At 69.1% G+C, this 56,737-nt stretch carries 56 protein-coding genes (1 of these 56 cut by a window edge); 37 read left to right on the plus strand and 19 right to left on the minus strand.

Annotation, left to right across the window (positions count from 1 at the left end):
* Nucleotides 1-433 precede the first annotated feature (433 nt).
* Nucleotides 434-805, minus strand: coding sequence for a hypothetical protein (locus tag ABT061_RS02850; protein WP_350911978.1), 372 nt, complete (start codon nt 803-805; stop codon nt 434-436).
* A 321-nt stretch (nt 806-1,126) separates the two neighbouring features.
* Nucleotides 1,127-1,498 (minus strand): helix-turn-helix domain-containing protein, encoded by a 372-nt coding sequence (locus tag ABT061_RS02855; protein WP_350911980.1) that lies wholly within the window; start codon nt 1,496-1,498, stop codon nt 1,127-1,129.
* 355 nt (nt 1,499-1,853) lie between these two features.
* Between ABT061_RS02855 and ABT061_RS02860 the strand changes: the two genes are divergently transcribed.
* On the plus strand, nt 1,854-2,165 hold the full coding sequence (locus tag ABT061_RS02860; protein ID WP_350911982.1) for a hypothetical protein: 312 nt from the start codon (nt 1,854-1,856) through the stop codon (nt 2,163-2,165).
* A gap of 55 nt (nt 2,166-2,220) precedes the next feature.
* Here the strand turns inward: ABT061_RS02860 and ABT061_RS02865 are convergent, their stop codons facing one another.
* From ABT061_RS02865 to ABT061_RS02875, 3 genes are all read right to left on the minus strand, one after another.
* On the minus strand, nt 2,221-3,075 hold the full coding sequence (locus tag ABT061_RS02865; RefSeq protein WP_350911984.1) for a hypothetical protein: 855 nt from the start codon (nt 3,073-3,075) through the stop codon (nt 2,221-2,223).
* A gap of 274 nt (nt 3,076-3,349) precedes the next feature.
* Nucleotides 3,350-3,652 carry a hypothetical protein gene (locus ABT061_RS02870; RefSeq protein ID WP_350911986.1) on the minus strand — a complete coding sequence of 101 codons (303 nt, stop codon included), beginning with the start codon at nt 3,650-3,652 and terminating at the stop codon, nt 3,350-3,352.
* A gap of 363 nt (nt 3,653-4,015) precedes the next feature.
* Nucleotides 4,016-4,621 (minus strand): DUF1707 SHOCT-like domain-containing protein, encoded by a 606-nt coding sequence (locus tag ABT061_RS02875; protein ID WP_350911988.1) that lies wholly within the window; start codon nt 4,619-4,621, stop codon nt 4,016-4,018.
* Between the two features lie 329 nt (nt 4,622-4,950).
* Here ABT061_RS02875 and ABT061_RS02880 point away from each other — a divergent pair, with 329 nt between their 5' ends.
* The 5 genes from ABT061_RS02880 (at nt 4,951) to ABT061_RS02900 (ending at nt 13,266) form a co-directional block, all read left to right on the plus strand.
* Entirely contained in the window at nt 4,951-5,919 is a 969-nt protein-coding gene (locus ABT061_RS02880; RefSeq protein ID WP_350911990.1) for an LLM class flavin-dependent oxidoreductase, read from the plus strand.
* A 193-nt stretch (nt 5,920-6,112) separates the two neighbouring features.
* Nucleotides 6,113-6,283, plus strand: a complete 171-nt coding sequence (locus ABT061_RS02885; RefSeq protein WP_350911992.1) for an FDLD family class I lanthipeptide — start codon at nt 6,113-6,115, stop codon at nt 6,281-6,283.
* 532 nt (nt 6,284-6,815) lie between these two features.
* Nucleotides 6,816-8,156, plus strand: coding sequence for a lanthionine synthetase C family protein (locus tag ABT061_RS02890; RefSeq protein WP_350911994.1), 1,341 nt, complete (start codon nt 6,816-6,818; stop codon nt 8,154-8,156).
* Nucleotides 8,157-8,201: 45 nt separating this feature from the next.
* Entirely contained in the window at nt 8,202-11,357 is a 3,156-nt protein-coding gene (locus ABT061_RS02895; RefSeq protein WP_350911996.1) for a lantibiotic dehydratase, read from the plus strand.
* 88 nt (nt 11,358-11,445) lie between these two features.
* A complete protein-coding gene (locus tag ABT061_RS02900) occupies nt 11,446-13,266 on the plus strand; it encodes an ABC transporter ATP-binding protein (protein WP_350911998.1) in 1,821 nt (606 codons plus the stop codon).
* Between the two features lie 49 nt (nt 13,267-13,315).
* Here the strand turns inward: ABT061_RS02900 and ABT061_RS02905 are convergent, their stop codons facing one another.
* Nucleotides 13,316-13,807 carry a hypothetical protein gene (locus ABT061_RS02905; RefSeq protein WP_350912000.1) on the minus strand — a complete coding sequence of 164 codons (492 nt, stop codon included), beginning with the start codon at nt 13,805-13,807 and terminating at the stop codon, nt 13,316-13,318.
* Between the two features lie 483 nt (nt 13,808-14,290).
* Between ABT061_RS02905 and ABT061_RS48325 the strand changes: the two genes are divergently transcribed.
* The 17 genes from ABT061_RS48325 (at nt 14,291) to ABT061_RS02990 (ending at nt 28,978) form a co-directional block, all read left to right on the plus strand.
* Nucleotides 14,291-14,446: a hypothetical protein gene (locus tag ABT061_RS48325; RefSeq protein WP_502991329.1), complete on the plus strand. Its 156-nt coding sequence runs from the start codon at nt 14,291-14,293 to the stop codon at nt 14,444-14,446.
* Between the two features lie 1,931 nt (nt 14,447-16,377).
* The gene (locus ABT061_RS02915) at nt 16,378-16,659 is read left to right on the plus strand and encodes a helix-turn-helix domain-containing protein (RefSeq protein ID WP_350912709.1); all 282 of its coding nucleotides are present in this window, start codon (nt 16,378-16,380) and stop codon (nt 16,657-16,659) included.
* A 72-nt stretch (nt 16,660-16,731) separates the two neighbouring features.
* Nucleotides 16,732-16,854 carry a keywimysin-related RiPP gene (locus ABT061_RS02920; protein WP_350912002.1) on the plus strand — a complete coding sequence of 41 codons (123 nt, stop codon included), beginning with the start codon at nt 16,732-16,734 and terminating at the stop codon, nt 16,852-16,854.
* Entirely contained in the window at nt 16,851-17,036 is a 186-nt protein-coding gene (locus tag ABT061_RS02925; protein ID WP_502991330.1) for a response regulator transcription factor, read from the plus strand. The genes ABT061_RS02920 and ABT061_RS02925 overlap by 4 nt, the downstream gene beginning before the upstream one ends.
* Nucleotides 17,026-17,382: an MmcQ/YjbR family DNA-binding protein gene (locus ABT061_RS02930; RefSeq protein WP_350912004.1), complete on the plus strand. Its 357-nt coding sequence runs from the start codon at nt 17,026-17,028 to the stop codon at nt 17,380-17,382. The genes ABT061_RS02925 and ABT061_RS02930 overlap by 11 nt, the downstream gene beginning before the upstream one ends.
* 311 nt (nt 17,383-17,693) lie before the next feature.
* On the plus strand, nt 17,694-18,233 hold the full coding sequence (locus ABT061_RS02935; protein WP_350912006.1) for a P-loop NTPase family protein: 540 nt from the start codon (nt 17,694-17,696) through the stop codon (nt 18,231-18,233).
* A gap of 25 nt (nt 18,234-18,258) precedes the next feature.
* Nucleotides 18,259-18,417: a hypothetical protein gene (locus tag ABT061_RS02940; protein ID WP_350912008.1), complete on the plus strand. Its 159-nt coding sequence runs from the start codon at nt 18,259-18,261 to the stop codon at nt 18,415-18,417.
* 319 nt (nt 18,418-18,736) lie between these two features.
* Nucleotides 18,737-19,921 (plus strand): YkvI family membrane protein, encoded by a 1,185-nt coding sequence (locus ABT061_RS02945; protein WP_350912010.1) that lies wholly within the window; start codon nt 18,737-18,739, stop codon nt 19,919-19,921.
* Nucleotides 19,921-20,313: an acyl-CoA thioesterase gene (locus ABT061_RS02950; RefSeq protein WP_350912011.1), complete on the plus strand. Its 393-nt coding sequence runs from the start codon at nt 19,921-19,923 to the stop codon at nt 20,311-20,313. The genes ABT061_RS02945 and ABT061_RS02950 overlap by 1 nt, the downstream gene beginning before the upstream one ends.
* Nucleotides 20,314-20,351: 38 nt before the next feature.
* A complete protein-coding gene (locus ABT061_RS02955; RefSeq protein ID WP_350912013.1) occupies nt 20,352-20,981 on the plus strand; it encodes a TetR/AcrR family transcriptional regulator in 630 nt (209 codons plus the stop codon).
* Between the two features lie 4 nt (nt 20,982-20,985).
* Complete coding sequence (locus tag ABT061_RS02960) at nt 20,986-22,557, plus strand: AMP-binding protein (RefSeq protein ID WP_350912015.1); 1,572 nt, start codon at nt 20,986-20,988, stop codon at nt 22,555-22,557.
* Between the two features lie 49 nt (nt 22,558-22,606).
* A complete protein-coding gene (locus ABT061_RS02965; protein ID WP_350912017.1) occupies nt 22,607-23,776 on the plus strand; it encodes a saccharopine dehydrogenase family protein in 1,170 nt (389 codons plus the stop codon).
* A gap of 1 nt (nt 23,777) precedes the next feature.
* The gene (locus tag ABT061_RS02970; protein ID WP_350912019.1) at nt 23,778-25,346 is read left to right on the plus strand and encodes an acyl-CoA carboxylase subunit beta; all 1,569 of its coding nucleotides are present in this window, start codon (nt 23,778-23,780) and stop codon (nt 25,344-25,346) included.
* A gap of 28 nt (nt 25,347-25,374) precedes the next feature.
* Nucleotides 25,375-25,593 (plus strand): biotin/lipoyl-binding carrier protein, encoded by a 219-nt coding sequence (locus tag ABT061_RS02975; RefSeq protein WP_350912021.1) that lies wholly within the window; start codon nt 25,375-25,377, stop codon nt 25,591-25,593.
* Nucleotides 25,594-25,611: 18 nt separating this feature from the next.
* Nucleotides 25,612-26,952 carry an acetyl-CoA carboxylase biotin carboxylase subunit gene (locus ABT061_RS02980; protein WP_350912023.1) on the plus strand — a complete coding sequence of 447 codons (1,341 nt, stop codon included), beginning with the start codon at nt 25,612-25,614 and terminating at the stop codon, nt 26,950-26,952.
* A gap of 371 nt (nt 26,953-27,323) precedes the next feature.
* On the plus strand, nt 27,324-28,379 hold the full coding sequence (locus ABT061_RS02985) for a saccharopine dehydrogenase family protein (protein WP_350912025.1): 1,056 nt from the start codon (nt 27,324-27,326) through the stop codon (nt 28,377-28,379).
* Nucleotides 28,376-28,978 carry a TetR/AcrR family transcriptional regulator gene (locus ABT061_RS02990; RefSeq protein WP_350912027.1) on the plus strand — a complete coding sequence of 201 codons (603 nt, stop codon included), beginning with the start codon at nt 28,376-28,378 and terminating at the stop codon, nt 28,976-28,978. Before ABT061_RS02985 ends, ABT061_RS02990 begins: the two co-directional genes overlap by 4 nt.
* 99 nt (nt 28,979-29,077) lie before the next feature.
* Here ABT061_RS02990 and ABT061_RS02995 read toward each other — a convergent pair whose 3' ends face one another.
* Nucleotides 29,078-29,200, minus strand: coding sequence for a hypothetical protein (locus tag ABT061_RS02995; RefSeq protein WP_350912029.1), 123 nt, complete (start codon nt 29,198-29,200; stop codon nt 29,078-29,080).
* A 281-nt stretch (nt 29,201-29,481) separates the two neighbouring features.
* The gene (locus ABT061_RS03000; protein ID WP_350912031.1) at nt 29,482-29,967 is read right to left on the minus strand and encodes a hypothetical protein; all 486 of its coding nucleotides are present in this window, start codon (nt 29,965-29,967) and stop codon (nt 29,482-29,484) included.
* Between the two features lie 58 nt (nt 29,968-30,025).
* Here ABT061_RS03000 and ABT061_RS03005 point away from each other — a divergent pair, with 58 nt between their 5' ends.
* On the plus strand, nt 30,026-31,207 hold the full coding sequence (locus tag ABT061_RS03005; RefSeq protein WP_350912033.1) for a saccharopine dehydrogenase family protein: 1,182 nt from the start codon (nt 30,026-30,028) through the stop codon (nt 31,205-31,207).
* Between the two features lie 149 nt (nt 31,208-31,356).
* Here ABT061_RS03005 and ABT061_RS03010 read toward each other — a convergent pair whose 3' ends face one another.
* From ABT061_RS03010 to ABT061_RS03025, 4 genes are all read right to left on the minus strand, one after another.
* The gene (locus tag ABT061_RS03010) at nt 31,357-32,250 is read right to left on the minus strand and encodes a PaaX family transcriptional regulator C-terminal domain-containing protein (protein WP_350912035.1); all 894 of its coding nucleotides are present in this window, start codon (nt 32,248-32,250) and stop codon (nt 31,357-31,359) included.
* A 151-nt stretch (nt 32,251-32,401) separates the two neighbouring features.
* Nucleotides 32,402-33,553, minus strand: a complete 1,152-nt coding sequence (locus tag ABT061_RS03015) for a serine hydrolase domain-containing protein (protein WP_350912037.1) — start codon at nt 33,551-33,553, stop codon at nt 32,402-32,404.
* 5 nt (nt 33,554-33,558) lie between these two features.
* Nucleotides 33,559-34,776 carry a saccharopine dehydrogenase family protein gene (locus ABT061_RS03020; protein WP_350912039.1) on the minus strand — a complete coding sequence of 406 codons (1,218 nt, stop codon included), beginning with the start codon at nt 34,774-34,776 and terminating at the stop codon, nt 33,559-33,561.
* 202 nt (nt 34,777-34,978) lie between these two features.
* Nucleotides 34,979-36,454: a flavin-containing monooxygenase gene (locus tag ABT061_RS03025; protein WP_350912041.1), complete on the minus strand. Its 1,476-nt coding sequence runs from the start codon at nt 36,452-36,454 to the stop codon at nt 34,979-34,981.
* Nucleotides 36,455-36,716: 262 nt separating this feature from the next.
* On the opposite strand from ABT061_RS03025, the gene ABT061_RS03030 reads away from it, so the two are divergent.
* A complete protein-coding gene (locus tag ABT061_RS03030; RefSeq protein ID WP_350912043.1) occupies nt 36,717-38,048 on the plus strand; it encodes a hypothetical protein in 1,332 nt (443 codons plus the stop codon).
* 111 nt (nt 38,049-38,159) lie between these two features.
* Here ABT061_RS03030 and ABT061_RS03035 read toward each other — a convergent pair whose 3' ends face one another.
* Complete coding sequence (locus ABT061_RS03035) at nt 38,160-38,666, minus strand: GNAT family N-acetyltransferase (protein WP_350912045.1); 507 nt, start codon at nt 38,664-38,666, stop codon at nt 38,160-38,162.
* Nucleotides 38,667-38,798: 132 nt separating this feature from the next.
* Between ABT061_RS03035 and ABT061_RS03040 the strand changes: the two genes are divergently transcribed.
* Together ABT061_RS03040 and ABT061_RS03045 are read left to right on the plus strand one after the other, a co-directional pair.
* Entirely contained in the window at nt 38,799-39,965 is a 1,167-nt protein-coding gene (locus ABT061_RS03040) for a sensor histidine kinase (RefSeq protein ID WP_350912046.1), read from the plus strand.
* On the plus strand, nt 39,962-40,603 hold the full coding sequence (locus tag ABT061_RS03045; RefSeq protein WP_350912048.1) for a response regulator: 642 nt from the start codon (nt 39,962-39,964) through the stop codon (nt 40,601-40,603). Before ABT061_RS03040 ends, ABT061_RS03045 begins: the two co-directional genes overlap by 4 nt.
* 135 nt (nt 40,604-40,738) lie before the next feature.
* On the opposite strand, the gene argH is transcribed toward ABT061_RS03045, so the two are convergent.
* The 5 genes from argH to ABT061_RS03070 all read right to left on the minus strand — a co-directional run bounded on the left by argH (nt 40,739) and on the right by ABT061_RS03070 (nt 46,576).
* Nucleotides 40,739-42,256, minus strand: coding sequence for an argininosuccinate lyase (gene argH / locus ABT061_RS03050; protein WP_350912050.1), 1,518 nt, complete (start codon nt 42,254-42,256; stop codon nt 40,739-40,741).
* On the minus strand, nt 42,253-43,155 hold the full coding sequence (locus ABT061_RS03055; RefSeq protein WP_350912052.1) for an arginase family protein: 903 nt from the start codon (nt 43,153-43,155) through the stop codon (nt 42,253-42,255). Before ABT061_RS03055 ends, argH begins: the two co-directional genes overlap by 4 nt.
* 41 nt (nt 43,156-43,196) lie before the next feature.
* Complete coding sequence (locus ABT061_RS03060; protein WP_350912054.1) at nt 43,197-43,967, minus strand: amino acid ABC transporter ATP-binding protein; 771 nt, start codon at nt 43,965-43,967, stop codon at nt 43,197-43,199.
* Complete coding sequence (locus tag ABT061_RS03065) at nt 43,964-44,875, minus strand: amino acid ABC transporter permease (RefSeq protein ID WP_350912056.1); 912 nt, start codon at nt 44,873-44,875, stop codon at nt 43,964-43,966. The genes ABT061_RS03060 and ABT061_RS03065 overlap by 4 nt, the downstream gene beginning before the upstream one ends.
* 117 nt (nt 44,876-44,992) lie before the next feature.
* Nucleotides 44,993-46,576, minus strand: a complete 1,584-nt coding sequence (locus tag ABT061_RS03070; protein WP_350912058.1) for a PucR family transcriptional regulator — start codon at nt 46,574-46,576, stop codon at nt 44,993-44,995.
* Between the two features lie 206 nt (nt 46,577-46,782).
* Between ABT061_RS03070 and ABT061_RS03075 the strand changes: the two genes are divergently transcribed.
* From ABT061_RS03075 to ABT061_RS03105, 7 genes are all read left to right on the plus strand, one after another.
* Nucleotides 46,783-47,682, plus strand: coding sequence for an ABC transporter substrate-binding protein (locus ABT061_RS03075; RefSeq protein ID WP_350912060.1), 900 nt, complete (start codon nt 46,783-46,785; stop codon nt 47,680-47,682).
* Nucleotides 47,683-47,684: 2 nt separating this feature from the next.
* On the plus strand, nt 47,685-48,908 hold the full coding sequence (locus tag ABT061_RS03080) for an amidohydrolase family protein (RefSeq protein WP_350912062.1): 1,224 nt from the start codon (nt 47,685-47,687) through the stop codon (nt 48,906-48,908).
* The gene (locus tag ABT061_RS03085) at nt 48,908-49,939 is read left to right on the plus strand and encodes a zinc-binding dehydrogenase (RefSeq protein WP_350912064.1); all 1,032 of its coding nucleotides are present in this window, start codon (nt 48,908-48,910) and stop codon (nt 49,937-49,939) included. The genes ABT061_RS03080 and ABT061_RS03085 overlap by 1 nt, the downstream gene beginning before the upstream one ends.
* Nucleotides 49,936-50,976, plus strand: coding sequence for an LLM class flavin-dependent oxidoreductase (locus ABT061_RS03090; RefSeq protein WP_350912066.1), 1,041 nt, complete (start codon nt 49,936-49,938; stop codon nt 50,974-50,976). The genes ABT061_RS03085 and ABT061_RS03090 overlap by 4 nt, the downstream gene beginning before the upstream one ends.
* Nucleotides 50,977-51,265: 289 nt before the next feature.
* Entirely contained in the window at nt 51,266-51,991 is a 726-nt protein-coding gene (locus ABT061_RS03095; protein ID WP_350912068.1) for a helix-turn-helix transcriptional regulator, read from the plus strand.
* Between the two features lie 69 nt (nt 51,992-52,060).
* Nucleotides 52,061-52,597, plus strand: coding sequence for a hypothetical protein (locus ABT061_RS03100; protein ID WP_350912069.1), 537 nt, complete (start codon nt 52,061-52,063; stop codon nt 52,595-52,597).
* A gap of 194 nt (nt 52,598-52,791) precedes the next feature.
* Nucleotides 52,792-53,535 (plus strand): hypothetical protein, encoded by a 744-nt coding sequence (locus ABT061_RS03105; protein ID WP_350912070.1) that lies wholly within the window; start codon nt 52,792-52,794, stop codon nt 53,533-53,535.
* A gap of 235 nt (nt 53,536-53,770) precedes the next feature.
* Here the strand turns inward: ABT061_RS03105 and aztA are convergent, their stop codons facing one another.
* Complete coding sequence (aztA, locus tag ABT061_RS03110) at nt 53,771-54,535, minus strand: zinc ABC transporter ATP-binding protein AztA (RefSeq protein WP_502991331.1); 765 nt, start codon at nt 54,533-54,535, stop codon at nt 53,771-53,773.
* A 53-nt stretch (nt 54,536-54,588) separates the two neighbouring features.
* Between aztA and aztB the strand changes: the two genes are divergently transcribed.
* The 3 genes in view from aztB to aztC are tightly spaced (each overlapping or abutting the next) and all read left to right on the plus strand, a layout consistent with a single transcriptional unit that may run on beyond the window.
* Nucleotides 54,589-55,467, plus strand: a complete 879-nt coding sequence (aztB, locus tag ABT061_RS03115) for a zinc ABC transporter permease AztB (RefSeq protein ID WP_350912071.1) — start codon at nt 54,589-54,591, stop codon at nt 55,465-55,467.
* Complete coding sequence (locus ABT061_RS03120; RefSeq protein ID WP_350912713.1) at nt 55,467-56,681, plus strand: hypothetical protein; 1,215 nt, start codon at nt 55,467-55,469, stop codon at nt 56,679-56,681. Before aztB ends, ABT061_RS03120 begins: the two co-directional genes overlap by 1 nt.
* Nucleotides 56,678-56,737 carry the 5' portion of a zinc ABC transporter substrate-binding protein AztC gene (gene aztC, locus ABT061_RS03125; protein ID WP_502991333.1) on the plus strand. It continues 891 nt past the right edge of the window, so the window shows 60 of its 951 coding nt (coding positions 1-60); its start codon is at nt 56,678-56,680; its stop codon lies off the right edge, out of view. The genes ABT061_RS03120 and aztC overlap by 4 nt, the downstream gene beginning before the upstream one ends.

The raw sequence follows: 56,737 nt of genomic DNA on the forward strand, positions 1-56,737 counted from the left end.
CGGCCTGAACGACCAAGGAGATACGACGTCAGCGAGCAACCACCCCGATTTTCAGGCCCGAACGGCCTCCTCCGCCAGGGGAGATTGGAGACTAAAGCGGGTGTCGCATGTTCGAATCATGCCGGGGGCACTCTTCTGACCAGCGGATACACCCCTGACCTGGAGTGATTCACGATCGTGCCTCAGCGCACCTAGGCAACCGAACGCAGCTGTAGGCAGCCCTGTGCCAGTGGCCGCGGAATATACACGGAATGATCTTGACGGTGTTTCCGCAGGTCGTCCCCCAACTCGGCGAACCGCTGGCACGCCAGAGCCTCCCGATCCCGCAGCCGTCCCGAAGCCCCTACAGAATGATCTCTGTACGGGTCATGCCCGTCATGTAGATGAACCGGCCAGGGGCTGGCCGGAAACGTCACGTGGATGAGCCCACGGACTACGGACGAGGGCTGGAAGTGCTCTCCAACTCGGTGATGTACGTGACATCGGTGTCCGAGGGCAGGCCGAAGACCTCGCGGGCCTCTTCTCTGACCACATCGTGCATGTCCGAACCGGTGGCGGTCAGTTTCAATGCCCGCGGTGCTCCTCCGGGAGAGAACATCTCGCGCACCGAAGGAACGTTCAGGTCCCCGTCCAGAGGTTCCTCCACCTGCCGTACAGTGAAGCCTCCGTTGACCGACTCGACGGTGAGAAGAAGCGAGGTCCGGTAACCGGTGCCGCCGACGAGCAAGGTCCCAGAGCGGGCGAGTTCCTCACACACGGCCACGATCCCGAGCAGTAGTTGAGAGCTTTTCCGGCGTACCTCCACGAATTCCTCATGGCAAAACACGCGCGGACTCAGATCCGGCCTGTCACTAGCCAAGACATAGCTTCCGACACGATCGGGATCTGTCTCCAAAAAACGGTCAGCGGCCTCAAGGAGCGCCTCGCGCGTCGAGGAGTCGACCGAGACAACCTCCTCTTTGGCTGTGCCAGGGTAATCAGACCAGGACGGTTGCAGGGCGGACCAAGCGGCGGCCGCAACCCCAAGCGCTAGAGCGGCGCTTCCCCCTGCAGCCAGCCACCGGCCCGAAGCCGCCATTCGTCCCCCGCGCGTTTTTGACATCGCTGCCCCATGATTCCAGCCGAGTTACTTCCTGCTCTTCTTGCCGCCACTACAACGAGAGATCAAAGCACAACGTAGATCATTTTGCTGTGAGTTCTCAGACCCGGCAAAGTGCCGACCTAGGATGATCCACCGTGCAACGACTTGCGCTCTTCGATCTGGACAACACCCTCGTGGATCTCGACAAGGCGTTCCAGGTGTGGGCCGCTTGGACCGGGTGCGCAGGCCCTCGACGCCCTCGGCCTGGTAGCGGCGGTACCAGATGTAGTACGCCTGCCGGCTGATCCCGTAGTAGCGGCACGTCAGCGCGACGTTGCCCGAGACCTCTTCGACGTGACGGATGATGGCCAGGCGCCGCTTGGCCTCACGATCCAGCGGGGGGTTTGGGGTGGACATAGATGGTCTCCGTAGTGGCCGGAGATCCGGGTGTCAACGATGTCTGTCAGTTTTAGATCACCCAGATCTACGAGGGCAGGGCACACTCAGGGCACACAGGCGCGAGAAGCAGCAGGAAACGATGAGAACCAGCGAACGCCAAAAGCCCAGCTCAGAACACCTTCTAAGAGATCATCGCAGGTCGGCCCCCATGACGCATCAGATCTCGATGTTCTGAGCTGTTGGGTCGCTGACCTGCGGTGATCTCGTCATGTGGGGCCTTCAGGGCACTTCACGCTTGATGACCTTCAGCTGGCACGCGATAGAAGGTAGGGGCGGGCGCGTGCCCGGAGAACCTCGCCCGAGGAGGATCGCGGTGCCCCTGATCTCTCGCAGCGACTGCGAGCTGAACGCCTACGACCGCACGTTCTTCGTGGTCGATGTGACGTTCGCCTACGATCCCGGCGACTTCCCGGGTGGCGGCTGGTTCGGAGCGATCACGAACTGCTGCCGCGTCTCCGCGGACGACGACCGCGTGGGTATCCGGCTTGAGGCGTGGGACGACGTACCCGAGGAGCCGCGCGAGCCTTGGGCGGACGTCGCCTCGGGGAGACCGGGGAGATCTGCGCGGCGGAGCTCTACACGGATGTGCAGGACGGGTTTCTCCTCCTGGACGAGTAGGTCCTAAGTCCGATCAGTTGATCGAGTGATGGGCTGGGCGGTGGCCCGGTTGCGCCCGGAGGTCACCCGGCGCGGCAGGGGGCCGACCAACGGAGGCAGATGGGAAGTCGGCTTTTCGCATCCAGCACCACCCGGTCGCCCAGCGGTTCCCCGAGCCGGACGACGCCCTCGCCGGATGCGCCGACGCCCGCACACAGGCCGTTACCGACGCGCTCGTGGACCTCGATTCCGAGGACCACGACGTCGGGCCGCTCGTCGGCCCGCGGGTGGACGGTCGGCATCTTTCGGCCGAGGCAGACGCCGTAGTCGTAGTTCACCCGCAGCGTGCGCTCGTCGAGCACCTCGAAGCCTCTGACGTCGGGGGACAGGTGGTCACCAACGGCGTCTTCGACGGTGCCGAGCGTGGCCCGGTCGACTGCGACGTGGTCGATCGGGCCGGGCAGGTTGGAGAAGTACAGCCGCCACGCCGGGACGGTGGCCATGCCGCGCAGGGTCCGCAGGCGCATGGTCGTGAAGGTGGCGGTGGTCATCTTGTACGCCCGATCGTCTTGGCTGGAGGCCTCCTCCTCGTAGGGGGACAGTGTGATCAGCGCCTGGCGTGCGCTGATCACGGAGACCTGCGTGGTGGAACCGTCGTCCCAGCGGATACGCGCCTCGTCCGGGGTCGGGGGGAGCGGGCCGGCCACGGCGAAGCCGTACTCCTCGTCACTGGAGATCCGCTGCTCCACGTCGTGTGGCATCTTGCTCAGGTCCTCCGTCGGGACGAAGCCGTTGCGCCAGATCTCCGCCGCGCCGCTGGTCCGCCAGGTCCAGACGGCGCGGGCGGCGTGGTCATCGAAGGTGAGCTGTCCGACGAGGAGGTGGCCGTCGCTGACGAGCAGAGTCAACATCAGGAGCGTCGCGAGTAATCGCAGCATCCGAAGATTATCGAGGGTCTCTGGGACCGACAGGGCACCCTGTAAGGCCGGCTCGACCTCGAACCGCACGGTGCCCGTACCTCGAGCTCGGTGCGTGGGACCACGTATCGCTCAGCGCCTCCTGGCACTGAGCGCTGCCATTTGGCCACAACCACGCCACCGCCCAGCCCATCACCCGATCACTGAGGTGATCTCAGCGATTTTCATTTCAGGTAGCTGTGGACGTTGATGGAATACCGAAGGGGTCGCATTCCGCTTGCCTCGTCGCGTGTGGTCATGGGGTGGTCTCCTCGTGGCCGGCGGATCCGGTCTGATGAGGGACGCACCACAAGCGGTACGTCGCCCTGGTCATGGCCAGCAGCATGCGGGGAGCTACCCCGGCTATGCCGGACGCGGATTTGGCCCGGACGCGGTACGTGCGGTCTGCCGGTATGGCTTCGAGAAAGAGAACCACGCGGCTCACCATCTCCACCACAAGGTCGGATTCGTTGACGAAGGCCGACTGCGCCAAATCTTCCGGCACGAAGGTAGGTGGTGCGACAAGTACACGACGGGCCTGCTCGAAGACGAGCTTCACTGACCCGGGTCAGCTCCTCGATGAGCATTGAATCGCCCCGGCTTGGAACGCTTTCCAGGGGATCACCGCAGGTCGGTCACCATGACGGAGCAGACTCGATGTGCTGAAGTGGAAAAGGGACCAGGATCGTTGATTCAGGCCCCTTCGCCGTGCCGGGGTCGTTTCCCTGCCAGGAGGCCGACGCGGGTCAGGCGTAGCGGAAGATAATCAAAAAAAGGTGCCTACGGCCATCAAGAAGATGGCCGTCGCACCGATGACCAGGCTTCGGAGCCGGTAGTGATGGTGAACACCTGTGCCGGACGATTGCGGTGCTCCAGGACGTGGTTACGCCCTGATGCCTTCGAAGCGCCCCAGGCGCGTCGCTCAGCGCTCGCGCCGGCGCCGGGCCTTACCGCTCACTCCGCCGAACAGCGCCAGGCCCCTCACCACGACCACTGGCGCCGACGGGTCGACGTCTGGGCTGCTGTGCACGTCGAAGCCGCCGAAGATGCCGATGCCATGGCAGCGCACCTCCGTCCCCTCGGGCACGATGATCTCGGCCCCACCGAAGATCGCGTTGACCGTGATCTCGACCTCTTTCGCCTCGAACTCGGCGTCGGTCAGGTCAAACCGCAGGCCGCCGAAGACGGCCAGCGCTTTGGTCCGCCGCCGCATCCGCCAGCGGCCCTTGCGCTCGGCACCGCCGAAGATGGCGACGATGTTCTCGGGCTTGGAGTTCGCATCCGGCAGGTAGGACACCGGGGTCGCGGCCGGACGGTGCCGGTCGACCTGTAGGTCGCGGGTGAGGACCTCGAGCTCCCCCACGGTCTTGGCCTGGTAGAGCCTGTCCAGGCGCTCGGAGTACTCCTCGTGGCTCAGCTGACCGGTGCTCAGGGCTTCACCGAGCAGGGTGCTGACCTGCTCCCTATTGCTGTCCGAGGCGCGCAGGTGTGACATCTGGGAGTCCCTACGCTGAGGGGGATTTTCCATGCTGGCCACGATAGTTCTCATTCATCCTGACGGGGAGCTTGCCAGGGGGTTCGGTCACGCCCAGCTCGCCCGCGGCCTCTGGATGCCGACGAAGGGCCGGCAGTGTGGCGGCAGGCCGGGGAGCGGGCTCGGTCCGGCAGAGAGGGCGGGTGCGGCGAGCGGGGCGGGGAGACGGGCCGGCCGTAAGGCCGGCACCGCGCCCCGACCCGGCTCAACCGGCAGGTTCCACCGGACCGAGCCGGAAATCGTCAGGACCGCCAATTGAGGGATCGGGACACCGCGCCCCACGATGGGCACCCCGTGCCATCCGCCCGATGTGAGAGGTTCACATGTCTTCGAACGCCCTCGCCGTCTCGGTCGTCTACCCGTTGCAGATCCGCCATCCGGACGTGGTCGTGCCGTTCGCCGAGTTCGTGCTCCGTTCGGGGGCTGAACGCCTGTGGCTGGGCCAGTCACTGAACGTGGACACCCACCTGGCGGCCGCCTACCTGGCCGGGCGCGGGCTGCGCGTGCCGATGGGCTCCAGCGTCACGCTGCTGCCGCTGCGCCATCCCTACCAGGCCGCAGTCGAGGCCAGGTCGCTGGCCGTGCTCACCGGCCGGCCGTACGTCGCGGGCTTCGGCGCCGGTGACCCGGAGTTCACGGCGAACCTGGCCGGCCGGCCGTACCGCAGCCCCCGGCGGGCGGTCGAGGAGTACCTGTCGGCGGTACGCGCCCTGCTCGACGGCCGGGCCGTCGAGCACGAGGGCGAGCACTTCACGGTGCACGGCATGCTGCTGCCCGCCGAGCATCCTGGGGTCGAGGTGGGCGCGGGCGTGCTGCGGCCCATGATGGCGCGTACGGCGGGGGCGGTCGCGGACGTCGCAATCACCTGGCTGGTGCCCGCCGGATATCTGGGCGGCGTCCTGCTCCCGGCGCTGCGGGCCGGGGCGCAGGGGCGTCCCCGGCCGCCCCGGGTGGTGTCCGTCGTGCACGTCGCGGTCGAGCGGCCGGGGCGGGACATCGGGCGGCTCGTCCGGGTGGCGACCGGCGCGCACCTGGAGGCCGGGCACTACGCCGACATGCTGCGCCGGGCGGGGGTTGAACTGGCGGGTCTCGGCCCGGCGGATGTCTCCAGGGCACTGCTGGACGCCGGGGCGTTCGTGGCGGGCAAGCCCGACGAGATCGCGGCCGAACTGCGCCGGTTCCACGAGGCCGGCGCGGACGAGGTCGTGCTCAACTCCTGCGGCGTGCTGGCCACCGAGGGTCCCGGCGCGGCGCTGGCCGACCTGGCCGATGTGCTGGCGGCCCTCGAGTAAATCGGCGTAATCGACAATAGAGCCATGTGGTCCTGAAATGTCAGGATGAATGTGTGTGACAGAGTCCGGCGCCGGAAGAGGAAAGCCGGGCGGGCCCCGACGGTTGAACGCCGGAAAGACCACCCCGGATTTCCGCTCGTCACATGTGCCAGCCCATTTGGCCTAACGGCCAGAAATGAAAAGGTGGAGACACATGTCTGCTGTCAGGGACCAGTTCGACCTGGACGTCCGCGTCGCCAAGCCCGGGGACATCGCCGAGCCCGACTCGATCAGCGTGGTGACCCGTCTGGTCTGCACCCGGGTGACCTGCCGCAGCTGCACCTGTGTGAGCTGCATCACGCAGTGCCCGCTCGGCTGCTGGTAGTCCGCTGAAAGGGTCCGCCGCGCTGGAATCTCGGCGGCCCCGCCCGAGCCGCCGTGTCCGTGCAGAAAACTCGCGGACACGGCGGCCGCACACCGCGGGAACGGCTCAGGTAAGACGGGTCGTGATTTCGGAAAGCCGTGCCATCCGAAAACGGCAATACGCCCGGTGAGCCGTCGGCGCGTCATGTGCGTCACGAATGACGGCCTCCGGAATCACGTCCCACAATATGCCGTCCGGCCCGCGGGCCAGGAATAATGAAGCGTTTTCCGATCGTCGTGTCGGAAAGCCGTGTTCGGGGGTGTGGATGGATCCGCCGCGCTGGAATCACGGCGGGCCCACCATTGAAGCCGCCGTGCCCCGCCAACGCCTCACGCCGCGGGTACGGCGGCCACCTCTCATTAAAGCTTTTTCCACCGGCCCTGTCGCCCGAGGTGGCGATCAGGAGTCCGCCGACCGGCGTCCCGGCTCCCGGTTCGTTACCGGGATGCGCCCCTCACCAGGCCCGCCGGTTGCGCGACCCATAGGGAGATCCGTGAGCACACTTGTCGAATCCGGGCACGTCACCAAGGCGCTGTCCGAAGCGGCCAGGAAGACCGCCGAGCTCATCGCGCGCAGGCTCGCCGACCCCGAGGTGGTGCGGTTGGCCGTGGCCAGGTCCGAGCAGACCGCTCGGTACCCCTTCGGCTGGGGCGGTGCCTCCCTGTACTCGGGACACGGGAGCAGCGCGCTGCTGTTCCGCCAGGCCGCCAGGGCGCTGCCTGACGACGCCGAGCACTGGCGGGACCTCGCCCACGAACAGGTGGTCACCGCCGTGCGCAGCACTCACGAGGAGCCGCTGGCCGACGCCGGTATGGCCGCGGGCACGGCCGGTCTGGCGCTCGTCCTGGCCGACGCGGCGAGTGACGACCCGCGGTACGAGGCCGCCGCCCGCGGTCTGGACCGCAAGCTGGCCGACCAGGTGCTCACCGCCGCGTCCTGGCGGCGTGCCGGGGGAGCCGGTGGAGTGGCCGACCACGACTACGACGTGATCGTGGGCGCCACGGGCAGCCTCACCAGGATGGCCGACGCGGACTCGGCCGAGCCCGTCGCCGCGGAGGCCGTCCGCCGACTGATCGACGACCTGCTGTGGCTGTGCGACGGGACGGGGGAACGCCGGCCGTGGTTCATACCGCCGGAGTTCTTCCCCGCGGAGGACTACCACGAGGCCTATCCGCACGGGTACGTCAACCTCGGCCTGGCCCACGGGATCCCCGGCCCGCTGGCCGCGCTGGCCCTTGCCCGGCGCGCCGGGCACGGCGGCGAGCCGGTGCGCACCACGATCCGACAGGTGGCCGACTACCTCGTGGACGCCGCCATCGCCGACGAGCACGGCCCCAGCTGGGCCATGGGGATCCCGCTCGACGCCTCCGGCGCGGAGCACCGGCACGGTCTTGCCCCGGCCCGGGTCGCCTGGTGCTACGGCACCCCCGGAGTGGCCTGCGCCCTGCTGCACGCCGCCGACGCGCTGGACGACCACGCCCTGCGCCGGTTCGCGAGCTCCGCGCTGGAAGGCGTGCTGCACAGGTTCGCCGGCGAGGGCCACTTCAGTTCGGCCACCCTGTGCCACGGAGCGGCCGGCCTGCTGGCGATCTGCGCGCGCTTCGCCAGGGACACCGACAGCGCCGTGGCGCGCCGGACGCTCCCCGTCCTCACCGAGGCCGTGCTGGAGCACTGCGACCCCGACCTGCCGCTCGGCGTCCAGGACCTCGAACAGCCGGGCGTCCTGCTGGACAGTCCCGGCCTGCTCACCGGTGCCGCGGGGGTGGCGCTCGCCCTGTGGTCGGTGTCCGTGTCGGCGTCCACCCGATGGGAACGGGCGCTGCTCATCAGCTGACCGAACCCGGCGACAGAGCGACGAGAGCGACGGAGAGGGCAACCGATGACGAACACCCCTGTATCCCGGCTGTACACCCCGGCCGGATTCTTCCTGCTGCGCGCCCCCATCATGCCCGTCCAGACGTTCACCGGACTGCTCTCCGGTGACGGTGGCGCGGACGGCGCCAGGGAACGACTCAGGTCGCTCAGCGAGCACCCCCGCTTTGTGCAGGCGCTGCACGTGGCCAGCCCGAGCATGACCGCGGGTCTCGCGCACCTGTCCGGCGCCGACGAGAAGCGCGTGGCCCGGGCCTACTCGACGCTGCTGCGGTACGGGACCAGGATGGCGACCAGGCCGACGCCCTACGGCCTGTTCTCCGGCGTGGGCGGGGGCCGGTTCGCCGGGACCACCTCCCTCCACCTGGCACGCGACCCGCTGGCCCGCACCCGTACCCGGGCGGACGCCGGCTGGCTGCTGTCCCTCATCAAGGAACTGGAAGAGGACGACACGCTGCGCGACGGTCTGCACGTGGGCGTCAACCCGATGCTGTACCGGGTCGGGGACCGTGCGGTGCTGTCGTTCGCCGACGTGTACGGCACGGCCGACAACCGGCACGTGGGGTTCCGGGTCACGGCGCCGGTCGAGCTGGCGCTCGGCATGGCCGCCGTGCCGGGCACCACGTACGCCGAGATTGCCGAGCGGATCGCCACCGACGTGCCGGGCGCCACCCCGGACAAGGCCCGTGCCCTGCTGGCCCAGCTGTGGGACCTGCACGTGCTGATCAGCGATCTGCGGCCGGCGATGACCGCGCCGCTGTCCGAGCTGGATCTGCTCAAGCGGCTGGACGGCGTCGCGGGCACGGAGGCGGTGCGGGCCGGCCTCACCGAGGTCAGAGAACTCGCCGACGCGATCGACGACGCGCACGGTACGGCGGGGACCGCGGCGCTGGACCGGCTGTCCGCCCGGCAGCGCGCCATGACGCCCGGCAACACCCGGGAGACCTACCAGGTCGACGCCGCCCTCGCGGCACGCGGCGAGCTGTCCCGGCAGGTCGCCACCGTGGCGGCGGAGGCCACCGACGTGCTGCTGCGCCTCGGCGTCACCCGGCGCCGTCCGCACCACATCGTCGAGTACCACAGCGCCTTCCTGGAGCGGTACGGCGTGGACGCCGAGGTGCCGCTGCTGGAGGTGCTCAGCCCGGAGACCGGCCTCGACGCCCCGCCGACGTACACCATGCCGCCCCGTGCGGTCCCGCTCGCCGCGGTCCCCGAGGAGGACAGCCGGCGCAGGGACCTGGTGTTCGCCTCCCTGGCGGCCGACGCGCTGCACCGCGGGCTCGCCGAGATCGAGATCACCGATGACCTGCTCGCCCGGCTGACCGCCTGGCGGCCCCCAGGGGAGCGGACCGCGCTGCGGCCGTCGCTGGACATCTACGGGCAGATCGCGGCCGAGTCGCCGGCCGCGATCGACGCAGGGGAGTGGCGGTTCGTCGTCTCGCCGGGCGCGATGACCGACGGCGGTCGTACCTTCGGGCGGTTCTTCGACCTGTTGGACGAGGAGTCGGTGGCCCGGCTGCAGGAGTTCGCGCGCGCGGAGGAGGAACTGTACCCCGATGCGATCTTCGCCGAGTTGAGCTATGTGCCGCCGCATGGCAGGGGCGGGAACGTCACCTTCCATCCGCCGCTGCGCCGCTACGAGATCTGCATCAACACCTCGCCCTCGGTGGTCCCCGAGCACCGGATCGCGCTGGGCGACATCCTGGTGGGCGCCACCGCCGACCGCTTCTACCTGCGCTCGGCCCGGCTCGGCCAGGAGGTCTATGTCACCCAGGGCCACATGCTCTCCGCGCAGAACGCGCCGAACGTCTGCCGCCTGCTGATCGAGCTGTCCCAGGACGGCTTCATGCCGCACGTGGGCTTCGACTGGGGCCCCGCCGCGGCCGCGCCGTACCTGCCCAGGGTGGTCCGCGGCCGGGCGGTGCTGCATCCGGCGCAGTGGACACTCACCTCCCGAATGCTGGGCGAGGGCGACTTCGGCGCCGGGCTGGCGCGGTGGCGGGAGACCTGGCGGGTGCCCAGGTACGTCTACCTGTCCTGGATGGACAACCGGCTGCTCCTGGACCTGGAACACCCACTGTGCGCGGCCGAGCTTGAGGAGGAGCTGCGCAGGGCCGAGCGTGGCGGCGCGGGGAGCCCTCTGGTGCTCCAGGAGATGCTTCCCGGCATGCCGGAGGCGTGGCTCGGCGACGATGCCGGCGGGCGGTACCTGAGCGAGATCGTGGTGCCCATGCTCGCCAGGGATCCGGCGCGGGTACGCCGCCCCCCGATCTCGCAGGTGCCTCCCGCCGGCACCCTGCCCGCCGTGCCCCGCCGACGCCTGGTGGGCGACGAGTGGGTCTACCTCAAGCTGTACTCCGCGCTCAACCAGCACGACGACGTCATCGTCGGGCCGCTGCGGGAACTGGTCGCGGGGCTGCGCGCGGACGGCCTGATCGACCGCTGGTTCTACATCCGCTACTGCGACCCCGGCCCGCACCTGCGGGTGCGGGTGCGGGTGCGGGGCACGGACCCGGCGGACATCGCGCAGGTGACCACCCGGTGCATCGCCTGGGCGCGGGAGTGCGTCAGGGCTGGCCTCGCCGCGGACCTCGCCCTGGTGGGCTACGACAGGGAGATCGAGCGGTACGGTGGCCCGCTGGCGATCGGCACCCTGGAGGAGGTCTTCACCGCCAACAGCGACGTGTCGGCCGAACTGGCGGCCCTGCTACGGGTCGGCCTCCAGGGGCTGGAGCCCGACGTCCTCGCCGTCATGGCCGTGCACCACCTGTACCGCGACTGGGGCCTGGACCCGCTGCGGATCGCCGGCGACCAGGAGATGGACATCGCCGATCCGATCCGCAAGCGCTTCCGGCAGATCCAGCGCACCCTGTGCGACCTGGTCGAACCCTGGGACCGGCACCCCGATCCGGTCGCCCGGGCACACCTGGGCACGCTCCGCCAGGTCTTCGCGCTCCAGCGGGACACGTTGGCCGCCGCAGGCACACGGGTACGGAACCTGGCGGACGAGGGCCGCCTGGTCGGCGACGAGCGGCGCATCCTGGCGAGCCTGGCCCACATGCAGATCAACCGGCTACTCGGAATGGACCAGGACCGCGAGCGGGCCGTCCATGCGCTGTGGCTGCTCGCCATCCGGGCCGTGCGGGGACGGCCCCGGCGGTGAACCTTTGTCAGACGTTTCTGGGTAACGGATCGGGAGACGCGGTCGCCGTCTCCACGGTGGCGGGTGGAAGAGGTTCGGTGAGGAGAAGATGATGGTGTCGGACACGCAATCCGGCCGGCAGGGAAAATACTGGGCGCGCGCCCTGCGGCTGCTGTGGGAGGTCAACCCGCGGCACGTGGTGGGGGTCCTCACGCTGACGGCGGTGACCTCGGTCATCCCGGCCCTCAACGTGTATCTCACGGCGATGGCCGTGCAGGCCGTGGCGGACGCGGTGACCGATGGCGACGGGTTGCGCACGGCGCTGTGGGCCGGTGGCGCGCTGGCCGGCCTCATGGCGCTCGCGCACTTCTTCGCGGTCGGCCGCAACTACCTTGAGACGCTCCTGCAGTACCGGATGGCCAACCAGGTCAACGAGCGCATCATGGCCAAGGCCATCCGCCTCCAGTTGCGCCACTTCGAGGACCCCACGACCTACGACGGTCTCCAGCGGGCGACCCGTGAGGCCGGGTTCCGGCCGTACCAGATCTTCGCCGACCTGATCGCGGTCACCTCCAACGCCGTCTCCCTGGTGTCGGTGACCGTGGTGCTGCTGTCCTGGGACGTGCGGGTCGCGCTGGTGGTGCTGCTCGCCCCGGTGCCGACCATGGTGGCCAACCTGTTCTTCGGCAGGCTCGGCTGGAAGATCGAGCACGACCGTTCCGCGGACCGGCGCCGTACGACGTACCTGCAGTACCTCGTGACGACCGACCGAACATTCAAGGAGACCCGCCTGTTCGACCTCGGCCCGCTCTTCCTGGAGCGGTTCCGGGCGATGGTGGGCCGGTTCTACGCGGTGGACCGCCAACTGGAGGGCCGGCAGGCCGTGGCGTCGGCGCTGCTCGGCCTGCTGAGCGTGGCCGCGGCCGGCGGGGCGGTGCTGTTCGCGGTGTCCACCACGGTCGGCACCGGCCAGGTGGGTCAGTTCGCGGGGTACATCGCGGCGATCACGTTGGTGCAGGGCGCGCTGGGATCGCTGTTCGGCGGCATCGCCCAGCTGTACGAGCACAACCTGTTCCTGGGCAACCTGTTCTCCTTCCTGGACATCCCGGAGGACGCGCTCCCCAGCGGCAGCAGGCCGTTCCCCGCCACCCTGACCAAGGGCGTGCAGTTCAGGAACGTCACCTTCGCCTACCCCGGTACCGACACCCCCGTGCTGTCGAACCTGAACCTGTTCCTGCCCGCCGGCCAGTGCGTGGCCCTGGTCGGCCAGAACGGCGCCGGCAAGACCACCCTGGTCAAGCTCCTGGCCAGGTTCTACGCGCCGACCGGCGGCGAGATACTGATCGACGGCCACCCGATCGAGGAGTACGACCTGGAGGAGCTGCGCCGCAACATCGGCGTGATCTTCCAGGACTTCGTGCAGTACGAGGCGTCGGCCAGGGAGAACATCGGCTTCGGCAGGGTGACGGCGCTGGACGACAACGAGGCCGTCCGGCGGGCCGCCGGCCAGGCGGGCGCCCTGCCGTTCATCGACGAGCTGCCCAAGGGGCTCGACACCCAGCTGGGACGGTGGTTCGAGGGCGGCAGGCAGCTGTCGGGAGGGGAGTGGCAGAAGGTCGCGCTGGCCCGCGCCTTCCTGCGGAACGCGCCGATCGTGGTCCTCGACGAGCCGACCGCCGCGATCGACGCCGAGGCGGAGGCGGAGATCTTCGGCCAGATGACCCGCCTGACCGACCGGTCGACCACGCTCATGATCGCCCATCGGTTCTCCACGGTGCGGGTGGCCGACCACATCGTGGTCATCGACCATGGCAAGGTGCTCGAAGAGGGCACCCACGCGGAGTTGATGGACCGGGAGGGCGTCTACGCCAAGCTGTTCAGGCTCCAGGCGGCCGGCTACCTCGACCAGCCCGTCGAGGCCAGGGCCTGAGTACGCGTACCGCTCGGCCGGGGACGCCTGGCCGAGCGCTACGCGGGGGTCACCGGCGTGGCCAGGTGACCGCGGCGAACACCACGGAGCAGACCAGGAAGCCCGCCGACACCACGGCCAGCCCGCCCCAGAAGGAGCTCGTCGTCGCGCCGAGGTCGAGGCCCAGACCGACCGTGGTGAGCAGGCCGGCGATCACGCCCAGGACCAGGCCGGGAACGTAGTGCCTGGGCCGGTACGCGAGGGCGCCGACCATCGGCAGGATCAGGGGGACCAGGGCGATCCCCCAGCCGGCCCGAGGCTCGCCGAACAAGGCGATCCGCACTGCGGACACGGCCGCCGCGATGCCGATCGCGAACACGGTCCAGATCACGAGCTTGACGGGACCGTATTGGCGGTCGGACTCCCCGGCGGTGTAGGCGCCCAGGCCGAACATCCAATAGGAGAACAGGTCGGCGACCATCTCACCGACACCGGTCTTCCAATCTTGGGGGTTCTCGCCATCCTTCTCGCCATCTTTCTCGCCGTCGGTGCCGAGGGGCATTCTGCTTCCTTCGTCATGGGCCGTCGCATCAATTCGAGGGCTATAATAGTGCTTCTCCCCGGTGGCACGCGGGCGTTGTGTCCACCGGCCTCCCGTTGAGTGTGGAAACGTCCGTTAAATGCCCGCTAGAATCCTCAGAAACCCATCCTCGTCCGTCCCGGCCGCCAAAAGCGCCACTCGAAGTGCGCAGTTCCGGGCCAGGGGATGTGCCGCTGCCATTGCGCTGTCCCGCCAGCGGGACGTGATCATGGATGGAGCAATCTTGAAGGCTATTAGCCGGCTTCGCGCCGGTTGATCACGGCACTGCACGCGCATCGGTCAAGACCGAAGCGGCCGGGCCGGCCGCGCGTTTCATCCGCGCCCCGATGCTCCGCCTGGCCCGGGAGAACCCGGGTGGGGGTACCGGCGCGTGCACGGCGAACTACTCGTGCTCGGGGTGAAGGTGGCCGCCTCAACCCCGGCATAACAGGCCACCCCCGATAATTGTTCTTGTCCCGGCACCGGGATAAGAACAAGAAGGTCGTCGGCCGTAGGCGGGGTATCGTCACCGACGCGCTCGGCATCATCCTCGCCGTGATGGTCACTGCCGCAAGCCTGTCCGACAACGTCATCGGAATACGACTGCTCGACCGGGCCTAAAACAGCTACCCGACGATATCCAAAGCCTGGGCCGGCACCGGCTTCGAAAACACCGGGACCGAACACGGCGCCAAGCTTGGCATCGGCGTCGAAGTCGTCTCCGGAAACATCCGGACTCGAGGTGTTCACGTCGGCAAACGCCGCTGGGTCGTCGAGCGAAGTCCGGGCCGGCTCATGTCATACCGCCACCTGGCCCGCGACTGTGAAACCCTCCCCGCCGGTTCCCAAGCCATGATCCACACTGTCCCGATCAACAGCCGCGCCAACCGCATAGCGGACGGGGCCGCCCCAACCTGGCAAGGCGCCTATCTGACATCTTCTCGCCGACTTTCACGTGATCTTGCCAGGAAGACGCCGAAGGCCTTGCCGTGCCGGGCGAGATCGGGCCTGTCCCGGAACCGTGCGATCGCGAACAGAGCCTGAACCCGGCAGGTCGGCGCCCTGGAGCCCGTCCTGGTGCCGCGACTCCGGCGTTCGGTGCGCAGTGGGCCGACGACGAACTGATCAGTTCACGGGAGACGTCGAGCATGGCTCGACAGGCGATCACGTGGGGCCTTCTGGTAGTGGAGAGATCTTATGGTGAGACCTCTTCCACCGGAGGCTGCACGCCTGTTTCGGGGCGTAGCGATCTGTCTGCGTGTCCACTCGAACGGCATGCCTGAGCTACGGAAAACCCTTCTATCCGAATCGGATTCTACTGAGAAAACGTCGCTAGAACATAAGGTGCAATCTGCTCAAATCAAACGCCCTGCAAGCTGAATCGCGAGCATCCGTGCCAGGAGTTCCGGACACAGGCGGATCGCGCTCCACGGCCCGTGGCGGCTGGAACTTCGTCATGTTACCTGATCACGAAAAATATCGGCAATCACTACAAATCTTATAAAATGATGTTAGTCTCCCGAATGTCTGTATCACACCTATGTAGGGGGTTAGGGAGTTATGGCGCATTCATTATGGTATATGGCGGTTCTCGCCAGGAGTCCTGGGAGCTTTCACGCGCCCCTCCAGGCCTGGCCGGGCCTTTCGGAAAAGCGTGAGCGAACCGGCCGCCCATGACCGGGGAGGGAGGACCGCGGACTCGTCCTGGGCCAAGGGGCGGTCGCCGAGGAGTTCTCCGAACCGAGGGGGGAGCCGGTCGACGTTGCGGTGGAGCGGCTGATTGAGACGACACCGGCGGTAGAGCATGGCTTCTTCCTTCCTTCCCGTGGGTCCTTGGCGGTAGCCGGATGCGCATCGACCACTCGGTGCGATCCGTACAGAGCCCATGGGTCTTCATGGCCGACTTCGCTGGACAGGTCGGCACCTTCGCGAGACGGGGACCTTCGTCTTCTCCGTGGTTCGCCGGAACATCTCTGTCGCCCCCAATCGAGTGTGGACGGCCAGCGTGATATGGGAATCGCCAGCGGATTTGCTCCAGAGAGCGAGAATCCGAGGGCGCGATCGATTACGAGCGCCTAATCGGCACCATTGCGACCATCCTCTCAGGGTGGGCTCGCGCACCGACGCGCGGCTCGGTCAGGTGGTCATCGCCCTTGGCCCGGCGTGGGTCCTGATCCTTGGCTGCCTGGTCCACAGGCAGCTTCCGGATACGGTGTGGTATCCCTGGCGTGGCGGGATCATCTTGAGCGGGTCCGGCTCGCCGCAGTCGCCCGTGGCAGACAACCGCGACTCTCGGCAGCGCGGCAGTGGTGGGTCCTCGTCCGCTTTCAGACGTCGCCCACGACCGCGGCCGGCGGCGGCCAGGTCGGCGCAGTCCTCACCGTGTTCCTGTTGCCGGTCGCGGTCACCCATGAGCAGGGATCCTCCCGCATGCCACGCGCTCCTCATGGGACACGGCAACTTCGCTCGCCGTGATCAGCAATCCGATCCTCTGATCTAAATCCTGTGCAAGATACGGCCGATACTTCGGAACGGGGAGACGCGTGGAGATCATGATTAGCGCGCCGGAACCAGGGTGGGTAAACGCGTTGGGGTTCCTGGACCGGCTGACGCCGCGGGAACTGGAGGTGTTCCTCCTGCTGGCCGACGGCGGGTCGAACCAGGAGATCGCGGACAGGCTCATCGTGAGCGAACGGACGGTACGCGCCCACCTGGCGCAGATCATGTCAAAGCTCCAGTTCGCCAACCGCCTGCAGGCGTGCATGGCGTCCTACACACACCGCCTAAGCCGCCCGGGTGGCGAGCCGACGAAGCACGAATATCGTCACCAATGAGAATTGCCGGTCCGCCGGCCTGGCGAAATGACTGCCATGTCGTTGAATTCCGGTAGCCGAGAGGGGGAATTCATGAAGGTTTACCAGGCTCCCGCACTCGTCGCGCGCGGCTCCTTCGCGGCCGATACCGCCGGCTCCGGCTGCCGGGTAGGTGACCGGCTCGTGGGCCGTCTCATCGCGGAGGCGGCGGCGTGATCAGTGTTCTGGTCGCCGACGACCAGAAGAGCGTCAGGCACGGTTTCGCCGCGGCGCTGAACGCCCAGCCGGACATCAACGTCGTGGGCACCGCCGCGGACGGGGCCGAGGCGGTGCGGCCGGCCAGGGAGTCCCGGCCCGACGTGGCGTTGGGCGAAGTATCGTCTGGCCATGGCCGATGATCCGCTGGAGTCGCTGCGCCGGCTCTGCCTCGCGCTCCCCGAGACCACCGAACGACTCAGCCACGGAGAGCCGACCTGGTTCGTCCGCGGCAGGAAGACGTTCGTGATGTACGCCGACCACCATCACGACGACCGGCTCGCCTTCTGGTGCGCCGCCTCGCCCGGCGTCCAGGAGGCCCTGGTCGCCGAGGCTCCCGAGCGCTTCTTCCGTCCGCCGTACGTAGGCCACCGCGGCTGGCTCGGTGTCCGTCTCGACGTTCCCCAGGACTGGACCGAGATCGCCGAGATCGTCGGGGACGCCTACCGGACCGTCGCGCCCAAGAGCCTGGTCGCCCGCCTGGAGTGAGTGGGGCCTACCCGAAGGCGGCGGTACGGAACGACGCGGGTGTGACCGCTGCTTCGCAGGGGGGCGAGGGCGCGCCTAGACCTGTCGGAACCTGTGAACGCCGAGACCCGCGACGCGTCGGCCAGGGCCACCGTCGCCGACGGTTGACGTCACCGGTCCGCGGCGTCCACGGCCTGCCGGCGCAGCAGGTCTCCCGGCCGGCAGCGGCATCGTCGCCACATCGTACGCACGTGGCGGGCGAGGATCGCCCGGCGGCGAACGGACCGGTGTCGGGCAGTGTGCGCGTTACGGGCAACCGAAGGTGGGTCGGATTGAGTGCCATGGACAGGGTGTTGATCTCGGGCATCTCCGGATCGGGAAAGACGACGCTGGCCGTGGCGTTGTCGACCGCGCTGAAGTTACCCCGGTTCGAGCTCGACGCTCTTCATCATGGGCCGGGCTGGGGGAAGCGGCCGGAGTTCGTGTCCGACGTGGAGGCGTTCTCGGCCGGGCCGCGCTGGGTGACCGAGGACCAGTATCACGGCGCCCTGGGGGATCTGCTGTGGCGGCGCGCGGACACGGTGATCTGGCTGGATCTCCCCCGTTCGGCCATCATGCTGCGGGTCGTGCGGCGCTCGATCGTCCGAGCGGTCACGCGACGCGAGCTGTGGAACGGCAACCGGGAGAGCTTTCGCGACTGGCTGGACGCCGGGCATCCCATCCGCTGGGCCTGGTCGCAGTACGAACGCAGGAGAGACGAGACCGCCGACCGCATCAACCGGCATCCTGATCTCACGGTCGTCCATCTGCGCACGAGTGGCGAGGTCCGCCGCTGGCGAGCCGGGATAACGGGGTCGAGACCGGCCCCATGACAGCCCGTACTTCGGGTGTGCCACCGTGGTGCGGGCCCGCAAGGTCGACGTCACCGACGAGGCCGAACTTGACGCGGCGCTCAACGAGGCCGACATGGTCAGCGCCGGCCTGTCACTCTTCCCGTACATGACCATCGAGATCACCCAGCCGGCGACTCATCCGTCGGACATCCGGGTCGACTGAGTTCGGTCGGCTACCGAGGAGCCCATCCAGGGTGGCGGAGTAAGTCAGCCGGCGCCGCCTGCACGTCGCTCTCGCACTCCACTGGAGCCTGCAGTCCCATCATGGCGACTGATCATTCCCCCGTCCCGGGTGTGTTCCTTCGCCGTCTCCTCGCTCAGCCCGATGGTGCGTCTTCTGTGGAGAGCTCGAATGGCGTGGCCGCCGGCGATCACCGTGACCCTTGCGCATCGATGTTCCCGCCTTTACAGTTCCCGAATACTCATTATTCGGGAGTGCCGAGAGTGTCGCGGCGGTGCCCGAACCAGGTGGGAGGTGCGGCATGGCCACTTCATCGTCACGTCGAAACGGGGCCGACCAGGCGGGTCCCGGCCTGCGCGGAGTGCTGGTCCCGGCGCTCATGTTTCAGGCGGTCGCCATCGGTGGCGCCTACGCGACGGGCCGGGAGATCATCGAGTTCGGTGCGGGTCACGGATCGCTGGGCTGGGCCGCCGGCCTGGCGATGGCGATCGCCGGGTCCCTGCTCTCATACCTCGTCTACGAGATGGCTCGCCGCCACCGGCTGTTCGACTACCGGAGTCTGCTGCGCCACCTCATCGGCAAGCTCTACTGGCTCTTCGACGCGGTCTACATTCCGCTGGCGATCGCGATCATCGCGGTGCTGGCCTCGGCCACCGGCAACATCCTCAAGGACACCCTGGGGCTCAACTACTGGGCCGGTGTCGCAGTCATCATCGTGCTTACCGGGTTCGTGACCTTCCGGGGGACCGAGGTCGTCGAGCGGTTCAACGGCATCGGCACGATCCTGCTGATGGCCGGCTACATCGTCTTCGCCTTACTCGTCATCCCATCCCACTGGGAGCGCATCGGGCAGGTCATGTCGGCGGGCGACCACTCGCTCCGGCCCGGCGCGACGATCTGGGACGCGGCGCTCCTGGGCATGACCTACGTGGGCATGGGGTTCGTCGTCTTCCCGTCCACCCTCATGACGGTCCGCCACCTGCGTTCGCGCCGCGACGCCGCCAAGGCCGCGGCGCTCACCGGCGGCCTGTACGTCGTGCCGTGGTTCCTGACCTACGCCACCCTCATGGGCTTCTACCCGGACCCGAAGGTCTTCGACGCCCCGGTCCCGTGGCTCAAGATGCTCGAAGGCAAGGGGACCTGGGTGGTCATCGTGTACGGCCTTCTCGTCGGCTGGACTCTCGTCGCCACGGCGGTCGGCCTGATCCAGGCGATCCTGCTGCGCGTCGACCAGAACCTGGTGGACGTCGGCCGCCCCGTGATGACGTCCCGGGTCCGCGTCGGCATCAGCCTGGCGGTGCTCCTGCTCGGAGCCGCCCTCGCCCAGTTCGGGATCATCGACCTCATCGCAGTCGGCTACCTCATCGGGGCCGTCGCGCTCATCCTGGTGTTCGGGGTGCCGCTCATCGCCCGCGGCGCCAAGCTCTTCCTGCCCCGCAGCAACGTCCCGGTGACCCAGAGCCAGGCGCCGACGGTGGAGTCGTGATGAGCGCTCATACGGCCTGGCGGACGACGTTCCACCTCCGCTTCCGGGACTTCGACTACTTGGGCCACATGACTGCGACGTCCTACCTCGCGTTCTTCGAAGAGGCCCGGGTCGCGTGGCTCGTCGAGGGCGCCTGCGTTGCGCAGCCCGCGTACGTCGTGGCCAGGCAGGAAATCGAGTTCGAGCGCGAGGTGCTCCCAGGCGACGGGCCGGTGACGCTCACGATCGAGCCGATCGGCCGCAGCGCGCACCGGGTCGACGTACGCGAGGAGCTGCGCGGAGCGGACGGGACGCTGAGGGCGCGCTCCACGGCGACGCTCGTCATGTGGGACCGCGAGGCCCGCCGGTCCCGGGCGATTTCCGATGCGGAGAGGCGGTTGTTCGGTGGATAGGTTCGCGCGAGGAATCAACCCGTGATCGAGAGGATGACATGGCACCGGAGAGCACGTCCGACGTCGACATGAAGGCGGAGATCCTCGCGGCCGCCGCCGAACTGTTCCAGCGTGACGGTTACAGCAAGACCAAGGTCGCCACCATCGCCCGCGCGGTGGGGATCACCCCGCCCACGCTCTACTGGCATTTCGAGTCCAAGGAGGACATCCTCTTCGAGTTCCTGCACACCAGCCTCAAGGAATTCCTGGACCGCATCGAGGCCGCCACCGCGGGGCTCACCGATCCGGTCGAGACGCTGCGGGCTTTCGCCGTCGCACACACCCGTGCCCAGCTGTCCCAGCTTGAGCAGGCGCAGACGTTCCTGTCGATGACCTACTCGCGGACACAACTGGCGTCCTCGCTGCCGAAGGAGCGCTACGAGCTCATCCGGGACCTGCACCGACGCCACCTGGACAACGCGCGCGACATCCTGCGGAAGGGCGCCGAGCAGGGGGTGTTCGACGTACCCGACCTCAACGCCACCGCCTTCGCGATCCTCAACATCTGCGAGTACAGCGCCCTGTGGTTTCAGCCCGGGGGGCCTCTCACCGTCGAGCAGGTCGCCGAGATGAACGGCGAGTTCGCGCTCCGCATCACCGTGTCACCGCACGAATCCAGGAAGGAATGACGGCATGATCACAGGTCGACTCCTCGACGGAGTGGCGCTCGGTCGTACCGGGCCGCTCGCCGACCTCGAAGCCGCCCAGAGACGGTGGCCGGACCAGCCGCTGCTGCGGTGGGCCGAGGGTGAGTGGACCGTTTCCCGGTTCGCATCCGCTGTCCGCTCCGCCGCGGCCGAACTCCACGACCTGGGGGTGCGGCCCGGTGAACGGGTCGCGATCATGGCTGGCAACAGCGCTCGGATGCTCGCGGTGCAGTTCGCCGTGTGGGCTTTGGGCGCGGTGGAGGTCGCCGTCAACAGCGAGTTGCGGGGGTGGTTCCTGCAGCACGTCCTCACTGACAGCGAGCCCGGCGTCGTCGTGGCGGACGCATGCTTCCATGAGCCGCTGATCGGCTGCGTCACCCCGGAGCGGATCGTCGACCTGGCGAGCGTGCGCATCGACCGGGACCACGAGGCCGACGCGGAGGGCAGACCGGTCCCGGCGGCGGGTGATCTGGCCTCACTGCTCTACACATCCGGGACCACCGGTCCGTCCAAGGGGGTGATGCTTCCGCACGGCTACTTCTCCAACTTCGGTGCCGTCCTGTCGAGGGTGCTCGACGTGGGGCCTGGTGACACCGGCTTCTTTACGATGCCGTTCTTCCACGTTGACGCGCACATCGCTCTTCCGTTGTGCCTGCAAACCGGCTCCACGCTCGCCTTCGCCCCCCGGTTCAGCGTCAGCGGCTTCTGGGAGGACGCCGAACGGTTCGGCGTCACCTGGTTCGGTGCCGTCGGCTCCATGCTGTCCGCGCTCATCACGCGGGGGCGGCCGCCGGCGCCGGTCCTGCGGCGACTCCGGACGATCCTCGCCGCACCCATCCCCGACGAGGCCTACGAGTTCTTCGAGGACGGGCTCGGGATCCCGCTCCTGCAGATGTACGGCCAGACCGAGGCCGACGGCCCGCTTTACTCCACCGCCGAGCACCGGCGGCGTGGGGCCGTGGGCTGGAGTTGCGCCGGTTTCGACATCCGGGTCGCGACCCCGGACGGGACCGAGGCCGGGGTCGGAGAACTCGGGGAGCTGCAGACACGGCCCCGGCATCCGCACATGCTCACTCTCGGGTACTGGCGGCGCCCCGAAGCCACCGCCGAGGCATTCCGCGACCTGTGGTTCCACACCGGGGATCTTGTAACGCAGGACGCCGACGGCTTCATCTGGTACGGCGGCCGCCTGACCGACAACCTGCGCAAACGCGGCGAGAACATCTCCGCGTTCGAGCTTGAGCACGTGGTCCGCCGCGCCCCCGGCGTCCGCGAGTGCGCGGCGCTCGCCGTCCGCGACGAACTCGGCGGCGAGGACGACATCAAGCTGGTACTGGTGCTCGACGATGACGCGCCGTTCGACCCCGTGTCCTTCCGCGACTACTGCACACGGTCGCTACCGCGCTTCGCCCTGCCGAGGTACGTCGAGATCGTCGCGGAGTCGGCTCTCGTCCGGGGACCGGGCACCGGTGCGATCCAGAAGCACCTCCTCCCGGCGGCGATCACCGCCGGCACGATCGACCTCCTGGAAGCGGCCGCACCGGCGGCCGCGGACTGATCTCAGCGTCCGAATCGCAAACATGGATCCAAATCCGAAGGGAAAGAACATGAACGTCCTGGTCATCGGGGGAGCCGGACGGGTGGGAAGGCGTGTCGTGGCCGAACTCGCCGAACATTCCGACCACGACATCACCATCGCCGACCGCGTGGCGCCCGGCGGCACGACGGTCGCCTTCGTCGCGCTGGACCTCGCCGACGACGTCGCCTTGGCCCGTGCCCTGGCCCACGCCGACGCGGTGGTCAACACGGCGGGGCCGTTCGACCTGTGGGGCGCCAAGGTGCTCGACGCCGCCATCGAGCACGGTGTCGACTACATCGACGTCTGCGACGACCCGGCCGCGACCCAGGAGCTCATGAAGCGTGACCCCGCCGCTCGCGAAGCCGGTGTCCGTGCCGTCGTGGGGCTCGGTGTGAGCCCGGGTCTCACCAACTATCTCGGCATGATCGCCGCGCGCGACCTCGATGAGGTCGACACCGTCGCCACCTTCTGGGGCGACTCCCGCGAAGGCATGGACCTGGACGAGGCCACCCGGCACGCCAACGCCCTCGCCGCGTCGTTCGCCGCCGGCCGGGCCGCCTACACCCACCTCATCCTGCAGACCGCGGCCGAGGTACCGGTCTGGCGCCACGGTGAACCGGTCAACGAACGGGCCTGGCGAACGGCCTACAGGGTGCGTACCTCCAACGGTGAGACCGGCGTCTACCGCGTGATCGGCCATCCCGAGCCCGTCACCATGCCCCAGGCGATCACACTCCGGAACTGCGTCAACATCGGCACGGTCAACGTTGGGACCGACCGGCTCATGCTGCCGGTCCTCGATCGGGTCGCCGCCGGTGAGCTGACGCCCGATGAGGCCATCGCCGCCATCGCCGCCCGGCTCGCCGAGCATCCCGAGGACCTGGTGTCCGAATCCCGGGGCCCGCGCCTGCCCAGGTTGATCGGAGCGGTGGCCACCGGCACCGCCGGCGGAAGGGAACAGGGGATCATCGTCTTCCCCGGTGGGCCGGTCGACGGCTCGATGAGCCTGGAGACGGCACGCCCGGCGGTCGTGGGCGTCCTGCGTATCGGGCAGGCCCCCGTCGGCGTCCACGCGCCGGAGGGCGCCTTCGACGCCGACGCCTTTCTTGAGCACTACGCCGCGATCTACTGGGACGGTGGTGAGACCTTCCTCAAGGATGTCGCCGGCCCCGCGGCCCTCACCGTCGAGGAGAGCTGAGATGGCCTTCACCTGGGAGTCGGCCCTGGAGGAACTGCGGCGGCGCCACGAGGAGGCGCGCCGGCTCGGCGGCGCCGAACGCGTCGAACGTCAGCACACTCAGGGCCGCCAGACCATCCGGGAACGCATCGGCCAGATCGCCGATAACTTCACCGAGGTCGGCGAGTTCGCCACGTTCCCGATCCGCGACGCGGCCGGAACGCAGATCGGCACGCTGCCGTCGAGCTACGTCTGCGGTCTCGGGACGGTCGACGGGCGCCAGGTCGCCATCGGCGGCGAGGACTTCACCGTCCGCGCCGGGGCGCCGCAGACCTACCTCGACCGGTGGAAGGGCGGCATGGGCGGTTTCGTGGAGGACCTCGCCCACGAGTACCGCATCCCCCTCATCCTGTTCATGGAGGGCATCGGCGGTGATGTCTCCGCCCAGGACGAGAAGGGCCACTCCTACCTCGTCAGCTCGATGAGCTGGCGGCGCAGCTTCGAGCTGATGTCGCAGGTGCCGGTCCTGGTCGCCGTGCTCGGCTCGGCCGCGGGAGGCACCGCGGGGCGCGCGGTGGTCAGCCACTTCAGCGTGATCAGCAAGGGCAGCGTGCTCTTCGCCGGCGGACCGCCCGTCGTCCGGCGAGCCCTCGGCCAGACCGTCGACAAGCACGAACTCGGCGGTGCCGAGATGCACACGAGCGTCTCCGGGGCCATGGACAACCTGGCCGAGGACGAGGTCGACGCCATCGACCAGCTGCGCCGCGTGCTGTCCTATCTTCCGCAGAACGTGTGGGAACTCCCCGCCCGCGGTGACCGGAGCGACCCGGTGGACCGCTCCTGCGACGAGCTCTTGAAGATCATCCCGGAGAACCGGCGGCGCCCCTACAAGATGCGTGAGGTGATGCGCACCATCGTCGACAGGGACTCGCTCTTCGAGATGGGGCCCGGCTGGGGCAGGGCCGTCATCACCGCCTTCGCCCGTATCGACGGCATCCCGGTCGGGGTCATCGGCAACAATCCCATGCATCTCGCGGGAGCGCTGGACGGTGCGGCCGCCGAGAAGCAGATCCGCTTCGTCGATCTGTGCAGCACCTTCCACCTCCCGATCGTCTACCTCGTCGACGTGCCCGGATTCATGGTCGGCCCCGAGGCCGAGCGCCGTGGGGTCGTACGCATGGGCATGCGGGCGATCCAGTCGATCACCGAGGCCGAGGTGCCCGTCGTCACCGTCCACGTCCGCAAGGCCTACGGCATGGCGGTTTCGGCGACCTCCAACCCGGACGCGCTGGGGTTGCGCATCGCCTGGCCCAGCTCCGAGTGGGGTGACATGCCGATCGAAGGAGGCGTGGAAGCCGGCTTCCGCCGCGAGATCGAGCAGGCCGAGGACCCGGAGGCGTTCCGCCGACAGGCCGAGGAACGCCTGCTCGCCCTCGCCGACCCGTGGAAGACGGTCGAGGCGTTCGGCATGGAGATGATGATCGATCCCCGCCGGACCCGGAAGGTCGTCGCCGATTTCCTCAACGCCGGCCTGCACGCGATGCGGTCCCGCGTCGGTCCCAGTGACCGCCGCTGGCGCATGCGCCCCTGAACGCCTCGACTGAAAGGAAGCAGAAATCATGCAGGAAGTACGCACCGAGCTGACCGCCAGCGTCTGGAAGATCGTCGTCCCGGTCGGGGCCTCCGTCCGTCAGGGGGACGAGATCGCGATCCTCGAGTCGATGAAGATGGAGATCCCGGTCGAGGCGCCGGTGAGTGGCGTCGTCACCGAGTTCCTCGTTGAGGAGGGTGCGGCCGTCCAGGAAGGCGACCTCCTCGCCCGTATCAGCGCCGACTGACCATTCGCAGGAGTTCCCATGTTGTTCAGCTCCCTCCTGGTCGCGAACCGGGGCGAGATCGCCGTACGCGTCATCAGGACCGCGAAGCGGCTCGGCATCCGGACGGTAGCGGTCTTCTCCGACGCCGACGCAAGCGCCCGGCACGTCGAAGAGGCCGATGAGGCCGTCCGGATCGGCCCGGCGCCCGTCGCCCGGTCCTACCTCGACGTGGACGCGATCCTCGCCGCCGCGTCATCAAGCGGCGCCGATGCCATCCACCCCGGCTATGGATTCCTCTCCGAGAACCCCGATTTCGCCCGCCGGGTCCAAGCGGCGGGCATGACCTGGATCGGACCGAGTCCCGACCACATCGCGGAGATGGGCGACAAGATCAGGGCCCGTAACCTCATGGCGTCCTACGGCGTGCCGGTCTCGCGCGGCACGTCACAGGCTCTGGCCGACGCCGTCGCAGCACGAGCCGAAGCGACGCGCATCGGCTACCCCCTGATGGTGAAGGCCGCTGGCGGTGGAGGCGGGATCGGCATGACGGTCGTCTGGCACGAGGCGGATCTCGACTCCGCCTTCCAGACCGCCCGGACCCGGTCCGAGCGGATGTTCGGCTCCGCGGACATTTTGCTGGAGCAGTACATCGAGCCCGCCCGGCACGTCGAGGTGCAGATCCTCGGCCTGAACGACGGCCGGGTCCTCGCACTCGGCGAACGCGACTGCTCGATGCAGCGCCGGTTCCAGAAGGTCATCGAGGAGACCCCCTGTCCGGGCATCTCCGACGACCTTAGGGAACAGATGCTGGCCGCCAGCCGTCGGGCCGGAGAGTGCCTCGGCTACCGCGGGGTCGGCACCTTCGAATACCTCGTCGACCCGCGGACCGAGGAGTTCGTCTTCCTTGAGATGAACACCCGGCTGCAGGTCGAGCACCCGGTCACCGAACTCGTCACCGGCATGGACCTCGTCGAGGCCCAATTGCTTGTGGCCGCCCACGAAGACGGCGAACTCGCGGAACCCGCTCGCGAGAACCATGCGATCGAGCTCAGGATCTACGCCGAGGATCCTGTCAGAATGCTGCCCTCACCTGGGCGTATCGAACAATGGAAGGAACCTGTCGGCGAGCACGTCCGAATCGACTCCGGCTATCGCGCCGGTGACGAAGTGAGTCCCTACTACGACCCCCTCCTGGCCAAGCTGTGCACCGTCGCAACGAGTCGGTCAGCAGCGATCAAGCGTGCCCGACAAGCTGTGGGCGACTTCACGATCACTGGAGTGAAGACGAACCTGCCGCTACTGCATCGTGTACTCGAGGATGAGGACTTCATGAGCGGAGACTTCGATACGCGGACCCTGCCGCGCATCGCAGAGGGGTAAACCCGCAGGAGCAGAGCACCGTTGGCGTGAGCCGCCCTCGAGTGCTCAGCGACAACGGCTCGGCCTACAGGGCCCCGAGGGCCTGTACGGGCTTCGGCTCTGTCTCTCTTTCGGCTCTGGCTCACTTTCGGTGGTAACGGAACGTGTGCATCAAGCTGACGTCGCGGAGCTGGGCGGTTTCCTCATCAGACGCCTGTGGGACCGCACGGTCGCCCGTGACCCTGCTCGCCGGACCGCGCCACGACACCCTTCTGGCCGGCTAATTCGTCTCAAGCGCGTCTTCATTACCTGTGACCACGCTCGGTCACCACCGAAAGTGAGCCAGAGCCTTAAAATTGATGAAATTGGTCATTTGACCTAAACTGGCTGTCATGAACGATGAACTCGTACATGACTCCTCCGGCCCCGTGCTCGTGGCCGGCGGTTACGGCATCGTGGGCGCCGCTCTGACCGGGCTCGCCGCGTCCGAGTGGCCGCTGTTGTTGACCGGGCGTAATCCCGGCAAGGGAGCGCCCCTGGCGAAGAAGTACGGAGCGTCGGTGCGGCGGTGGGATCTCGCGGATCCCGAGCCGTTCGCCGCAGGTGTCCGCGCCGTCGTCAGCGCGGTCAACGATCCCGACGACCGTGTGCTCCGCGCCGCCGTCGGCGCCGGGATCCCCTACGTCGACATCACGCGGTGGACCAGCCGGCTCGCACGCGCGGTCACGGTGGCGACGCTCGCCCGTCCGACCGCGCCCGTGCTTCTTTCGTCGGGCTGGATGGGAGGCATCACGAACCTGGTGACGGCGGCGCTCATCGCGGAACGAGGGGGTGACGCCACATCGGTGGACATTGCGATCCGATACGACATGGACGATTCCGCCGGCATCGACTCCGTGGACTTCATGGACCGGCTCGGCTACGACTACGACGTACGCCAGGGCGGGAAAACGGTAACGGTGGCGCCGCTCACCGACAGCCGCTGGGTGGACATCGCGGGCTCACGGACGAAGGTCGCCCGACTCGACACCCCCGAACAGTTCACCTTGCCCCTGACGCTCGGTGTCGGCAGCGCGGCAACGCGGATCGGATTCAGTCAGAACTCGGCCACGACCGCCCTGCTGGCGGCGAAGAAGGCAGGCCTGTTCCGCTGGGGGCGTGGCACACGCTGGACATCTCTGCGCCGGTCCCTGCTCTACTCGCCCGGCGAAGGCGGCAGCGCGCGGATCCGCATCGACATCGACATCGACATCGACGGCGCCACGACCGCGATGATCGTCGATCCGCGGGGCCAGGCGCATCTCACCGCGCTCGGCGGGTTCTTGGGCCTGCGTCGCGTGCTCGGTGCGGGCGCGGAGGCGGGGGTGACCTTCCCTGAACTACACCCCCAGCCGGTGGCCGTGCTGCGGGAACTCGGCGAACACGGCGTGGAGGTATGGCGCGCATGACCTCGGCCAAGGGTGCCCAACGACAGGCGGAGTTGCTCGACGCCGCTGAGCGGGTGCTGACCACGAGAGGCAACGCCAACGCCGCGCTCCGCGACTTCGCCGCGGAGGCGAGCGTACGCATCGGCCATCTCCAGCACTACTTTCCCACCCGCGCCGATCTCATCCGGGCGGTGCTCGACCGCGCCCTGCGACGTTCTCTCGAACGCCTGTCCGCCGCAATGGGACCTGATGCGGACGGTGCTGGGAATCGGACGCCGACGCGTGCGGACACCGAGCGGCTTCTCGGGGTGCTGCTCGCCGAGCAGGACGATCCCACCTGCGTGCGGTTGTACATGGAGATCTGGGCGATCGCCGTGAGCGATGAGCAGATCGCCGCGGTCGTGCAAGAGTTCTACGGCAAATACGTCGGCCACGTAGCCGAACTTGTGGCGTGCGCCCAACCGCGGCTGCCTGAATCGCGGCGTACGGCGCTGGCCGAGGCTGTCGTCAGCCTCATCGAGGGCGCCTCCGTCGTGCGCTCGACCATCGGAGTCGGACGATCGGCGGAAGGCCATCACGAGATCGTGCGGACGGCCCTGGCGCTGATCCACGGCGAGTGAGACGCGGGCACCAGCGAAGGCCGGTGCCCGGCACCACGTCCCGCACCGTCGCCGTGCGGCGCCGACACGGTGTTGTTCCTCGACACCGCTTTCAGCCGCTCACGACCTGCCGGTCGTAGCCCGCACATCGGCCTCGCCGCACTCTCGCCCGGCCGTCGCGGCGCGCCGTCGTCTGCGGGCCACCCAGGCGAACGAGACGGTCAGCACGGCTGTCGTCGACACCGCGACATAGGACATCGCATCTGCCGGCGCCGGCGGCAGCGCGGCTGATGCTCAACCAGTGGAGCAGTTCCTCCTTGGATTTGTAGTGCACGTAGTGACGCAGCAGAGTGTCGGGGAGCTCCCTGGGGATCCGGTCACCGGCTGCGGCTGTCGGGTCGAGGAAGTGGTCGGTGTGGGCGAGGATTCCATCATTGGCGACGGAACCGATCGAGGCCGCCCGCGACACCTTCTACCGGCCGGTCCGCGATCCGCTGTACGGCCACAGGCGGTAACCGTCTTGATCACTGCACCTTGGTCGCTCTCGGTGTCGGGGGATCCGCGCGATCGGCGGCTGTTTCTCGAATCGATCGGCCACTGAGCATGACCGCCATCCGGACCAGCGAGACCGCGCCGCCGACCGCGGTGGCCAGTGTGAGCCCGAACCAGAACGGGGTCCAGGTGGACGGGATCGGTAGGAGCAGCGCCACAAGGGGCGGGTAGCTCAGCACCAGCAGCCGGAGTCGTCGGTCGTCGCGGATCTGCTGCCGGGTCGTCGGGGTCGGGCGCAGCCCGCCGATCATGACCAGGCGCCAGGTGTACAGCGCGGTGCCGTACAGGACGAAGAGCATCATCAGGCCGAGGAGCTGCACCCACTCGGGCACGGTGTGGTGATCCGGTGTCGACGTGGGCAGGGTCAGCGTGGCGATCGGCAGGGCGCACAGAGCCTCGACGGCGAGAAGCCGGCTCGCCGGCCGCTCGCGGAAGAGCATCGCCAGTGATACTTTCATAATAAGTCCGATCGTAATTTAAACGATCGATTTAGTCACGATCTGCAAGGAGTGGCTGATGAAAATCCTCGCCCTCGGCGGACCCGGCGCGATGGGCCGGGTCGCGGTGCGCGTGGCCACTGGGCTGCCCGGCGTCCAGGAGATCGTCGTCGCCGACCGCGACGTGGACGCGGCGCGGCGACTCGTCCGCGAACTGGCCGGTTCGCGGGTACGGATGAGCGCCCGCAAGGTCGACGTCGCCGACGAGGCCGAGTTGGACGCGACGCTCGAGGAGGCCGACGTCGTCCTCAACACCGTCGGGCCGTTCTACCGGTTCGGCCTGGGCGTGTTGCGGGCGGCGATACGTACCCGCACCCACTACCTCGACATCTGCGACGACTGGGAGCCCGCCCTGCAGATGCTCGACCTCGACGCCGAAGCTCGCATAGCAGGGGTATGCGCCGTGGTCGGCATGGGCGCGAGCCCGGGCATCAGCAACCTACTCGCGGCCAGGGCGGTGGCCAGACTCGACACCGTGACCGACCTCTACACTGCCTGGCCCGTCGATGTGCCGGGCTCCGGCGCCGGAGAGACCGACCTGCGCGGTCCGGACGGCCGTCCGATAGCGGCCGCCGTGCACTGGATGCAGCAGATCAGCGGTACGGTCGCCGCGGTGAACAACGGGGAGGTCGTGCAGCGGCCGCCCCTGCAGCCGGTCACGCTCACCCTGCCCGGGGGGCGCAAGGGCACCGCATACACCGTCGGCCATCCAGAGCCGGTGACCTTGCAGCGCAGCTATCGGTTGGCCGGAGATTCGGCCAACCTCATGGTCATCACGCCCGGGACCGTGGCCTATCTGGACGTGCTGCGCAGTGACATCGACAGCGGCAGACTCACCAACGAGACGGCCGCCGCCGACCTGGCCAAGCCCACGATGCGACGCGCCATGCGCGCCGCTGTGCGCGCCGTCAAGTTCAAGACGCCCGGCTCGCTGCCGCCGTTCTTCGCCACCGCCAGAGGGATCAAGGATGGTCGGCCGACCACTGTCCTGGCCCACCTGACAGGTACGGCCACGCTGATGAAGGGCATGGCCGAGGCCACCGGAATCCCGGCCGCCCTGGGGCTCGCCCAGCTGCTCGACGGCACCGTCAGCCAACCTGGAGTCCACCCGCCGGAAACCGCCATCGACCCCGATCGATTCTTCGCCGACCTGGCGGAGCACGCCAAGCCCATCGAGGTCGTGATCGAGGAGGCATCGTGACCAGCGGCTTGTATGTCGCTGGAGCCAGGAGCCAGGTGTACAGCCTTGGCACCGCCTGCGGGTGTGAAGGACCACCCTATGCCTGGCGCATGCTCACGGATCAGCCCACCGGCAGCCACGGAGCCGGCCCCTTTCGGGTACGACGCCTGTCACGTTCGAGCAGCCGCTGGGCGGGTCATGTCGCCGTAGAGGCGGAAAAGGCGGATGTTCTCGCCGTCCGGGCCGGCGCTCTCGTCCAGGAGCGACCAGCACTGTGCGACCAGCGCGCGGGCCTGGGTACCAGGCCAGGGCTGCGGGAGCAGTTGGGGCGGCAGGAGGGGGTCGGCTTCCATGACGCGAGTGAATTCGGCCGCCAGTTCTACCGCGATCGTCAGCCGCTGTGGCTCGGAGAGGCCGGCGTGATCGTGGAGGCGCTCGCGCCGGAGTCGGGCGACGGCGGTGAGCCGGTGATACCGCTCGGCGATCTCGGCCAACGGCCACAGGGCACGGGCGAGTGCGGCGGGATCGTCTTGGTCGCCCTGGCGCAGGTCCCGGGTGGTCGCGAAGGTGAGGTGGTCTAGGACGTTCAGGTGGCGGGCGTGGTCCTCGACGTAGGGTTCCCACGGGTTGGCGCTGAGATACAGGCCCCCTTGGATCGATGCTCCGCCCAGGCGGGTGAGCGCGACGCGCAGGGCGTCGCGTGCGGTGCGCGCGGTCTCGGGGACGGCGAAGGCGACCAGGTGCCAGGTGCCGTCCCAGGGGGCGATGCCGGCGTCTTGGCGGAAGGCGTGGGTGACGAATTCGACATCGAGGCCCATGGTCTGTTCGGTGGTGCCGGTGGCCCGCAGTTGTGCTTTGCGTCCTCTGCCCTCGTGGGTGAAGCGTCCCTCGGCGACCAGCCGTTTGATGCACAGGCGCACCTGCTGGTCGGTCATGCCCAGCAGGTTGGCGGTGGCGTAGAGCTCGCCGGTGTCGACGGTGAGGTCGGCGCGGACGAGCGCTTCGACGAGCATCCGGGTGGGGACCTGGACGTCCGGTCCCGGCATGCGGGGTGCGGCGGTCATGCTGCAGCCTTCCAGGAGTGGCCGGGCGACGCCGAGGCGCTGGCGGATGCGGGCGGACGATGAGGTGCCCAGCGTGCACGAGTTTACCGACGTCACAGACCTCGTTGCCTAACGTGGGTGAACTATCGAATCTGATGACGCCACGAGTAGTTCATGGACCGATGACGGTGGTCACCGCGTCCAGCAGGGTGCGGTGGCGAACGTCGCTCAGGGCGTCGGCGGGCATGGTGCGTGGCAGGAAGGCCAGGGCGAGCCGGCGGCGAGAGTCGCCGAGGCCTAGGGCGCCGCCGATGCCGGGGTGACCGAAGGCCGTGGGGGAGCCGAGCCGCCAGGCGCGGCTGGGCAGGGCGAATCCGCACCCGAACGCCGACGGGAGGCCGAGTACCCGGTCCCGCCCGACGGCGCGAGGCCGTACGGCGGCGCTCTGGGTGCGGTCGCTGATGAGTGGGGCCTCGGCCCCGGGCAGGAGCATGGCATAGAGCCGGGCCAGGGACCGGGCGGTGGTGACGGCATTGGCGGCGGGGAGCTGTCCGGCGAGGGTCTCCGGGCGTCGTACCCAGAGGTCGGGAGGGTCGGTGATGGCCCCCTGCACGGTCAGCGCCTGCCACAGCGGCGTTCCGGGGCGCGCGAAGACGGCGGTGGTCAGCCTGACCAGGAGCGGGACCCGGGTGGCGGCGTGTACCGGGGAAGGCGGGGGGCCGAGGTGGGTGCCGATGCTGATCGCCAGATCCCGGGGGCGGCACACCAGTTCGGTGAGCACCTCGCCGAGACGGTCGCCGGTGATGCGGCGGACGAGTTCGTCGGCGAGCGTGCCCCAGGTGACCGCGTGGTATCCGGGCCGGCCCGGGGGCCAGCGCGCCCGCTCATCGGCCAGGGCGTCCGCGAGCGGGCGCCCCTCCAGCACGTCGGTGAGGGTGGCCCGGCGCGAGGGGGCGATGAGCCCGGCCTGATGGCTGAGTAGTTGCGCCACGGTGATCTCGGACTTGCCGTGGCGGCCGAACTCGGGCCAGTACCTGGCCACGGGCGCGTCGAAGTCGAGATCGCCGCGGTCGGCGAGCACCGCCAGGCACGCGGCGGCGATGCCCTTCGAGGCGGAGAAGACCACTTGGCGGGTGTCCGGACTGTAGGGTCCTTCGCCGTCGGTCCCGCTGTAGAGGTCCACGACGGTCCTGTCGCGGTGAATGACATGTAACCCGGCGCCACGCTCGTCCGGCCTGCTCATGATCGCGGCGAACACGTCACGAACCGGTTCCCAGCCGGGCGCGACGTCGCCGCGGAGTACGCGATCGTCGGGCGTGCTCATGCCGGTCATGGGGTCGTGGCGGCAGCGACGGGTGCGTGATCCACCTTGACCACCTCGCCGCGATGGGGCCGGGGCGGATCGCACTGGGCGGCCAGCGCGTCGAAGTATCGCTCGGGGTCGAGTACGGCGTCGGGGGGATGGACGCCATGGGTGCGCACCGACCCGTCGAGGATCTGGCCTGCTGCCAGGGCCAGGGGGATGCCGGTCGCCCTGGCCATCCCACGGGGGGAGGCGATCATCCGAGCACCGACCGTGTGCGGCCGGCCGTCCCGGCTCCCGGTGGCGAGTGCGAAGAAGGCGGGCAGCGCGCCTGGGCCACGCAGCCAGGGCCGGCGGAGGGCGGACCGGGCGAAATGGCCTGCGGACGGGGTGTCGATCGCGGCGGCGGCCTGCTCCAGAGAAAGCTTCCCGCAGTCGATGTCGTCGCGCAGGGTCATCAGGTACGCCGCGGTCGTCGGTCGGACGACCATGACGCAGGCCGAGCTGCGAGTGATCGAGCGGGTCCCCGGCAAGGTCACCGGCTCGGGATGACCGACCGTGTACACGGTGCCCGTGCCCAGCCCCGGGTAGTCCAGCGTGACCGGTTCGAGCGGGGGCCGCTCGGCGGGTTTGCCGCCGTCCCAGGTCTGGATCGTTCCGGACAACTGTTGCATCCAGTGCACGGTGGCGGCCGAGGCGCCGGCGATCGCGTCCTCGTCAGGGGCGTCGCCGACGAACGGCACGTCCACCGGCCAGGCCGTGAAGACGTCGTCAACGATGTCCAGCTCGCGTGTCGCGAGCGCGGCCAGCATGTTGCTCGTGCCCGGACTCGCCCCGGCCCCGATCACGGCGATCACGCCCGAGCTTCGTGCCTGGGCGTCCAGCGCGAGCATGTCCAGTGTCGGTTCCCAGTCATCGCAGATGTCGACGTACTGGGTGCGTGTATCGATCGCCGCCTTCAGTACGGGCACGCCGAGCCGGAAGAAGGGCCCCGTTGTGTTGACGACGATGTCGGCGTCTCGGAAGAGTTCGCGCAGCCGTACCGGATCCGTCGCATCCGCCGCCTGCGGGACCAGGGTGGCGGACGCGGTGCCCGCCAGCTGGGCGGCGAGTCGTTCGGCGGCGGCCAGATCGCGGTCCGCGATCACCAGTTCCGCGATGTCCTCGCGACCGGCGAGCGTCTCGACCGCGGGCCTGCCCATCGCTCCCGCCCCACCCAACGCGACCACTCGATGTTCATTCATATAACGAACGTATCCAAAACGAACGTTTCTAGCAACACGGTTTTGAGTGTGGCTCGGCATGCCACTCGGGATGCGGGCGCCACCGATCACCCGGCCTGGGCGAGCAGGACGTGCATGGCCCGGGTCGGAGGGATGTCGCTGGAGGCGGAAGTCTGCCGGCCCCTTCGGCATCAGGCTGATCGGTCACGATGCGAGCTCCTGGCTAGCCGTCGAAGATCATCCCCTTGCGGAGGTCGGTGAACACGAACGTCAGTCTGTCGAGCAGGTAGTTCTGTGAGGCCGTCCACGGATCGCGCTCGCCCTGCTGTGGAAACAGGTGAGCGGAGCGTTTCACGTAGCTGGAGGTCAGGCCGAGCAGCGGACGCCGTGCCCGCCCGGGCGGGCACGCGGGCATCGCGGTCGTATGACCGTGCCGCCTCATGTGATCGAGCAGTCGGACGACGTAGCGCGAGGACATGTCGGCCCGTAGCGTCCACGACGCGTTGGTGTAGCCGACGCAGAAGGCCAGGTTGGGCACGCCGCTGAGCATCAGCCCGCGGTAGGCGGTGGTATCCGCCACGTTGATCATTTGCTCGTCCACCGACAGGCCGATCCCGCCGAGCGGTATCAGCGACAACCCCGTCGCGGAGACGATCACATCGGCCTCCAGAACTTCCCCGGAGTCCAGCACGATCCCGCTCTCCACGAAGCGAGTGATCCGATCGGTGGCCACTGACGCCTTCCCGGTGGCCACGGCCCGGAAGAAGTCACCGTCGGGCACGACGCACAGCCGCTGGTCCCACGGCTGATATCGGGGAGTGAAGTGCCTGTCCAGGTATGCCGGATCCGGCAGGTACCGGAGCGCGGACTTGCGTAGCCACTGCTTGGTCTGTTCGGGAAAGCGCCTGCTCAGCCAGTAGGTCAGCTGGCTGCTCAGCACGTTCTTCTCGCGGATGAGCGCGTGCGCGATTCGTGCGGGAAGGTAGCGGCGCAGCGCGTCGGCCGTCCGGTCGACGTCGGGCAGCGCGGCCAGATAGGTCGGCGACCGCTGCAGCATCGTGACGTGCGCCGCCGTCGTGGCCAGCGCGGGGACGAGGGTGGCTGCGGTGGCTCCGCTGCCGATCACCACCACCCGCTTGCCCGTGGTGTCGAGATCCTCGGGCCAGAACTGCGGGTGCACGAACCGGCCGCCGAACTGCTCCACTCCCGCGAACTCGGGCTGATGGCCGCGCTCGTAGTCGTAGTAGCCGGCACAGATGTAGAGGAACGAACACGTCCACACCCGAGAGTCTTGACCCTCCCGGGTCTCCACCACCCATCGGGATTGCTTCCGGGACCATGAGGCCGCGACGGCCTTGGTTCCGTAGTGGATGTGCCGGTCGATGCCATGCTCGCGTGCGGTGTCTTCGATGTAGCGGCGGATGCTGTCGCCGTCGGCCAACGACTTCTTCCCCCGCCACGGCTGGAACGCGTAGCTGAGGGTGAACATGTCCGAGTCCGAACGGACACCTGGATAGCGAAACAGATCCCAGGTGCCACCGAGGTGATCCCGGCCCTCCAGAACCGCGTAGGTCCAGTCACGCCGCCGCTGCAGGCGCCACGCGGCGCCGATGCCGGACAGACCCGCCCCGATGATCAGCACATCGACGTGTCGGGGCGAACCTCCCCCAGAATCGATCTTTTTAGAAACGGTCGTCATAAAAACGACCGTATCATAATCGAAAGATGTGGCGGAGGATTGCGACCGGGGTGGCCTCAATGCATGCCTCAACCAGGGCCTGTGCTGAGTTCGGATCTTTAGGCGGGTCGGAGGCTTCGGATCCACAAGACGGTGCCTCGCAGCTGGAGTCCGGCCAGATTGGATCCCGCTTGCGCCGGATCGCCCCCCGAAGTCCCCCGCCCGGCGGATGCCTCGCGTCTGCCCGTGTCCCTAGCCTGATCACGAAGCCAGGAGGGGACACATGAGACATGGTTGGCAGGACGCGGCGGCGAAGTCGGCGGAGGAGCGGCGCTGGGCGGACCTGTGGGATCTGGTCCAGCAGCAGGTCCCCCTCGTCGAGGCGGATCGCGTCCTGCCGCTGTTCGACGAGCGGTGGCGGCCGGACGGCCCGGCACGTCCTCTGTTCGACCTGCTCGCCGCGACCCCGGCCGGAACCGTGGAGGAGGCGTGCGCCACCCTGACCGCCGACCCCTTACTCGAAATCTCCGTCGACGGCTGGATCACCACCGGCTCGCTGTCCCCGGACGGCCGATGGCTGGCGGTCTGCACAAGCGGCCGGCCCTCCATTCGCCGCCACGAACTCCAGGTGTTCGACCTCGACGACGGACGCCAGGTCGCCTGCCGGGCGGGCGACGCCGACTCCGGGGTGATGCTGAACAAGGGCGCGTCCATCTTCAGCATGGACTGGATCCCACCGAACCCCTTCCTCGGTCTCGTGCGCAACGCCGCGGAGAGGACGATGCTGCAGCCCGAGGAGTTCTCCCTGATCGCGGCGCTGACCTGGCTGGACCACGACCGTTTCGCGGTGCTGGCCCGGCACTACCCCCACCTCGGCCGCGATCTGGAGCCCGCCGACTGCCACCTGACCTACTACACCGGCGACGGCGGGCGCATCGAAAAGGTCACCATGGAGGAGGACCTGGTCTGGGGCGAGCAGAGGCTGGACATCCTGCCGTCGCACATGGCCGCCGACCTGTCCTCCGGCCGGCTCGCCGTGGACGGCCGTACGCTGCGCATCATCGAGCCGCCCTGCCGCGTCCTGGCCCGCTCACCGGAACAGGAGCACTATCGCGAACTGTGTTTCCTCTCCCCGGACCGCCTGGCCGCGGCGGGCAACGAGTGCCTGGAGATCTGGCAGGCGACCGGCGCGACCCTGGAACGGGTACGAAGCATCGGCCTGCGCCCGCGCCGTAGAGGACACTGCCCGATCCTGATCCCGCAGCGCCACGAGATCATGATCCTGGACGGAACCCCTGACTCCAACAGGGGCGGCGAGGTCCGCTACCTCGACACCGAGACCCTGGCCGACGTCACAGGATCGCGTGAGCTGTCCGACTCGATCGGCATCGAACTGTGGCGCACCCCCGACGGCTCCCGCCACGCGCTGGCCACGGAAAGCGCGGTCTACGTGGTACGCGACCCGGCGGCCGGAGCCGTCGCCACCCTGGCCGAGCGCCCCCCGGCCACCCTCCGCCCGGCCGACCTCCCCGTGCTCGACTCCGTACGGCCCGCCACGGGCCCCGTGCGCCACCTGCTGACCCTGCTGCGGACGGCGATGCGCCTTGCCTCGTAGGGGGCCGGTTCCCCGGCCGTTGGCCTCGGTCTTTCGTGCGCCCGGCAGGACGGGAGATGACGTCGTGACCTGGGTTCGTGAGCGCCGGTTGCCACCTGAGCGGGTGATCGTCTAGGGGCATGCCGGCGGTGGGAGGTGGTCCCCGGGACCGGCGTGCCGTAGCCAGGTGTAGTCGACCGGCTGGGCGGCGTTCCACTCCGCGGCCAGGTGGGCGTCGACCGGCAGGTAACCGGCTCCCCGATAGCACCGCAGGGCTCGGTCGTTGTCCGGGTGCACGCGCATGAAGACGTTCGCGTGGCCTGTTTCCCAGGCCAGCGCGGTCAGCCCGCGCACCAGTTCCCGCCCGATTCCCCTGCCGCGGGCACTCGGGGCCACGATGATCCGGGCCAGCTCGACCTCGTCCTCCTCGGCGTCGAGCCACAGTTCCCCGTAGCCGAGTGGGTCCCGGCCCTCAACGAGCAGGTGGGCCCGTACGTCCTCGCCCCGCTGCCAGTCGGCGACGACCTGCGCCGGCAGCGGGAACTCCTGCCGTCCGCACCACATCGCGACCTCCCGCGACGAGGTGGGCCAGCAGGCGACCGTGGCCGCGTACGCCGTCACGAAGGGCTGTAGATCCATACCTGCTTCATCCATTCCGCGCGCCCGGGTCGCCGGAGGAGCGGGGACGCTGATCGGTGGCCCCGATGCCCGGCTGAACGTCATTCCTTCGAGTGACGCGGACACTCCTCGCCTGCCCGCACAATTCTGCGCATGACTTCGATGAGCGTTCTACCGGAAAGAAGGATCGGCCCGGTCCACGTCCTCGACGCGGCGATCGGGATCGGGCTGGCGGTCTGGGCCGTCGGGCTGGTCTGGAGCCGTGGCGGGATGATGACGCCTTTCCTGCTGCTGGCGACCCTGCCCCTGGCCTTCCGCCGGGTGAATCCGCCCATGGCGCTGGCCGCGACATTCGTCGGCGGGGTCGGACTGCTCTTCACCGGGATCTATCCCATGTCCAATCTCGCGGTCGCCACATCCGCCGCCGTCGCCCTCTACACGCTGCTCAGGTTGCTGACGCGGCAGCAGGCCTGGGGGGTGACCGTGCTGGCCCTGACCGGGCTGTTCGTACTGGGCGTGTTGATGAGCTGGGAAAGCAGGGTTGGGCTCGCCACCGCAGTGGTCTACGGGGCCATGATCGCGTTCTGTGTCGGCGGTATCGCGCTGCTGGCCGACCTCGCCCGCGCCCGGGGCGAGGTCAAGGAGGTCCGGCAGGAGAGCATGGAGCAGATGATCGCCGCACAGTGCGAGCAGGCCGCCATGGCCGAGCGGGCCAGGATCGCGCGGGAGATGCACGACATCGTGGCGCACTCCATCTCCAGGATCGCGGTGGAGGCCGAGACCGCCCCGTACACGGTCAAGGATCTCAGCGATCCGGCACGCGAGGGCTTCGAACAGATCGCGACCACCGCCCGCGAGACGCTGGTGGAGATGCGGCGACTGCTCGGCGTGCTGCGCACCGACGGCGGGGCGGGCGGCACCTCGCCGCAACCGGGCCTGGCACGCGTACCCGAACTGCTGGAAGAGCACCGCAGGGCAGGGGGGACGGTCGATCTCGACATCATCGGCGATGCCGTCCCGCTGCCCGCGGCCGTCGACCTGTCGGCGTACCGCATCCTGCAGGAGGCGCTGACCAACGCCCGCTCCCACGCGCCGGACGCGAACGTGCGCATCGAGCTCGCCTACCTGCAGGACACGCTGGCCATCAGGGTGAGCGACGACGGCCCCGGCCCTTCCTCGAACGCGGGCGGCCATGGCCTGATCGGGATGCGGGAGCGGGTGGTCATGCTGGGTGGCTGGCTCAACACCGGTACGGCGCCCGAGGGCGGTTTCCTCATCGAGGCGGGCCTTCCGCTGACGCGGGCGGAGGCGGCGGCGTGATCAGTGTTCTGGTCGCCGACGACCAGAAGAGCGTCAGGCACGGTTTCGCCGCGGCGCTGAACGCCCAGCCGGACATCAACGTCGTGGGCACCGCCGCGGACGGGGCCGAGGCGGTGCGGCTGGCCAGGGAGTCCCGGCCCGACGTGGCGCTGATGGACATCAGGATGCCGGAGCTGAACGGCATCGAGGCGGTCCGTCAGATCGTCGCCGAGCTGCCCACCCGGGCACTCATGATCACCACTTTCGATCTGGACGACTACGTGTACGACGCGCTCTCCGCGGGGGCGAGCGGGTTCCTGCTCAAGGACGTCAGGGTGAAGGACCTGGTGGAGTCGGTCCGGGTGATCGCGCGTGGGGACGCGTTACTCGCTCCCCAGGTGACCAGGCGGCTGATCGCCGAGTTCGCCAGGCAGCGGCCCCGCTCGTGCCCTCCCGCCGACCTCACCCCTCGCGAGCTCGAGGTGCTGCGGCTGATCGCGAAGGGCCGGTCCAACGCCGAGATCGCCGGAGAGCTGGTCGTCACCGAGCACACCGTCAAGACGCACGTCGCCCGGCTGCTGGCCAAACTAGGCCTGCGCGACCGCGCCCAGGCCATCGTCTACGCCTACGAGTCGGGACTCGTCGTTCCCTACGCCTGAAGCGGGCCCATACGCGCACCGACGACGAGGCGGATCCGGGAGAGGGGTCGCTCTTTCGGTACGGCCGGATCCATCCAGGGATTGATCGAATAGGTCACGGCGAAAGATACTCACGCCGAGTGGCCGTACAGATCATCAGAGGGCGTCCTCCGAAACAAGGGCGTCGATGGCCGCCTCCAGCGCCGCCTCGGCACCGGCCACCTGCTGCCGCAGCTCCTCGACCCGGCGCCGATCGGCGGTCAGCCGTTCGGCGAACAGGGCGGACTCCCGCCGGACCGCATCGGGCGACGGGCCGCCGTAGATGGTTCGCCGAGCGACGAAGGCGCGCGGGTCCATGGCCTCCGCGAACTGCTCTTCGGTCAGGCCGCTTCTCCGCCCGATGACCTGCCCTGCCGCCTCGTCGAGCAGATCCAGGGCCACCACCGAGGTGCCCAGGCCGCGCTCGACGGCGAGCCGGACGAAGACGCCGACGATCTGGTGCGCATGACGCCAGTCGAGCCCGGTGTGCCTGACCAGCGCGGTGGCGACGTCGGTCACCTGCGCCCAGTGCGCGCCCGCCTGTCTGGCCATCCGGTCCCGGTCGACGCGAAGATCGGCGAGGATCCCGACGGTGTCCCCCAGTTTGCCGGTGATCGCCGCCGCCATCGACCACAGCGCTTGCTGTGAATAGCGTCGTTCCAGGATCGGGAAGCCGGTCGGCCCGCGCTCGGCGGTGATCACTCCCACCAGCGCGGCGAGCGCCTGAGCGGCAACCGACTTGATGTCCTCCAGCGCGTCCGGGTTCTTCTTCTGCGGCATGATGCTGCTCGTGCCGCAGTACCGGTCGGGCAGTTCGATGTACGCGAACTCGGACGTCGACCAGAGGTAGAGGTCGTCGGCCATCCGGGCCAGCGTGGCACCGGTGGTGGCGAGCAGTGCCGCCGCCTCCATCTCCAGGTCATGGCTGAGGATCGCGTCCATGGTGTGCGGCAGCGGGGCGTCGAACCCGAGGAGGCCGGCGACCCGGTGCCGGTCGATCGGCAGGTCGCTGCCGGTCAGGATGGCCGCGCCGGCGGGCGAGACGTTGAGCCGGCCGTGGAAGCCGAGGAACCGCTCGGCGTCGCGCGCGAAGGCCTGTTCGAACATGGTGGCCCAGTGCGCCAGGGTGGTCGGCTGGGCGTGCTGGCCGTGGGTGTAACCGGGCATGATCGTGTCACGGTGTGCCTCGGCCAGGCTGAGGAGTACGGCCCGCACGTCCGTGAGGGCCGGCAGCAGGGCGTGGAGGTGCCGGCGGATGGTCATCCTCCGGGCCACCTCGATCAGGTCTCCGGAGCTGCGTCCGAGGTGGATCCGCCCGCCGGTCTCGGCGCCGAGCACGGTGATCAGATACTGCTCGCCGGAGTGCATCCCGCCTCCGGCCTCGATCCGGGCCTCCGCGACACCACGGGCCTCCATGCCGCGCAGTGCTTTGAGGATCGCCTGGCCGTCGGCGGGGTCGAGCAGGCCCTGCTCGGTGAGCATCACCGTGTGTGCCTTGTCGAAGGCGTGGATCGCGGGCAGGGAATCGCCGAGCAGTTCCGTACGGTGGCTCTGCAGGTGTGGCAGCTGCTCCTCGGTCAGCCGGATGCCGGTCCCTCGGAAGCCTTGGTAGCCGTGGCTCTGGTCGGCGCTCATCGACGCACCGCGCCCGAGCCCGAGACGGCGAAGTGGAACAGCAGATACGCGGTGAGTGTCGCGGTCGTCGCCGTGGCATGGTCGGTCATCGGGTTGACCTCGGTGACGGCGAACGCGTCGCAGTAGGGCGCCAGCAGGCGGACCGCCTCCAGGGCTTCGCCTGAGGTGAGACCGCCGGGTTCGTGCGCGCCGGCCCCAGGGGCGAACGCCGGGTCGATCGCGTCGATGTCGAAGGACAGGAAGAGGTGGTCGGCGCCGGAGACCCGGTCGAGGATCTGCTCGACCGCGGAAACCGGGCCGAGTGCCTGGAACTCCCGGGCGGTGATGTGGGTCAGCCCGGACTTGCGCTTGAACTCGGCCGAGGACGGGAAGTTGAAGTGGCGCACGGCGACCTGGATACAGTCGCCGGCATTGACTCGCTCCAGTTCCAGGCTGCGCCGCATGCCACTGGACTGGCTGACCCGGCCCTGGTGGCGGTTGTGGTCGAGCAGGTCGAGGTGCGCGTCGAAGTGCACGATGCCCACCCGGCCGGGCAACGCCTCGTGCACCCCTCGGGCGCAGGGGAAGAGGACGGAGTCGTCGCCGCCGATGACGATCGGTGTGCGGCCGGCTCCCAGCGAGTCGGCGACCGCGGTGGAGCAGGCGTCGAGGGTGGCCAGGATGTCGTGCCCGACCACCTCGACGTCACCCCGGTCACGGAGCAGGTCGTCGCCGACCTCGTGCACCGAGTCGCTCTCCAAGGAGTAGATGGCGCCGTTCTCAATGCGCTGGGTGATCCAACGCAGCGCGTCGCGGACCCGAGCGGGTGCGTATCGCGAACCCGGCCAGCCCAACGTCGAGCCCCCGTCGAACGGGACTCCCCACACGTCGAACTTCCGCGTCTCCTGACGACGTGGCATTCCTGACCTTTCGCTAGGCCTCAAGATGTCTGGTGTGTGGTTCAGCCGAGGACGCGGGAGAGGAACTCCCGGGTTCTCGGGTGTTGCGGTGTGTTGAGCACCTCGGCCGGGGGCCCGCTCTCGACGACGACGCCGTCGTCCATGAAGACGAGCGTGTCGCCGACCTCGCGGGCGAAGCCGACCTCGTGGGTGACGACGACCATGGGCATGCCCTCGGCGGCCAGCCCCTTCATCACGTCGAGCACCTCGCCGACCAGTTCCGGGTCGAGCGCGGATGTGGGCTCGTCGAAGAGCATCAGATGGGGCTGCATCGCCAGGGCTCGGGCGATCGCGACCCGCTGCTGCTGCCCGCCGCTGAGCTGGGCCGGGTAGGCGTCGTACTTGTCGCTCAGACCGACCCGGTCGAGCAGCTTGCGGGCGGCGGTGAGCGCGTCGGCGCGGTTGTGTCTCAGGGCGCGCAGCGGCCCCTCGATCACGTTGCCGAGCGCGGTCATGTGCGGAAACAGGTTGAACCGTTGGAAGACCATGCCGATGCCGCGGCGCTGGCGCGCGATCTCCCGCTCGGTCAGCTCGTACAGTCTGCCCCGGTGCAGCCGGTAGCCGACCAGCTCGTCGCGGACCCACAACTCGCCGTCGTCGACGCGTTCGAGCTGGTTGATGCACCGCAGGAACGTGCTCTTGCCGGAGCCGGACGGCCCCATCAGGCACAGCACCTCCCCGGCGTGCACCTCGAGGGACACGCCGCGCAGTACGTGGACCGGCCCATATGACTTGTGCACCTCGATGGCCCGGACGATGGACGTCCCACTCATGCCGCGTCTCCCTTCCCGGCGCGCCCGGCCGAGCGACCGGTACGTCTCGCCGAGGGCTGGAAGCCGCGCCCGACGCGCTGCTCCACGAAGTGCTGGGCCACGCTGAGCACCGAGACGACGACGAGGTACCAGATCGCTGCGACGACGAGCAGTTCGATGACCCGGTTGTTGGCGTAGTAGATGAACTCGGCGCTCTCAAGGATCTCGCCGTACGAGATCACCGCCGCCAGCGAGGACGTCTTCAGGGTGCTGATGAACTCGTTGCCCAGTGGAGGCAGGATGACCCGCATGGCCTGCGGCAGCACCACCCGGTGGCGGATCTGCCCCGGGGTCAGGCTGATCGCCTGGGCGGCCTCGATCTGCCCCCGATCGACCGAGAGGATGCCGGCCCGGACGAGTTCGGCGGTGTAGGCGCTCATGTGGAGGCCGAGGCCGAGCAGCGCGGCCATGAACGGCGTCATCACGTCGATCATGCGCACCTGGAAGCCGCCGAAGCCGATGGTCGGGAAGACCAACGCCAGGTTGTACCAGATGAGCAGCTGGAGCAGGACCGGGATGCCGCGGAACAGCCAGATGTACCCGAAGGCGACCGAGCGCATGACCGGGTTGGCCGACATCCGCATCACGGCCACCACCACGCCGAGGACGATGGCGAGGGCCATCGACGCCAACGTGATCACGATGGTGTTGCCCAGTCCGTGCAGGATCGCCTCGGCGGTGAGGTAGCGTCCGACGACCGACCACTCGATGCCGCCCTGGGCGAATGCCATACCCACCAGGGCGATCAGGGCGAGCACCACCGCCGCTGAGATCCACCGGCCGTAGTGCCGGAGCGGCACACGTTCGAGCCCGGCAAGTCGCCCCGGCCCGGGCACAGCGGCGGCAGTTGTCCGCTCAGTGCTCGTCATTGCTCTCTCCCGTCTGCGTTGGGGTGAGTCTTGCCGCTGCGACAAGGGACGCGATACCTGACAGGAGGTCGATTTTTCCGGCCCAGTACACTACCAATTGTCCAGTGCCGGGGCGATCTAGACGCCGTCGCCGGGGCGGTCGGCCGCCGAGGCGTCCGCGACGTCGTCCCCCGATTCGGCCGCGCCGTCGGCGAGCAGTGCGAGCCACAGCTCCATCCGGGCGTACGCCGAGTTGAGGTCGCGGCCGGTGATCCGCTCGATCCGGTCGATCCGGGCGCGCAGCGTGTGCCGGTGCACCCCCAGTTCGGTGGCGGTCTCGTTCCAGTGGCCGTTGTGCGCCAGGAACGCGCGCAGGGTGGCCTTCAACGGGCCTTCGCGTCCACGGTCGTGCTGCTGGAGCTGCCCCAGGACCCGGCGTACGAAGCTGGCGAGGGCCTGCGGCGACTGGGCCCGCAGCAGCATCTGCAGGGTCTCCAGCTCGTCGAAGCGGGTCACCGCCCGCCGCTCCGCCTGGCCGACCTCGGCCGCGTGGACGGCGGCCCGGTACGACTGCTCGATGCCCTCGGCCGAGACCACGTCACCCAGCCCGAGCACCGCCGCCGGCCGCACCGAGGCCAGCCGGGCCAGCGTCGTGCCGGTCTGCTCGGAGTCGTTCGTGAGCACCACCACCCGGGTGTGCGGCCCGGAAGTCTGAGCGACCACGGCACCCGGGAGGTCGGCCTCGCTCATCAGCTCGGTGACCTGGTCGTACAGCTGGCCGCCGCGGCCGGCCGGGCACAGGTAGACGGCGGCCCGTAGCGCATCGGGATCCAGGTCCCAGCCGGCCAGGTGCTGCCTCGCGACCGGGAGCGCGACCGCACCGCGCAGCAGATGGCCCAGGGTGTCGGCGCGGAGCCGGCGTAGCTGACGGCCGGCCGCGTGCGAGCGCTCCATCTCCAGCGACAGCAGGGCCACCCCACCGGCGAGGACCATCCGGCTGTAGTCGTCGACCCCGCCCGGTACCGCGGCGACGAGGAATCCGCGCATCCGGCCCCGGGCTTCGAGGGGGTGGATCACGATCGACTCGTGCGGGCTGACCATCGAGCTGCTCGATCGGATGCCCCGCTCCCGGGTACGCATGATGTCCGGTAGCAGGGTCGGCAGCCGCTCGGCCGCCTCCGGCGGCCAGGACCGTACGACGGCCGCGGAGGTGTCGGTGAGTATCGCCCACCCGCCCAGGACATTGGCGATCGCCGTGATGACGCCCCCTCGGCCGGACTCCAGGGCGGCGGCGGTGAGCGCCTGCTGGGCGTCGAACGCCCGCGCGATGGTGTCCCGCCGCTCGGCGGCGAGCAGGTTGGACACGCCCTCGGAGATGGCCACGTACGGGGCGTCGACCGGGACCTCCAGCACCGGAAGGCCGCGCTCCTCGGCGGCCATGAGCAGGGGCTCGGGTACCTCCGGGTGCCCCAGCCCGATGCCGAACCCGAGGCCGGCCAGGCCCGCGTCCGCGAGCCGGTGCAGGTATGGTGCGAACTGTTCGATATCTTCGATCTTGAGGCCGGTGGTGAGCAGCAGCTCCCCGCCGCGCAGCCAGGGTGTCGGGTCGGCGGTCTCGCTGACGTGCACCCATCGGACCTCGTTGCCGAGTCCGGCCGCACCGGCCACCACCCGCAGGTTCAGGTCGGGCAGCGCCAGGACGTGTTCGATCGTGACTCCCACCGGATACCCACTCTCTCGGTTCTCGGTCACCGCCTCGGTCGACGTGACCTGGCCCTGAAGTACAGTCTAATTTGGGCAAGCTGGACAAGATGTCCCCTTCCGATGACATGGCCGTCGCTTGAAAACTGGGGGCCACGCTCGCCGGGGTCGCCGGCGGCCATGCGGGGTCCGCGGTGCGGCCCACCCGCGAACCCGGAGGAGACAGAGTGAGAAAATCAGCCATGTGGGTAGGCGCGGCGGTCGTCGTCGCGCTCCTCGCCGGTTGTGGCAGCGATGCCGACGAGTCGGCGGCCCCCTCGTCGTCGGACAACCCGCTCAACGCGATGCTGCCGGACGCCATCCGCGCGTCCGGCCGGCTGAACGTGGGGAACAGTCCGGTCTATCCGCCGATGTCCTACCTCCCGGAGGGGACGGAGGACAAGGAGAAGCGGCAGGGCTTCGACGTTGATCTGGCCCGGGCCATCGGCGACAAGCTCGGGGTGAAGGTCACATTGGTGACCCAGGAGTACGAGCAGTACATCCCGTCGCTGGCAACAGGGAGGATCGACCTGGTCCACTCGGCCATGCAGGACCTGGAGTCGCGCCGGGAGACGGTCGACTTCGTCGACTACTACACGACCGGTCCGCAGCTGTTCGGCCTGGCGGACAAGGTCGGCGGGTTCAGCACCGAGGCTGATGTGTGCGGGCAGAAGGTGGCGGTGGACAGTGGCGACACCGGCTACCGGAACGCGCTCAGCGAGTTCAGCAAGAACGTCTGCGCGGCGGCGGGCAAGCCGGCGATCCAGGAACTGACCACCAACGGCACTGCCGACGCCCTCCTGCAGCTTGAGCAGGGGCGCGCGGATGTCGGTATCCGTGGCGCGGAGTCCATCCGGTATGTCGTCAACGAGCAGTCACCCGGAAAGTACGCGCTGATCGGCAAGCCGATCGCGGAGATCCCGGTCGGCATCGCGGTCAGCAAGAAGCAGAACGAGCTCCGGGACGCGGTGGCGGCGGCGCTGAAGGCGCTCATGGAGGACGGCAGCTACGCGAAGCTCGGCGAGAAGTGGGGACTGTCGGACATCCTGCGCCCCGCCGTGACGATCAACGGTCAGTCGGCGGGCTGACCATGACCCTCACCATCCTGCACGGCGGCACCGTGCTCACCCCGCGGTCGGCGGGTATCGCCGAGGTTGTGATCGGTGGGCGCGACATTCTGGCCGTCGTACCGGTGGATGAATCCAGAGCGGGTACGCCCGGCGGTCCGGTGGGGATCACCACCGGGCCGCCGGGCACGGTCGTCCATGACTGCGCGGGGCTGATCGTGGCGCCGGGGGTCGTCGACGGGCACCTGCACATCCTCGGCGGCGGTGGCGGTTCCGGGTACCACAGCAGGATTCCGGAGCTGCCCGCTGACGTGATCGTCGAGGCCGGCACCACCACCTGCGTCGGAATGCCCGGTGTCGACCCGATCAGCAAGAGCCCGGAAGCCCTGCTCGCCCGGGCGTACGCGCTTCCGGTCACCGGTCCGCGTGCCTGGGCGATGGCCGGCGGGTTCCACTGGCCACCACCGACCGTAACCGGGTCGCTGGTACGCGACCTGTACCTGCTGCCGCACCTGGTGGGTGTCAAGATCGCTCTGTATGAGCACAAGGCGACCTGCCCGGACCTCGCCGAGCTGACCCGCCTGCTCCGGGAACTGGAGTGGGCGGCCGGTGCCACCGGGAAGGCCTGCCTGCTGCACGTACACCTCGGTACCGAGGTCGGGGATCCGGATCTGCTCGCGCGGGCGCTGGACGGATCCGGCGCGAACCCGCGACGGCTTCAGGTGACCCACGCCAACTACAGCCCCGCGACGCTCGACGTCGCCGGCCGGCTCGGCTCGGCCGGCTCCTGGGTCGACGTCAACCCACTGATCAACCCGGCCCGCATCGCCGGCGCCGTGGCACCGACCGCGGCGGTGGCGGAACTGCTCGCCCGGGGCGTGCCGGCCGACCAGATCACGCTCAGCAGCGACGGCAACGCGTCGGTGCCGCGTACGCTGCCCGACGGCTCGTGGGAACGCTTCGCCCACCGGGTGGAGTTGCTGCCGACCGTACGGGCCCTGGCCGAGGCGGGCATCCTCGACCTGCCGGACGCCCTGGCCCTGGCGACCCGCAACCCGGCCACGGCCCTGCGACTCGACGGCGTCGGGACGCTGCGGCCCGGCGGGCCGGCGGACGTCGCCGTGCTCGACATGGATCTGCGAGTCCGCCGGGTGTTCCGGGACGGCGTGGAGGTCGTCCGTGACGGACGCGCGACCGCGCCCACACCGTTCCGTCCCGAATCCCCATCGGCCGCTGGAGAACGCTGATGCGTCAAGTGCTGTTCACCGATCCGGCGAGCGGATCACCGGCCGGTCCGCCGATGCCGGTCTGGGTGGACGCTCCCACCCCGGCACCCGGCGCCGGTCAGGTGCTGATCGAGGTGTACGCCTCCGGTCTGAACCGCGCCGACCTGTTGCAACGCGACGCCGACTATCAGCCGCCCGCGGGCGAGTCCGCGGTGCCGGGGCTGGAATGCGCCGGCCGGATCGCCGCATCAGGTCCCGGCGTCACCGGCTGGCAGGTCGGAGACCTGGTGTGCGCGTTGCTCGGCAGCGGAGGCTACGCGTCGCACGTGCTCGTGTCGCAGGACCTCCTGCTTCCGGTACCCGACGGATGGAGCCTGGCCGAGGCCGCAGCGCTGCCCGAGGCGCTGGCCACGGCGTGGTGGAATCTGCGGACACGTGCCGGCCTCCGTCCCGGCGACCGGGTGCTGGTGCACGCGGCGAACTCCGGCGTCGGCACCATGGCCGTACGCTTGGCCCGATCGCTCGGAGCCATAGTGGCCGGCACCGTACGCACTCCCATGCTGGCCGAACGTGTGCGTGCCCTCGGCGCGGACCCCGTTGTGGTCTCCACCTCGCCCGACGCCGAGGAAGCCCTGCGCAGGCAGGCACCGGACGGCTTCGACGTCGTGCTCGACCTCGTTGGCGCGGCCGTCTCCGGGCTCACCCTCGCCGGCCTTCGTACCAACGGGCGCTGGCTCTGCGTAGGCGTCCTGGGCGGCGACGAGGTCCCGCTCAGCCTGCGTGAAGTGATCCGGCGCCGACTCATCCTGACCGGCGGATCGCTGCGCGGTCTTCCCACCGCCGAGAAGGCCGCCATCATCGCCGACCTGCGACGTGCCCGCCCATGGGCTGGGCCGGACGGTGTCCGGCCGGTGATCGCCGCCGCTTATCCGGCTGCCGACATCGCAGCGGCGCTAGGCCGCCTCGAACGCGGCGGCCTGCTCGGCAAGATCGTCCTCGACGTATCAGCCCACCACGACGCACCTGTCATCGACCTCACGGAGCCGCTGTGATCCAGCCAGCACCCGCCTCGCCCCCGTCGTCGACCCCTATCGGGCTCGCGCTGGGGTATGACCCGGCAGTCACCGTACGCGAGATGGCGGCGTCGGCCGCCGCCGCGGAACGGGCCGGTTTCGACACCGCCTTCTTCTCCGAGACGCTGTTCACCAACCGCGACTCGGTCAGCGCGCTCACCGCCTTCGGGCTGGCCACCCAGCGCGTCACCCTCGGCGCCACCCAGGTGGTGCGGTTGCGCAGCCCGCTGGTGATGGCGCAGACGGCGGCGACCCTGGACGAGCTCAGCGGTGGGCGGCTCGTACTGGTGGTCGGCGCGTTCACCGCCAAACACGCCGCCCGCAACGGCCGCCCGATGACCGATCCGATCACCACCCTGCGGGAGTACGTCGAATCCATCCGCGCGCTCCTCAGCGGGGAAGCGGTCACCTACCGTGGCGAGGTCGTACAACTCGACAACGTGGCTCTGAACTTCACCCCGGTCCGGGCCGACATCCCGATCTGGATCGCGGCGGCGAGCCGCCGGGGTCTCATCAACGCGGCGGCACTCGGCGACGGTGTGCTGCTGGACGCCGGCGCCTCTCCGGAGTATTCGGCCAACGCCGTCGAACTCCTCCGCCAGAGCTGCGAGAAGATCGGCCGCGACCCGGGCGAGCTGGCCGTGGCTCAGCTGATCAACACCTCCATCGAGGACGATCGCGCCGCCGCGGTCGCCGCGATCCGCTGGGAGGTGGCGACAAAGTTCAAGCACGCCTCGACACCGAAGGCGAAGATGTCGGTGGGTGAGCCGACCATCAACCCGGACGACCTGCCCCGGTTCGCCGCCGCCTTCGAACAGGGTGGTGAGGCGGCGCTCCAGGAGGTTTTGCCGGAGCACTACGTCACCTCGCTCACCGCGACCGGAACGGTCGCGGACGTCCGGGCCAGGATCGCGGCGTACCGGCATGCCGGCGTCACCATGCCACTGGTCCGCCCGGCGGCACCGCACCAGCTCGACCGCCTGTTGTCCACGTTCGGAACCGGCGGCACTCGTTAGCTCCGCGCCCGGCAACAGCCCCTGGGCATCGCCTTGAAGGCGGTCGGCTGACCTGACCTATGGTGGACGTCGAAGACTGCCCGGCGGGTGAGTCCGATGCCTTTGGAAGACGACCTGAACGGGTGGCGTCATGGCCGGCCGTCCTGACGGCCGGCGGATGCGTGACGGGCGGACGCCGGTCGCCGGGCCGGCTGCCCTTCCGTTGGCACGGTGCGCATCGCATCGGTCAGAATCTGCCAGTGGTGCCCGCGTTGGGGGTGAGGGGTGGCGCGGCCGGCGAAGGAGGCGTGTGGACGAGAGCGTGTCGTTGGCTCAGCTTGCCCATCGGCTGGAAGAGGTGGTCGGTGAGCTGCGCGGTATCCCCGTCGACGTCGAGCGGCTGGAGGACAGCGAGCTCGTCCGGCAGCAGATCGCGCAGGCCACTCACTCGGCGGGCGAGCTGCGCGCCATGCACCCGGTGGGCTCGTCGGAGAAGGGCCGTCAGGAGCAGAAGAGCAGGCGCAGCGTGCTCGATGCCCTGCGGCGCGGCATGGCGATGCGCACGATCGTCCACGCGAGCGTGTTGGACGATCCGCGCAAGGCGGCCCGGATCAGGGAGCTGCATGCCGCCGGTAACCTGCACCGTGTCATCGACGAGCCGATCCAGCAACTGCTCGTCTTCGACCGCGCAGTGGCGTTCGTCCGGATCACCCCCGTCGCCTACTCGCCGGGCGCCCTGGTGATCAGGCAGCAGAGTCTGATCACCACCCTCATCGACCTGTTCGAGCAGACCTGGGCCAGGGCCAGGGAGGTCACTGAGCCGACGCACCGGCTGACCCCGCGCGAGCGCGAGGTGCTCGCTCTGATCGCCGAAGGGCGCTCCAACAGCGCCATCGCCCGCGCGCTGTCGATCACGGAGGCGGCCGTCGGTAAGCACGTGGCCGGTGTGTTCGTCAAGCTGGAGCTACCCGCGACCCAGGACGACAACCGGCGGGTGCTGGCGGTGCTCGCCTATCTGCGCGGCGCGGCGCGGTAGTGCCAGGCCTACCTGCTTCTCGCCCCAGCCCCAATGCAGACGGAGTCCGGCACGGACTTCAATGACGTCATGCAACGAATGACTGGATCGCTGATTGGCGCGATCTTTGGCGCGCTCTTCGTCCTCGTCAACGCGCAGAGCCCGCTGAACGCCGTGACCGTGAACTTCCTGCGGGTGGCCGCCTGCCTGGGGGCCGCGAGTGTTGTCGCCATGTGGTTCGCCACAGCCCGGAGGAAACAGCCCGCCGCGGGCCCGCGGCGGAACATGTTCAGCCGTGGCTACCTGATCGTCGTCGCTGCCGAGGCGATCCTGCTCTTCGGCGGAGTCCGGCTGCTCACCGCCTGGGGACGTCCTGAGCAGACCAACGTGGCCTGGGTGGCGTTCGTGGTCGGTGTGCACTTCATCGCGTTGGCGCCTGTCTGGAAGGACTGGAGCATCGCCGTACTCGGGGTGGTTCTCACCCTGCTCGGTGCCGCCGGTCTCGTTCTGGCGTCGACGGCCGCCGTCGCCTGGGTGCCGTTCGTCAGCGGTGTGCTGTCCGGGGTGGTGCTCCTGATCGGCACCGTCACCTTCGGCTGGCGCGCCATGACAGCTCGAACGGCCTAGCCAGGCTGCCCGCTGCGGGATCGATCACGCAGCGGGCCGGGTGCTCACCTGGTCGGGACGAGCGGTTTTCGCGCACGGCCGGACCCGGCGTTGGAGATCATCGATCTGCCACCATGACGGATCAGGTCTCGAGGTCCGAACAGCGTGCGTGTTCCATCATGTTCGGTGAGGGGACTGCCCGGTGGGTGAGTCCGATGCCTTTGGAAGACGACCTGAATGGGGGCGTCATGGTCGACCGGCCTGACGGCTGGCGGATGCGTGACGGGCGGACGCTGGTCGCCGGCCCGGTGGAGCCGTGGGACGCGGCTCCTCCCGGCCTCGATGAGATCTTCGGCGGTGAGCCCGCCGGCGCGGGCGGTGCGGGTGTCCGCACCCACTACGCGCTGGACGCCTCGGGGGCGGTGGACCGGGTGTACGACACCCGGGTGTTCTCGCTGGAGGACGAGTCGTACGTGACGGCGTACCGGGTCGAGGGGGACGCGCTGTACGCGCACCACTTCGTCTACGACCACCGGCACGCCGAGGGGCGGCACGAACGATCGCTCGAATGCGCGGGACTGATCCCGCTGGCTCCGGCACGGGTACCGCCGTTGGAACGGATCCTGGTCGCGGTCGCCGAGCTGGCCGACCGCGAACGGGCCGAGGCCGCGGTCCGCAGGGGCGGGCTCGACGCGGTACGCGCGTCCTTCGCCTCGGCGCTGCCGGAGCACCCGGGGGGCGGCGTGCTCCGGCTGGAGCTGACCCTGGAGGGGGAGCGGCCGGTCGTACGGCTGAGCGGAGGGCGCGTCCTGTGGCGGGCCACGACGGCGGACCACACCCACCGGGAACTGCTGGCCCTGCTGCGGGCCGTCCTGCCCGCCAGGTACGGCGACGGCCCGGTCGAACTCGTACCGTCGCCGGACATCGTCGACCACGGCTTCTGGGACCCCTGGAACTGACCTCTCCGTGGGCTTGGGACACGGCACTGCCACACCTCGGACAGGCGTTCACGTCCTGAGACGGAAAGCCGCGTGCCGCATTCGGGTACCGGGCCGGCGCGAGGTCCTCATCCTCCGGCGATCACCGCCAGGGAGATTCACCGCGTGCGCGGTGTGAACCGGACGATCGGCCGGCGATGCGTGCCGGACGCTCACGGAGGGTTCCCTGTCCCTGCCCCGGTCGCCTCCCACGCGATCAGCCGCTGCGTAGCCCGTGACCGAGTGCTTCAGAACGGCTCCGGATCAGCAGTGACAGTGCGGGAAGTCCCCAGATCCGTTCCAGGACCTCCGGTCGCAGCACCGTGACGGGGGAGCCCTCCGCGACGAGCCGGCCTTCCCCGAGTAGCAGGCAGTGCTCCGCGCGCATCGCCGCGGCGAGGTCGTGTGTCGCCTGAACCACTGTGACACCGCGGCTTTTCGCGTCGTCGAGAACTTCGGAGATGCGCTGCTGGGCCTGGAGGTCGAGTCCTGCCGTCGGTTCGTCGAGCAGAAGCAGGTCCGATTCCTGCGCGAGCCCCTGTGCGACCAGGGCGCGCTGGCGCTGGCCTCCCGAGAGCGAGCCCAGTTGCCGACAGGCCAGGTCGAGAATGCCGAGGCGTGCCATGCATTCGTCGACAACCGACCAGTCGTGTTTCGACAGCCGTCTCCACGGACCCCGGTGTGCCCAACGCCCCATGGCCACGGTCTCCCGGACGGTGATCGGCAGGGTGTCGGAGACCGCGCTGCGCTGCATGACGAAGCCGGGCCGCTGTGCGTTCGTGCGTTCGACGAAGCCGGACCCCGGGCGGATGACCTGGGCGAACACCTTCAAAAGGGTGGACTTTCCGCACCCGTTCGGACCGACGACGACCGTCATGCGGGAGCGGGGGATCCGAGCCGTGAGCCCGTGCAGGACCATCCGCCGTCCGTAGCCGGCGGTGAGACCGCTGATCATGATCGCTGGTTCCTGCTGAGTGCGCACGGCGACACCTTCCACTTGAAATCGATAACGGTTTTCATTATATGGTGTTCGTCATGGAATGGTTGTTAGATCCCTTTGAGGTGTCCTTCGTACGGCAGGCACTCTGGGGTGGGATCCTCGTCTCCCTCATTTGCGCTCTGGCCGGAACGTGGGTGGTCCTGCGTGGCATGGCCTTCCTGGGCGACGCCATGTCTCACGGGATGCTTCCGGGAGTGGCGCTCGCCTCGCTGGCAGGCGGTGATCTTCTTCTCGGAGCCGCGCTCAGCGCGGGTGCGATGGTGCTCGGCGTGGCGGTGCTCAGCAGGTCGTCCCGGTTGTCACAGGACACGAGCATCGGCCTGCTCTTCGCGGGCATGCTCTCCCTGGGAGTGATCATCGTCTCGCACTCCCGGTCCTTCGCGGTTGACCTGACGGGCTTCCTCTTCGGCGACGTTCTCGCGGTTCGCCGGGAGGACCTGCTCCGTCTCGCCGTCGCGCTGCTCATCGCCGTCGCCGTCTCGGCGCTCGGCTACCGGCTCTTCGTCGCACTGTCCTTCGACTCGCGCAAAGCGCACACCCTGGGGCTGCGACCACGGCTGGCCCACGCCCTCCTGCTGGGGCTCGTCACACTCGCCGTCGTCGCCTCGTTCCACGTCGTCGGCACCCTCCTCGTCTTCGGCCTCCTCATCGCTCCACCGGCGGCGACGGCCCTGTGGGCACGGCGGATACCGATGATCATGCTCGGTGCCGCACTGCTCGGCATCGGCTCGACAGCGGCCGGCCTGACCGTCTCGTGGCACCTGGGCACGGCGGCGGGCGCGACGATCGCCGCGGTGGCCGTGTCGTTGTTCTTCCTGTCGGCGCTGGCCGCCCTCCTGCGGCACCGCCTGCCACGCTCCGGCCCGCCCGTCACCGCCGGCGGCGCCCACAAGAACGTCGAGTACTCATCGTGATGCGGAGCAGGCAGCCCTTCACGGCGCTCGCCGCGACCGTCTGCGCGGGGACCCTGCTGGCCGGGTGCACCTCGCACAGCGAGAGCAAGGCCACGCCGGGGAGACAACAGGCGGCTCCTCACGGCTACGTCGAAGGAGCGGAGGAGACCGCCGAGCCGCAGCCCCGTCTCGTCGTGGCCGACGGCGACACCGGGGCGGTGCACGTCCTCGACCTGATCACCGAGGAGGTCTTCGAGGTGGGCGTCGCCGAAGGCGTCGACGGCATCAGCGGGGACGGCCGCTTCGCCTACCTCACCACCACGGGCAAGACGATGCACGTCATCGACGGTGGCGCCTGGACCGTCGACCACGGTGACCACTCCCACTACTACCGGGCCGGGGCGCGCAACGTCGGCTCGGTCGAAGGGGGGCGCCCGGATGGCGTCAACAGCGATGTGGCCGTCACGGCTGTGTCCTTCGACAACGGTGCGGTGAACCTCCTTGATCGCGCCAAGCTCGAGAAGGGCGAGATCACCGAGATCGCCATGGCCGACGCGGGCGAGCATCGCGGCACCGTCGTCCCCTACCGGGAGCACCTGCTCGTGTCGGCAGCCGGTGCCGTGGAAGTGCGCACCAGGAGCGGCAGACCGGTCACCAGGATCGGCGAACCCTGCCCGGAACCGCGGGGAGAGGCCGTGACACGTCGCGGTGTCGTCTTCGGATGCGCCGACGGCGCTCTGTTGGTCATCGAGGACGGCGGCGAGTTCAGCGGGGAGAAGATCGGCTACCCCGAGAAGACGTCCGGGGATGACCGTGCCCGGGAGTTCAGCCATCGTCCCGGAAGCACGACACTGGCCGCGAAGGCCGGGGACCGGGGCATCTGGGTGCTCGACGTCTCCGCCAGAAGGTGGGAACTCGTGGAAACCGGGCCCACGGTGGCTGTGAACGCCGTCGGCGACAGAGCACCCGTCCTCTCCCTGACGGCGGACGGCACGCTGCGCGCGTTCGATCCCAGATCCGGCAAGGAGACCGCCAGGACCAGGTTGCTCGCCCGGCCCCTGCCCGAATCCGGCGATGTGATCTCCCCGACCATCCAGGTCGACACCAGCCGCGCCTATATCAACGACCCGGCCGCGAAAGCGGTCTACGAGATCGACTACAACGACGACCTGAGGCGTGCCCGCACGTTCAAGCTCGACTTCACCCCCGCGCACATGGTGGAGACGGGGCGGTGACCGGGACGACTCCATGGTGCCCGGGTGCGCCGCGGCGCGCCGTCGTCGCCCTCGCG

The sequence above is a fragment of the Streptosporangium sp. NPDC002544 genome, assembly GCF_040295965.1.
In the GTDB taxonomy this organism is placed as follows: domain Bacteria; phylum Actinomycetota; class Actinomycetes; order Streptosporangiales; family Streptosporangiaceae; genus Streptosporangium.

Coding starts and splice junctions, on each gene's coding strand:
- ABT061_RS02920 (WP_350912002.1), top strand. CDS start 16,732: ATGAAGGTTTACCAGGCTCCCGCACTCGTCGCGCGCGGCTCCTTCGCG.
- ABT061_RS02960 (WP_350912015.1), top strand. CDS start 20,986: ATGATCACAGGTCGACTCCTCGACGGAGTGGCGCTCGGTCGTACCGGG.
- ABT061_RS03005 (WP_350912033.1), top strand. CDS start 30,026: ATGAAAATCCTCGCCCTCGGCGGACCCGGCGCGATGGGCCGGGTCGCG.
- ABT061_RS03120 (WP_350912713.1), top strand. CDS start 55,467: ATGCGGAGCAGGCAGCCCTTCACGGCGCTCGCCGCGACCGTCTGCGCG.
- ABT061_RS02855 (WP_350911980.1), bottom strand. CDS start 1,498: ATGTCCACCCCAAACCCCCCGCTGGATCGTGAGGCCAAGCGGCGCCTG.
- ABT061_RS02880 (WP_350911990.1), top strand. CDS start 4,951: ATGTCTTCGAACGCCCTCGCCGTCTCGGTCGTCTACCCGTTGCAGATC.
- ABT061_RS03015 (WP_350912037.1), bottom strand. CDS start 33,553: ATGAGCACGCCCGACGATCGCGTACTCCGCGGCGACGTCGCGCCCGGC.
- ABT061_RS03035 (WP_350912045.1), bottom strand. CDS start 38,666: ATGGATCTACAGCCCTTCGTGACGGCGTACGCGGCCACGGTCGCCTGC.
- ABT061_RS03080 (WP_350912062.1), top strand. CDS start 47,685: ATGACCCTCACCATCCTGCACGGCGGCACCGTGCTCACCCCGCGGTCG.
- ABT061_RS03025 (WP_350912041.1), bottom strand. CDS start 36,454: ATGACGACCGTTTCTAAAAAGATCGATTCTGGGGGAGGTTCGCCCCGA.
- ABT061_RS03085 (WP_350912064.1), top strand. CDS start 48,908: ATGCGTCAAGTGCTGTTCACCGATCCGGCGAGCGGATCACCGGCCGGT.
- ABT061_RS03100 (WP_350912069.1), top strand. CDS start 52,061: ATGCAACGAATGACTGGATCGCTGATTGGCGCGATCTTTGGCGCGCTC.
- ABT061_RS02915 (WP_350912709.1), top strand. CDS start 16,378: ATGATTAGCGCGCCGGAACCAGGGTGGGTAAACGCGTTGGGGTTCCTG.
- ABT061_RS03055 (WP_350912052.1), bottom strand. CDS start 43,155: ATGCCACGTCGTCAGGAGACGCGGAAGTTCGACGTGTGGGGAGTCCCG.
- ABT061_RS02875 (WP_350911988.1), bottom strand. CDS start 4,621: ATGGAAAATCCCCCTCAGCGTAGGGACTCCCAGATGTCACACCTGCGC.
- ABT061_RS03030 (WP_350912043.1), top strand. CDS start 36,717: ATGAGACATGGTTGGCAGGACGCGGCGGCGAAGTCGGCGGAGGAGCGG.
- aztB (WP_350912071.1), top strand. CDS start 54,589: ATGGAATGGTTGTTAGATCCCTTTGAGGTGTCCTTCGTACGGCAGGCA.
- ABT061_RS02990 (WP_350912027.1), top strand. CDS start 28,376: ATGACCTCGGCCAAGGGTGCCCAACGACAGGCGGAGTTGCTCGACGCC.
- ABT061_RS02885 (WP_350911992.1), top strand. CDS start 6,113: ATGTCTGCTGTCAGGGACCAGTTCGACCTGGACGTCCGCGTCGCCAAG.
- ABT061_RS02975 (WP_350912021.1), top strand. CDS start 25,375: ATGCAGGAAGTACGCACCGAGCTGACCGCCAGCGTCTGGAAGATCGTC.
- ABT061_RS02900 (WP_350911998.1), top strand. CDS start 11,446: ATGATGGTGTCGGACACGCAATCCGGCCGGCAGGGAAAATACTGGGCG.
- ABT061_RS02865 (WP_350911984.1), bottom strand. CDS start 3,075: ATGCTGCGATTACTCGCGACGCTCCTGATGTTGACTCTGCTCGTCAGC.
- ABT061_RS02980 (WP_350912023.1), top strand. CDS start 25,612: ATGTTGTTCAGCTCCCTCCTGGTCGCGAACCGGGGCGAGATCGCCGTA.
- ABT061_RS02945 (WP_350912010.1), top strand. CDS start 18,737: ATGGCCACTTCATCGTCACGTCGAAACGGGGCCGACCAGGCGGGTCCC.
- ABT061_RS02930 (WP_350912004.1), top strand. CDS start 17,026: ATGGCCGATGATCCGCTGGAGTCGCTGCGCCGGCTCTGCCTCGCGCTC.
- ABT061_RS03105 (WP_350912070.1), top strand. CDS start 52,792: ATGCCTTTGGAAGACGACCTGAATGGGGGCGTCATGGTCGACCGGCCT.
- ABT061_RS02950 (WP_350912011.1), top strand. CDS start 19,921: ATGAGCGCTCATACGGCCTGGCGGACGACGTTCCACCTCCGCTTCCGG.
- ABT061_RS03040 (WP_350912046.1), top strand. CDS start 38,799: ATGACTTCGATGAGCGTTCTACCGGAAAGAAGGATCGGCCCGGTCCAC.
- argH (WP_350912050.1), bottom strand. CDS start 42,256: ATGAGCGCCGACCAGAGCCACGGCTACCAAGGCTTCCGAGGGACCGGC.
- ABT061_RS02895 (WP_350911996.1), top strand. CDS start 8,202: ATGACGAACACCCCTGTATCCCGGCTGTACACCCCGGCCGGATTCTTC.
- ABT061_RS02905 (WP_350912000.1), bottom strand. CDS start 13,807: ATGCCCCTCGGCACCGACGGCGAGAAAGATGGCGAGAAGGATGGCGAG.
- ABT061_RS02970 (WP_350912019.1), top strand. CDS start 23,778: ATGGCCTTCACCTGGGAGTCGGCCCTGGAGGAACTGCGGCGGCGCCAC.
- ABT061_RS03020 (WP_350912039.1), bottom strand. CDS start 34,776: ATGAATGAACATCGAGTGGTCGCGTTGGGTGGGGCGGGAGCGATGGGC.
- ABT061_RS03000 (WP_350912031.1), bottom strand. CDS start 29,967: ATGAAAGTATCACTGGCGATGCTCTTCCGCGAGCGGCCGGCGAGCCGG.
- ABT061_RS03060 (WP_350912054.1), bottom strand. CDS start 43,967: ATGAGTGGGACGTCCATCGTCCGGGCCATCGAGGTGCACAAGTCATAT.
- ABT061_RS02985 (WP_350912025.1), top strand. CDS start 27,324: ATGAACGATGAACTCGTACATGACTCCTCCGGCCCCGTGCTCGTGGCC.
- ABT061_RS03065 (WP_350912056.1), bottom strand. CDS start 44,875: ATGACGAGCACTGAGCGGACAACTGCCGCCGCTGTGCCCGGGCCGGGG.
- ABT061_RS02955 (WP_350912013.1), top strand. CDS start 20,352: ATGGCACCGGAGAGCACGTCCGACGTCGACATGAAGGCGGAGATCCTC.
- ABT061_RS03010 (WP_350912035.1), bottom strand. CDS start 32,250: ATGACCGCCGCACCCCGCATGCCGGGACCGGACGTCCAGGTCCCCACC.
- ABT061_RS02965 (WP_350912017.1), top strand. CDS start 22,607: ATGAACGTCCTGGTCATCGGGGGAGCCGGACGGGTGGGAAGGCGTGTC.